The sequence below is a fragment of the Bacillus sp. DE0042 genome, assembly GCF_007680225.1.
Classification (GTDB): domain Bacteria; phylum Bacillota; class Bacilli; order Bacillales; family Bacillaceae_G; genus Bacillus_A; species Bacillus_A wiedmannii.
This window is the reverse complement of record NZ_VEJP01000001.1, coordinates 691,348-749,018: the sequence shown is the minus strand read 5'-3', so window position 1 is coordinate 749,018 and position 57,671 is coordinate 691,348. Positions and strand designations below refer to the sequence as shown.

Below are 57,671 nucleotides of genomic sequence, written 5' to 3'. Positions count from 1 at the left end.
AGAATTAACTGAAATTCAAAAACAAGCGATTCCAACTATTTTAGAAGGGCAAGACGTTATAGCTGAATCTCCAACTGGAACAGGAAAAACATTAGCGTACTTATTACCCCTTTTACATAAAATTAATCCTGAAGTAAAACAACCACAAGTTGTTGTTTTAGCGCCAACACGTGAGCTTGTAATGCAAATTCACGAAGAGGTTCAAAAGTTTACAGCAGGGACTGAAATTTCAGGGGCATCTTTAATTGGTGGTGCAGATATTAAGCGCCAAGTTGAAAAATTAAAGAAACATCCGAGAGTAATTGTCGGTTCACCAGGACGTATTTTAGAATTAATTCGAATGAAAAAGCTAAAGATGCATGAAGTGAAAACGATTGTATTTGATGAGTTTGATCAAATTGTAAAACAAAAGATGATGGGCGCAGTACAAGATGTAATTAAGTCTACAATGCGAGATCGTCAATTAGTATTCTTCTCGGCGACAATTACAAAAGCGGCAGAAGATGCTGCACGTGATTTAGCAGTTGAACCACAATTAGTACGTATAACACGTGCGGAGTCAAAAAGCTTAGTTGAGCATACGTATATCATTTGTGAGCGACGCGAAAAAAATGATTACGTAAGAAGAATTATGCATATGGGCGATGTAAAAGCAGTTGCTTTCTTAAATGACCCATTCCGTTTAGATGAAATTACTCAGAAATTGCAATTCCGTAAAATGAAAGCAGCAGCTCTTCATGCAGAAGCAAGTAAGCAAGAGCGTGAAGCAACGATGCGTGCTTTCCGCGGTGGGAAATTAGAAATTCTACTTGCTACTGATATTGCAGCACGCGGTATTGATATCGATGATTTAACACATGTAATCCACTTGGAGTTACCAGACACAGTCGACCAATATATACACCGCTCAGGACGTACAGGACGTATGGGTAAAGAAGGAACAGTCGTTTCTCTTGTAACACAACAAGAAGAGCGTAAATTACTTCAATTTGCAAAAAAACTAGGCATCGTATTTACAAAGCAAGAAATGTTCAACGGATCATTTGTAGAAACGAAACCGAAAGCACCAAAGAAAAAGAAACCAGCATTTACTGGGAAGAAAAAGCCTAGATAATGTGAAACTTTAATCAGTGGGGATTCCTCCGCTGATTATTATCCCTCATCAATCGGACGTTTACGGGATAAATAATAGGGAAGGCGTAACTATTTATAGTTACGCCTTTTTTATTTGAGTCAATATGCTCATTTTAGGTAACTAATTATTTCCTCTTAAAAATATATAGAAAGATTATTCACTAACTTAAATTTTTTCTAAGTCAATGTAAGGATGTATTGGTATAATTAATGATGTGCTCCATTTTATGGATTAACTTATTGATATAGGGTCTATACTTTGGGTTATATGAAAATACTACATATTCCCTGTTAAATATCATTAATATAAAAAACTACATAGGCTCTTCTTTTGTAATTAAAAAACATATTACAGTAAGGAGTTATATTATAATGGCAATCTTTCAAAGTGATGTTCAAAAAGCTGAAAAAATTGCTACGCAAATGAGTTCTGATTCTGAAGCAGTTCAAAAACAATACCACATGCAATACGTACGACAGTAACTGTTAATTCCAAAGCGTGAGAAGCAAATAATAATAAGATTGAAGTCGATACAGTTAGATATGTAAGAAAAACCTCTCTCAGATTTAAAATAGAAATAATTATACAGAATAATGAGATAATAAATATGTAATCTATTTATACTAGGAGGTGAAAAATGGAATACATATACGAATTTTATCGTGATGGACTCGGCGGATTAAGAATACGTTTACCCAAAGAGATTTCTATAATTTCTCATTTTTTAGAAGATATTTTAGATGATGAAGCAGATGAGTATATACAGATTTTAGATACTGTAGTGAAGCAAGAAGTTCCACAATATGAAATAGAAGGGAACGTAGCAGCAGTCTACATTGAACCTAATTATACTAGTGCTATTAACTTATTTATGAGTGCCCCAAATAACCAATGTAAAATTGAGACCTCTGAATTTAGAAAACTACTTGTGTTGTGGCGAGATACAGTGGTAGCAGAAGGGAAAGATATTGAAGCGTAAAAAACACTAGAAAGTGTGGTCTTTTTTCACTTAAATTTAATTACTCCATATTTTATAGTTGTTTTCCATAGAGAACTATCAGTAGAATAAAGTGGACATATCCGAAGTAATGCAAATATATTTAAAGGGATTTATCTCTCCCCCATAAAACGTGGTGTTTTAGAATCGAAGTTTTAAATATTACACAGATTTTGCGAACCCCTGGCGAACGAGAATGCCGAAAACCTTCCCTGACCTTAAGATAGAATTGAATTATTATGAAAAAATATTATTGAACGTGGAATACAGAGTGGGTCTACAACAGCTCGTGAAAGGAAGATACCATCCATAATTGTCTTGAAAAAAGACAGGATTTTTATGAAGAAAAGATATTTGAACATTTCAGGCTTAATAACGATCATCATACTTATTATAATAAATGAGAGGCGTATAGATTATGATATATCAAAATGATAGGATTCGTAGGAAGAAGGCATTAATTAGTGCTGAAAAAATCATTAGCCTATTTTCAAATTTAAAATTTATTGAATTTGAAAATCCCGATTCTGCATGGATAGAACTATTCGATATACCATTGAAAAAGTTTCGTAAGGTTGACTCTAAACCAAAGTTTTGTATTCCAATTGGTAATGTTAAAAGTAAGTATATTTTATGGATTGAAAATTCTTTAGCTTCTTTAAATTTTTCAAATCATATAACAGAATATTTTATATTAGTTCCTAATTGTTTAGAACCGATATGGGCAAATGTTAGGATATTGAACTTCACAAAATTTATTGAGGAGCTTTGGGACATTTCTGAAACTAACGAATTTACAATTGCTGATAAGGGCACGGGACAAATTGTACAAATATTTTCTGAGGAAGAATATTATGAAATTCATTTTGAGTGTTGCGACATAAAGCCCATTGACTCTTCAAAAAATGGATACTAAACGATAAAAAACAGCCTATTATGACCCAGGAATTCACATATGAAGTCGATGGATAAAAAATTATAATTCTAGATCATTTAGCCGGTCATATCTTCGGGAAACGTGGCATTGGAGATCAACCAACTCATTAAAATGAAAGACCTGAGTACAATACAAGAATGGGACAAGTAGATGGGATGGAGAAACATTATTATTTTGAGAAGAGGAATAATAAATAGGGAGTATAAAAATGATTGATCAATTAAAAATTTTAAATCCCCAGGCGTTAATTAGCATTTTTGGAAAAATACCAAAATTTGAAGACGCAGAGTTATTAGAAGTGTGTCTTAAAAGGGATGGCCCTACCTTAGTTATCCAATTGATGACAAAAGAAAACGTTGAATATAAACCTAAACGCTGGAATAAGTGGGATGTAATTTATGTAGAAATCTCTTTCTTTACTATTCGCAATTTAACAATAGAAAGTTTAGGAACAGAAAATATCATTGAGCATTTTGAAATAAGTACGACTTCAGAAGGCAGTTTATTAAAAATTAAATGTAAGAATCAAATGATAGTTGAAACTTTATTTGACTGGGCAAGAATAGAAGGAGTTACTCCAGGTTTAATAGGATTACCTTAAGTGAACTAACGGGTGTTTTAGTTGAACAACATTTAAACAACTTTATTATCACTTTACGTTCTGATGGATATTCTTAAAAAGGAGTAGTGTTGTATGAAATCAATAAATGTAAATGGAACTATATATCATATTGAATCTGTTCCTTTTGAAGATAAGAGTGAACAGGATGAAGAGGGATACTATGAATATTTTTACAAAGGAGTCAATTTATCGTTTCACTCTGACAAAGAAGTAATCAAAGCCCGAATTTATGACGAGGAAGAAATAATATATTTCTCAAAAAATCCAATTCTTGCTTTTGGTAAAGATTTTGAAGCGATAAAGAAATATATAATTAAAGAATATGATGTAAAGAAATTTAAGATTCCAGGTGGGGAAAAAGCTTATATAGAGTTATAGCCATAATCGACCTTAAACATTACCATGATTTATTAAATACAATATGAAAGGAATGTCACGAGTACTTAGATTTGGTAAGAGTGTAGCGGATAACGGTTGGCGGATGCTCACGCCCTTTTTTAGCATATAAGCTACAAGAACAAGGTAAACAGCTTGTAAAAATAGATAAATGGTTTCCTTCTACAAAGATGTGTAGTCGTTGTGAAAATAAAAAAGAAATGCCATTATGTGGACTCACAATCAGTCGTGATTATAACGCAGCTATCAATATCAAAAAAGAAGCCATAAGCTTCTTAGCGTTGGCATAAATAGTAACAAAATGACCTTTGGAACAAGGGGTTAGCTATCAAAAGTAACGATGAACCGAGAAGCCTCCACTTCCGGGTAAGCACGTAAGAGATACTAAGTGGTGGGTAGTTCACAGTTCACTAACTAGCGATTTACAAGTATTCAACTGAATGAAAAAAGGAATAATAATAGTACCTGTAGAAACCTACATAGAATATTAAAACCATTAGGGGGAAAAACAATGATTCATAAAGTCGGACAAATTATGTTATATGTAAATAATCAAGATGAGGCAGTACATTTTTGGACGGAAAAGGTAGGGTTTCATGTAGTTGCAGAGGAAGATAACAAGCAAGGAATGAGATGGATTGAAATTGCTCCGAATAGCGGTGCAGAAACGAGCATTATATTACATAATAAAGAAGTTATTTCTAAGATGAGCCCAGAATTAAATCTTGGTACACCGTCCCTAATGTTCTTCTCAGAAAATCTTGATCAACTATATACAGATTTAAAAAATAAAAATGTTACTGTTGGCGAAATGGTAACTATGCCTTCTGGTAAAGTGTTTAACTTTGCTGATAGTGAAGGCAATTATTTTGCGGTTATGGAAAAGAACAAATAATAATATTGCTATGTGAAAATCCCCCTCAAATATATTGAGGGGGATTACATGTTTGAAGTGGATTTTTCATTAGAGAGTTGATTAATATAAAATACGCCTTTTTTAATAGCTGTCTCAATATAACCAATGATTTGATTAAACGTAAATACTTGTAAGTCTTCATGTAAATGTTGCTTTGGATACAACATATCTTCAAAAAGATACTTTCGAAAAGCTAAAACGTTTTCTTTAGAAACCTCTTCAATATCTATAATGTGAGCCTCTTGATTGAGAAGAGAGAAGAGCCGTTGTTCTTTATCGTAATGATAAAGTAATTTTGCGTTCAATAATTTAAAGTCGTTGTAGTACATAGGCGCGATAGTTTCGTCATTTTCGATTCTGTTTTTAAGCCAAGGTAGAAAAAAGCCGCTTAGCCAATTATCATCGGCAATGAGGTGGGTGCAATAGCCTAGGAGAAAAGGGGACTCCATATAATCTTTATATTTATGAATAAATGATTCATAATCAATTCGTCTCGTATAGTCTTTTGTTGAGCCAGCGTAAAAATGTGAGGTGACTTTTTCTATCTTTGAATGCACAGCATCGGGGGCTACGCCTCCAAGTATGAAAGAAGTTTTATCTTGGATATTTAGTTTTTCGGCAATCCTGTTAGCGATAATAGCATGCATAATTCGTGATCCCATGAATGACACCTCGGTTTCAAGTATTCATTTCAGGAAGGGGACTGAACAGTTAGTATTACTTTCCCTGTACTTTTTCTACTTTCGACCCATTCATGTGCTTTCCCTGCATCTTGAAGTGGAAAAGATTTCGCAGCTTTCATTTTCAGACGGCCATCACGTAAATAACGGAAAACTTCATTTGCAGTTTCTTGGAGTAGTTCAGGACGTTTTTTTCGTGTAGTACCAAAGCTAAAACCGAGTATAGAGCGGCAACTTGCGTGTAAATCTTTCGTTTGAAAGTTACCAATTTCACCGCTTGCATTACCGAAATGAACGAGGCGACCGTAATAAGCAAGACATTTTAAACTTCTTTCCGAAACCGTTCCAGAAATAGAATCTAAAATTACATCAACCCCTTCACCATTTGTCAGCTCATTGACTTTCTCTACAAAATCTACATCTTGATGACATATAACATAATCAGCTCCAGCGTCTAAAGCGATTTTACTTTTCGCTTCATTTCCGACAGTACCGATAACGGTTCCAGCCCCTAATCGTTTTGCAAGTTGAATCGCTGTAGTACCAATTCCACCAGCAGCCGCATGAATGAGTACTGATTCGCCTTGTTGAAGTCGTGCAACATTTGCGAGTAAATTATAACTTGTAAAAGATACGATCGGACAAGCAGCTGCAATTTGAAAGTCAACTTCATCAGGTAATACGAAAGTAAGATTTTCATTTGAAACAACGTATTCAGCGTAAGATCCATTTTGAGGAAAAGCAATGACACGTTGTCCAGGATAAATATTTTTCACATGAGAACCGACACGTTCTACAATACCAGCGGCATCTATACCTGGAATAAAAGGTAGTGCTTTATTTCCTTTTTTTCCATATCGTGATTTAATATCGGCGAAATTTACACTAGTAGCAACAACACGAATTAAAACTTGATCTTCTGAAATAACCGGTATATCCACATCTGTATATTGCATCACTTCAGGACCACCGAACGACGTTACAACGATAGCTTTCATCATATATCCTCCTAAATTTAACTATATAAATCATTTTAAGTCTTCATTAGAAATTGGAAAATTATATAATAGTTATGCAAGGTTATAAGTGAAGCTTATGAACTCATTGAATCATTATATTAATTTATATAAAAAATGTTTGAAAAAATCGAACGAAACATCAATTACTTGCCAATATATAGTGTATGACAAGGGAGGGAAGGTACATGAAGGATGAAACATTGTATTCAGATTTAATCCAATTAACTTTATCAGGCAATAAAGAAGCATATAGCGAATTGTACGATAAAACGATTCAAGAAGTATATAAAACAGCACATTTTTTAATAGAAGATAAAACGGATGTAGATGATATCGTTCAGGAAATATACATACAACTATATGAATCGCTTCGTAAATATGATGTCGAGAAGCCATTTCGTCCTTGGCTAATTGGACTTGCAATTAAACAAATTCATTCTTATAGAAGAAAGAGATGGATGCGACTGCGAATTGTAAAAAAAGCAGAAGAGCAAAGAAAACCAGTACAAATTGATTTTTCTAACGATGTTGTAAGTAAAATATCAAATCAAAAATTAATCGAACTCATTCATAAGTTACCGTATAAATTGAAACAAGTTATTATCTTAAGATACTTACACGATTACTCTCAAGAAGAAGTAGCACAAATATTACATATTCCAATCGGTACAGTTAAGTCTAGAATTCATGCGGCATTAAAGAAACTACGCCAAAAAGAACAAATAGAAGAAATCTTTTTAGGAGAGGTAGGGAATGTGAAATGAGCTTAGATTGTAGAGTTAGAGAATCTATACAAGAAGAAGCGAAGGGGATTGTTGCCCCGCCGGAGTTAAAAGAAAAAGTAATTGTTCAGATTAAAATGAATCGCAGGGGTAACAAAAGGAAGAAGCGACTTATTGCAGGAGTGCTTGCAGCAGTATTTTTAATCCCAACGACTGGTTTTGCTTACCAATCTATTATGGCGGATGGTATATACGGATCTTTTGAGAATTTAAAAAAACATGCTGGAGCAATGACATTAGAAGCGTATATGCGTTTTAATGCAAAATTATCAGAAGCGAAAGATGAAATGGGTGCGAAGGAATATGAAGAGTTTACAACAGAACTGAAGAAATTAACAAATGCAAAACTTGAGTACGGGGATTCGAACGGTAATATTGATTATGATCAATTATCACTAGGAAAAAGAGAAGAAATGAAAAATTTAAGTATGAGCCTTCAACCATACTTTGATAAATTAAATGGTCATAAATCTAGTAAAGAAGTATTAACACAAGAAGAGTTTGATCGCTATATGGAAGCTTTAATGACACATGAAATAGTACGAGTGAAGACTAAATCAACTGGTGGAATAAAAGTAGAAGATATACCTGAGGCGTACAAAGAAAGATTTATGAAAGCAGAGCAGTTTATGGAGTATGTAGATGAAAAGGTACGATAAATAAAAAAGCTCATAGCCTAAGCTGTGAGGTTTTCTTATTGAAACGTAAACATATTAACCACCTATTCCTTTTGCTAGCAATAAGAAATATACAAATACTAATATTACTGCATTTAATGCTGTACCAACTATTCCGAATAACCAATTTTTTGATGCGATCGCAAAAATAATTCCGAGTAATGAAAGTATACTGAGAATCGCAATAATTAAAGTTAAATTTGCATGAGGTCCTCTTAAAATAAAGAAAGAACATATACTTGCGAGAAACGTTAGAAACGAGAAAGTACCTAATTTCATAATAAGTCTCCCTTGTTTGAAATGTATTTTGACTTAGTGCACGACTTTCTTAAGTTTAACATAAATTTCCTATTACCGATTAAAAATATGAACAATAAAAAACGAGTATAAAATCTATGCGATTTCATACTCGTTTTGTTATTACATAAATTTCCTTACCGTATGTATAGCAACTCTTACAAGGAGTATTGCACTTATAAATAAACTACCATAACCAACGACACTTAAAAATTGAACATTAAGTTCTTTTGCATACAAGTCAGGGCATAATTATCTTGATTTGCTTAATAAAATAAAAGTGGGAAATCACTTAGTTATATTCCTTACTATGCTCCTTATCTTTTTGTATAAAACAATCTAAAAGGGAATAACCAGCTATTAAACTAATTATCGTAACAAAAGTTGTATTTATAAGAATAATATTTGCTAAATAAGGTAGGTACGCACCAACTGGTGAAAAGAGTAGAGCTGGAGAAAAGGAAATGAATAGCGTAGGCACAGTAATAGCGATAAATTTATCCGGTTGAAAGCGCCAGTTTTGTTTACTTGTTTCGCGATTAATGGATTGAAGAAATCGTAATAAAATGCCAACTATAAGAGGGAAGAGTGTAAAGTAGAATAATCTTGGATAAACGTTAAAATTCACCTGCGCATCTGTATCTAAATAAAATTGAATTTTCACTCCGACAAATAATAATAAGACGATAAATAATGTAAAGCAGAGGTATAGCATTACTTTTTGCATTGCATTCCACCATCCTTTACTCAAAATATATTCAAAGAAAAAAGAGATATACAATAACTACTGTTGTATATCTCTTCTTTTACGGTTATTTAATAGTGGGGTTTGCTTTTTCTTGCTTCGTGAAATAATCTATAATGCCCATCGCACTAATTTCTATATCTAGATGTAAAATGTTATAAACGGAATGATCTGATGGAACGTTTAACTTTGTGAGGTGAGAAGAGATCTTATCCATTAATATAGTTTGTAAAGCTTTAGTCGCTTCATCGAAATCATTATACTGTTCAAAGACCTCTTTACCAGTATGAACGAAAATAGGTAACCAATGTTCAAGCTGGTTATATACTTCTGTAACATTGGATGATGCACCGTAATGACCGAAATAAATAGTATCTACATTCATACTTTGAATGTGATTCTTAGAAGCAATCATCGCATCTGGTTGGAATTGTGAAGGGGACGTTGATGGTAAATATAGTTCTACACCAAGGTCTGCGAGTTCTCTATAGTAAATTCCTATTGTATCGCCAGTAAAAATGCCATTTGTTAATGAATCGTGAATGCTAATATGGTGCTTAGCATGTCCCGGTGTATCATAAAACGTCAGGATGCGGTCTTTTGCAATCTGTAATGTATCACCATTTTGTACAATATGAACACGTTCTTCTTCTATAGGAAGAATTGGATCAAATAGTTTATCGAAATCTTCTTTGTATACAGCTTTTGCGCCTAAAATGAGTTTTGTTGGATCAATCATATGACGAGCACCGCGAGAATGCACATATAAAGTAGCATTTGGACACTTTTCCATCATTAAACCAGCAGCCCCGGCGTGATCTAAATGAACATGTGTAACGATAATGTTTTTAACTTCGTTTAAATCAATATGTAATTGTTGTAAGCCGTCTAAAATATACGGAAGAGAAGGGGCTGCACAAGTTTCAATTAAAGTAATATCGTCACCTAATAAAACGTACGTACCAGTTCGTTCATTATGTTGTAAATCAAAATCATCAATAAGATATAGGTGAGAAGATAATTGCTCTACTTTTTTCATCATTACCACTCCTTATTTACTGCATGTTTCTATTATACGCTAAAATAGAAAAAAGGCAGAAAACGAAAGCTCGTCTTCTGCCCTTTTAAAGTGTTATTATTTCGTTTGTTCTTTATTGATAGACATAACAAACAGCCCAACAATGCCGCCAACTAATGGAAGCATAATCTCTCCTGCTAAATTAAAGTAGGAGCTTAAGAATAAACCATTTACATCGATTACCCAGCCAGTAACATACAATAACATCATATATAGTACGAAATAAAACTCGCGATTTGAAATCGTTTCATGTTGTGCAGTTTTCATAATGGACACCATCCTTTTCTTTTATAATGGAATATAAACTGTCACATTTTGTTCACATTTCAATTGTAAAACTTTCCATCATAAAAGTCTAGTAGTCTGTGTCGAATTTTCGAACAAAAACAAAGCGCTATCATTTCAGCTTATAAGTACGTAAAAAGAGCTGTATATTCACGAATGTAGTATAGTATAAACATGGAATGATAGTGAAGAGAGGGGCAGGACAATGACAATTTATGATTTTTCAGCTAAAACGATAACAGGAGAAGATAAATCGTTAAAAGATTACGAAGGAAAAGCACTTCTTATTGTAAATGTAGCTAGCAAATGTGGTTTTACACCACAATATAAAGGATTACAAGAAGTATATGATAAATATAAAGACCAAGGACTAGAAATACTCGGTTTCCCTTGTAACCAATTCGGAGGACAAGAACCAGGTACAGAAGCAGATATTACTAGTTTTTGTGAATTAAACTATGGTGTGAATTTCCCGATGTTTGCAAAGATTGATGTGAAAGGTGATAAGGCTCATCCCCTGTATACATACATGACAGAACAAGCACCAGGTTTACTCGGTATGAAAGCAGTGAAATGGAACTTTACGAAGTTTTTAATTGGAAAAGACGGGAAAGTAGTAGGGCGTTTTGCGCCGCAGACGAAGCCGGTGGATTTAGAGGTTGAGATTGAGAAGGTACTTGGAGAATAACTAGAAGTTTCACTTTATTAAAAAACGCCTCAAAGAACAATGTAGTTCTTTGAGGCGTTTTCTTTCAACTCACATTATCAAGATTAAATCGCTGAATGGAAGTCATTTGATTTAGGCGGAGAGGCTGCTTTTTTCATAAGAATTTCCCATATGTGTACGGATTTCTTCCATTCTGCTGCGGCCTGTCCCTTTTGATACATAGCGTTCTCATAACTGAAAGTAAGTTGTTGCATATGAGCCGAGTTGTAAAGTGTATCAATGTGGAGAGCATATTCTCGGAATGTTTGACTTTCCCCTCGCGGTATACCAATTCTGCCAAATTGTTTTAAAAGTGCACCGTAAGCTTTGCTATAAACAGCATCATCTTTTCGGTATTTGTAGAAAAGAATAATAAAAAATGTAATCCATTTCATTCTAGTGGTGAAGAGAATGTATCCGATGATACTAATTGGTATCGTAGAGAGGAATACGTACCACCAAGAAAGTCCATTTTTAGAATTTGTAAGCTTTTTAGTAGGAGCGTCTTCTGTATCTTCAATTAAACTTTTGAGCTTTGCTTCATTGTTTCTTTGGTGCATTTGCGCATTTTGAGAATTAGTTTCTTCGCTATTTTGTGTAGTAGGAGCAGGAGTATTATTTGTGAAATTATAGGGATTGGTAAATCCTTTTGTTGGTTCGAATGGAATCCATCCGTATCCTGGGAAATATACTTCGACCCAAGAGTGTGCGTTATCGTTCGCGATTTTATATACATCCTCACCTTCTGCACCAACTAGTGTGTTATCAAGAGTTCCTTCTGTATAACCTTTTACCCATCGAGCAGGAATCCCAGCAGAACGAAGTAACACGATCATAGATGTCGAAAAATTATTACAGTAGCCGCTTTTTGTATCAAAAAGGAATTGATCAACATAATCTTGATTTTTGGCAGGGAACAACACATTCATTGTTTCATATACGAAAGAATGGTCGGTGAAGTAATTTTCAATAGCTAATACTTTATCATATCGGTTGTTTTTATCATTTGTTAGATTAATAGCTAAGTCTCTTACTCGCTGCGGTAATGATTCGGGAAGTTGCGTGTACTTTGTCATGAAATAAGGATTTGTTTCTTGACCTTCATTCGTTTTTACAGCTTTCAAGTTTTCTATGGAAAACTCCGGGACCCCATATGTTACTTTATATGAATGTAAAGTAGTAGAAGAACCTCCGTCCATCGTATAGATTTTTTCAGAAAATGGGTCAACGCTGTATGATACATCTGAGGAAGCCTCAACTGAGATTAACCCTGCTGGATAGGTAAGGTGAGGATAACTTTTTTGCATGTTGATTGTTGCCTTTGTTGTCTCCGTTTTTGTATTTTGTTCGTACCAGCTCACGACGTCGTTTTTACTTTTAAAAGAAATCTTTTTTTGATTTTCAGAAACTTCCCAGCCTTTTCCTGTATAAAAATCTTTCGTTTCGACTCTCCAATATTGTTTGTTTTGCGTTTGTGCTGTGAAAACAATTGTAGGATCAGCCTTAAAAGGACCACCTAATCTCGAGTCATCTAAACCATACCCAATTTTAGAAACTTCTTGCTTCTTACTTGCTTCGGATGTGTTGAATTTTAAAAAATCCATTGGGTTTGGCCATTGAGGACCAAATTTTGGAGCAAAGTATGCGATAGTTGCTGAAAATACAATAAATATTGTAAGAGATTTAAGTAATTTTGAGATTTCTCTAGCATAATTTTGAAAGTGTTCCATCTCTTTTATTCGTTCTATGCGGAGAAGACTAAGCATAAAAAAGCCGATGACAACAGTACGAATAATAGCGTAGTTTGCATGATATAAATGTAAGTTATGAAAAACGGTGATATAAATAATAGTCAATATAAGAAATAACAGCCCACGTTTTTTATGAATCATCCAAAAAGAGATGAAAGCACTCAAAAACCAAAAGGATAAAAAAAATAAAAGTGTTGGAAAAACTGGAGAAACATCTTGCAAATTCCCCTGAAATAACAAGGAGGCATTTCGAGAAATATCAGTAAAAAATTTCATTAGCCAAGATGGATTTATAAAAGTGTTTTTATAATATAGGAAATGAATGATGAATAAAATTGTGACGATCTTTATTGGAATCTGCCACCTTGTTTGAAAAAAAGAGAGCGTGAAGCAAATCCCTATAAATATTATGAAAATATCTAATCTACCTACGTTTGTAATACCTATAAGGGGCCTTAGCCATTCTAGTAAAAGTAGAAATGCGCATGCATGCATGAAAAATCTAGTCATATCCAATTGTTTTTTTACCTGTAATGTTATCATTTGCTCACCTCAAAAAACACGTTTGTATACTGGTTTCCATAAACCACATTTACAAATATTTTTCGTTTTTGTAGAGTTTCTAGAATACTGAGTTCTCGGTGTGAGAGTTGATTTGCTTTTTCTTTTACGACAAACACCATTAATCTTCTATTTTTTATAGCAGCAAAGTCAGCCGCCTTTTGAATATCGGGAGAAAGATCGCTTGTCACGAGTATAATCGTGACGGGCTCATAAATTTTTCTTAATTCCATTTCTACACTCCGGGAGAGTGGGAATACACTATCTGCTTGTACCTTCGCTAAATGACAAAAGATTTGATGTAACTGACTATCTCCATTGTCTAAAGGGAAAAAAGTTCGTTCTTTTCCGACAGATACGAATGACGCCGGTGAATTTTGCTTCAAGACAGACCTGACAATAGAGGCAGTAAATGTGACGACTGATTCGAATAGAGGGGATGGGGTTCTGTCCATGAATATCATAATATTATGGCTGCGCTGTTGTTCAAACTCTTTCGTCATAATGTTGTTTGTTCGTGCAGTTGCTTTCCAATCAATCCATGAAAAGCGGTCACCAGGTTTATAGTCTCTCACACCGACAGAAATGGTAGAGTCTTTTACTAAATTTATATTTGCTGAAAGTGCTCCTTGTTCGAAATGATTTTCCATTTGTCGATATGTTATATCTACATACTGAGGGTAGACTAAAAATGTATCTGGAACTGAAAAAGTTACTTCTTTCTCCATCATACCGAATAAATCACCAGTTTTGACACGTACGCTTGAAAAAGTGTGCTCTCCTCTAGGTATTGTGTCAATTGCATATTGAAACGAAATATTTCGTTTCAATCCTGGAAAGAGTATTACTTTATTCATCTTCGTTTGTTTACAATTTGTAAATTGTGATGGCAGCACATCTTCTATAATTAAATACAGTAAGGGAAAAGGAAAACTTCTTTTTAGTGTAATCGTACTTAAAAAGGGTTCTCCTGCTACATATTCGTCTTGATTTGTTGTTCGTTTTACCTCGGCGTTCCGTAAAGCATAGAAGGGAAGCAGTAGTGAATAAAGGCCAATAGGAATCATACTGTAAAACAAAAACCAACTTACAAATCCTCCTTGAAGCATAGCGTATACAAATGTTAAGACTAGGCATAACGGAATGAGTGATAACTTAGTAAAATGATAGAGTGCTCGTAGTATCCGTTTCATCAAAGGTTCATCTTCCTTTGAGTAGGTACGGTAGTTCGCGCAACTATTTTTGCGATAACTTGTTCTCCTGTAATTCCTTCAAATTTTGCCTCCATTTTTAGAATGAGTCTGTGAGCTAACACGTAGGGGGCTAAAAATTTAACATCGTCTGGAATAACATAATTTCTACCATGGATAAATGCATAAGCTTGTGAAGCTTTCATTAAAGCAATCGAGCCACGTGGACTTGCACCAAGCTGTATAGAACTATAAGAACGAGTCTGGCTAACAAGCTTTACAATGTAATGCTTGATTGCTTTGTCCATGCTTATTTCCCGTACGCTCTGTTGTAAATAAAGTAATTCTTCTATTGTTGTAATAGCTTGTAAATGGGAGAGGGGATTTGTTTTTTCCATCCTGTTTAAAATTTCAAACTCTTCTTCTGGTGTAGGATATCCCATTTTTAGTTTCAATAAGAAACGATCGAGCTGTGCTTCTGGCAAAGGATATGTTCCCTCATATTCGACCGGATTTTGTGTAGCCATTACAAAGAACGGTTTTGGTAACGGTCTTGTCATGCCATCTATTGTAATATTGCCTTCTTCCATACTTTCAAGTAAGGCAGATTGTGTTTTTGGAGATGTACGATTAATTTCATCAGCAAGTATAAAATTCCCCATGATTGGTCCAGGCTTGAACTCAAATTGGAGCTCTTTCGGATTATAAATAGAAACTCCTGTTACATCTGACGGCAGTAAATCAGGTGTAAATTGAATGCGCTTGTAATCAGCATCAATGGATTTAGAAAGAGCACGTACTAACATTGTTTTCCCAACGCCAGGCACATCTTCTAATAGTACATGACCTTCAGCTAAGAGCGCTGTCAAAGCTAAGATCGTTTCTTTTCGTTTTCCGACCATTAACTTTTCAATATTGTTAATTATTTTTTCTATAATGGGATGTAATGAATCAAGCTGGTGCATCGTAATCCTCCTAATGTTATTATCGTTTGCTAATCTATTTAGTGGAAAATAGTATGTATCCATCTAATTGCGGGAATTAAAGATTTTATCTTTAATTCTAAGAATATTCAGATTATTTATTCTGATTACATCTAGTATAATTGTTTCCGTAACTAAGGGCAATATGGTAAATAATGATTTCTCGTTTTATGTGAAATACGTTTTGATATAGAATAGTATCGTCGGTAAAAGTAGAAGAGGGGAAGGACAGGAAAGATTGACCTCAATGAGCAAAATAAATAGCGTAGGAAACCCTACGCGTAAAGTTTGGAACATATATTAATACGCCTTGTGATTAAAATGTATATGAATAAAATAAAGTCGGCTTCACATGAAGAGACCATCTATTTAAATTATTACACTCCGTTATCTTTTTTATATTCTTTTCGTTTATTTAACCAAATATGAATCAATTCTACCAATTTCATTGTTTCAATCTCACAATATTCGCCTTTACCATCTTCGGCTAAATTGTCTAACACAGTAGTTATATCGTTCCGGATTTCTAAACCGCAAATGTTGCCATTCACTACTACATAATTTTTTTCTCCGTTTAAAACACTATGTATTTCTTCTAAAATCCAATCTCCAAAAGCTGAAACTTCAATTCCTAAAAAAGTTTCAACAAGTTTTATTTCTTGAGGAAGTCTCATAACTAAATCACTACTGTTAAGTACTTCAAAACTATATGGATATTTCATGACTATTTTACTCCTTTATTTCTGGCTTTAGTGATTCTATTTACTTCTCTATTAATTTCATAAGCTCTATTAAGGTAATAAATTCTTATACAATCATTACTCTTGTCTTACTTACATTTATAGTAAAAGTAGATTATTATTAAACTTATTTATCCAATATCTCTCTGATGTAGGTATGAGTTCAGTGAAATCTTCATATGTACCAATCCAATCTTTTGGAACATAGTTTTCGTATGATGCCGGTTCTGGAAACATTGAATATAGTATTTTATTATCAAAGTTAATTAATAAGACTGGACTATAATCTAATAGATCTTCTCCTGCATTCTTCCTTTTAATATTTTCAAGTAGTAAATAATTTAATTCTTCTTTAGTTGTTTTATATTGATTAATCCTTACTAAAAATACTTCTACATTTTCATGATCTAATACTTTTATTCCATTTCTTTCTTCCGTTTCATCATTATCTTCAATGCTTATACCTATATTTTTATATGCTTGATCTAATTTATTATAATCTAAAAACCATAGTTCTTTATCTGTTACATACCATCTAAACTCATTTTTATATATGACGGCTACTATAATGTTTTCGGCATAAAGCGGTTCTAATATCATAATCTACTCCTTTTATTATTATCTTAATATCCTGCCATTCTGGTGTTTTCTTCTCTTCATTCAATCCAAGTTGCTGGCAAATCATATGGATTTCCTGGCGTTTTTTGTTCAACTATTTTCAGGATATTTACCCTTAGTATGGTGGATTGAAAGTATTGTATTTTCATTTATAAGCTCATCTAACGATTTAGGCATATCAAATTTAACTATTCCTAAATTATTTCCTCTATTATATAAGAAATTTTTTGCACGCTCATTATAATCTGTACTTCATCTTAAACTTTGCTAGAAGTAAGGAAGTAATTTAACAGTTAGTGAAGGATGTGAACCCTCCACAATGATTAGATTTTCACTTTTTTATATTTGTTCCGTAATTTTTGACAATCTCTTGAACTGTGCGAAATGTCACATCTGTATTTTACAACCTCTCTTATAGTAAGGGTATGTAAGAGAGACGTATTAAAGGAGTGAACAGTATGAAGAAGAAACCTTCAGCACTAATGAGACGTTTAAAATATTTTTCACCAATAGATCGTTATAACGATAATCATACACAAGAAACATATGAAGATCGCGAATGGGAGAATGTGTACAGAAAGCGTTGGCAGCATGATAAAGTAATTCGTTCTACACACGGCGTGAACTGTACTGGTTCATGTAGTTGGAATATATATGTGAAGGATGGAATTGTAACTTGGGAAGGGCAGGAGCTTAACTATCCGACTACAGGTCCTGATATGCCTGATTTTGAACCACGAGGATGCCCACGTGGAGCAAGTTTTTCTTGGTATATTTACAGTCCACTTCGTGTGAAATATCCGTATGTACGTGGTGTTCTTTGGAATATGTGGCAAGAAGAATTACAAAATAACGAGTCACCATTAGACGCTTGGAAAAGCATTGTGGAAAACCCTGAGAAGGCACGTACGTATAAGCAGGCGCGTGGTAAAGGGGGATTCATTCGTGCGAATTGGAATGAAGTGTTACAACTCGTTTCAGCTTCTTTACTATACACAGTAATGAAATACGGTCCAGATCGAAATGTTGGTTTCTCACCAATTCCAGCTATGTCGATGTTAAGTCATGCAGCGGGTAGCCGCTTTATGCAACTTATGGGTGGACCGATGCTTAGCTTCTATGATTGGTACGCAGATTTACCACCAGCTTCTCCGCAAATTTGGGGCGATCAAACAGATGTACCAGAGAGTAGTGACTGGTATAACTCCGGATACATTATGACATGGGGTTCAAATGTACCGATGACGAGAACACCAGATGCTCACTTTTTAGCAGAGGTTCGATATAAAGGAACGAAAGTCGTTTCTGTAAGTCCTGACTTCGCTGAGTCAACAAAGTTTGCGGACGACTGGATTAGTGTGAAACAAGGTACAGACGGTGCACTTGCGATGGCAATGGGGCACGTGATCTTACAAGAATTTTACGTAGATAATCAAGTGGAATACTTCACAAAGTATGCGAAACAATATACTGATTTTCCTTTCTTCGTCACATTGAAACAAAAAGGAGATCAATACGTTGCTGATCGTTTCTTAAACGCTTCTGATGTTGGACGTGAAACGAAGTTAGGAGAATGGAAACCTGTACTTTGGAACGAGAATACGAATGATTTTGCAACACCTCACGGCACAATGGGGTCACGTTGGGATAACGAAAAGAAATGGAACTTACGTTTAGAAGACGAAGAAACAGGTGAAAAGATTGATCCACGTCTTTCTTTACTTGGAATGGAGGATAGTGTTCAAACTGTACAAATTCCGTACTTCTCTGATGATGGAAATACAATATTAGAACGTACAATTCCAGTGAAAAAAGTTATGACAGAAGAAGGAGAAGTGTTCGTTACAACTGTATACGATTTAACGTTAGCAAATTATGGTGTGAACCGAGGGCTTGGCGGGCAAGAGCCGAAAGACTTCAATGATGACGTACCGTTTACACCTGCATGGCAAGAGAAAATGACAGGAGTAAAACGTGAGCTTATTATTCAAATCGCTCGTGAGTTCGCACAAAATGCTGTTGATACGAATGGTCGCTCAATGATTATTGTCGGAGCGGGTATTAACCATTGGTTTAACTCTGATACGATTTATCGCGCCGTTTTAAATCTTGTTCTTCTCGTTGGGGCACAAGGTGTAAACGGCGGTGGTTGGGCGCATTATGTTGGTCAAGAAAAATTAAGACCAGCAGAAGGATGGCAAACAATCGCGATGGCAAAAGATTGGCAAGGGCCACCAAAATTACAAAACGGTACATCTTTCTTCTATTTCGTAACAGATCAATGGCGCTATGAAGATACACCAGTTGGACATTTAGCATCACCAGTGGAAGGCAACTCTCGTTATCAACATCACGGTGATTACAACGTATTAGCAGCGCGACTTGGCTGGTTACCTTCGTATCCGACATTCGAGAAAAATGGGATTGAATTATATAAAGAAGCTGTTGCTTCTGGTGCAACAACGCAAGAAGAAATCGGAAAATACGTTGCACAAAAATTAAAAGATAAAGAACTGAAATTTGCGATTGAAGATCCTGATAATAAAAATAACTTCCCGCGCAACTTATTCGTATGGCGTGCAAACTTAATTTCAAGTTCTGGTAAAGGACACGAATATTTCTTAAAACATTTATTAGGTACAACGAACGGATTAATGAATGACGATAGTGATTCGTTACGACCAGAAGAAATTAAGTGGCATGAAGAAGCACCAGAAGGGAAGTTAGATTTACTCATTAATTTAGATTTCCGTATGGCTGGAACAGCGCTTTATTCTGATATCGTCTTACCTGCTTCAACTTGGTATGAAAAGCATGATTTAAGTAGTACAGATATGCATCCATTTGTACATCCATTTAATCCAGCAATCGGTTCACCGTGGGAAGCACGCTCTGACTGGGACATTTTCACTTCTCTTTCTAAAGCTGTGTCTGATTTAGCGAAGAAAATAGATCTTGAACCAATGAAAGAAGTTGTTGCAACACCACTTCTTCACGATACACCACAAGAATTAGCGCAACCACTTGGCAAGATTAAAGATTGGAGCAAAGGTGAGTGTGAACCGATCCCAGGTAAAACGATGCCACAAATTCATGTTGTCGAAAGGGATTATAAAACGATTTATGACAAAATGACTGCGCTAGGACCAAATACCGGAAAACAGCCAATTGGTACGAAAGGGATTTCTTGGTCTGCGGAAAAAGAATATGAGCAATTAAAGAGCCGATTAGGAGTCGTTCGAACGGATTCTATTGCGAAAGGTTGCCCAGACATAAAAGAAGCAATTAATGCTGCTGAAGCGGTATTAACACTTTCTTCTACAACAAACGGTCATATGGCTGTAAAAGCATGGGAAGCACTTGAAAAACAAACGGATTTAAAACTACGTGATTTAGCAGAAGAACGTGAAGAAGAATGCTTCACATTCGAACAAATTACAGCGCAGCCGAAAACAGTAATTACTTCTCCAGCATTTACAGGTTCAGAAAAAGGTGGACGCCGTTATTCACCATTTACTACAAATGTAGAACGTCTCATTCCTTGGAGAACGATAACTGGTCGACAATCTTTCTATTTAGATCATGACATGATGAAAGAATTTGGTGAAACGATGGCAACATTTAAACCAATTCTGCAACATAAGCCGTTCCGTAAATCACGGCCTGAAGTAGAAGGGAAAGAAATTACTTTAAACTATTTAACACCACATAATAAGTGGTCAATTCATAGTATGTATTTCGATTCATTACCGATGTTAACGCTATTTAGAGGTGGTCCAACTGTTTGGATGAATAAAGAGGACGCTGCAGAAGCTGGCGTTGCAGATAATGATTGGATTGAGTGCTTTAACCGTAACGGAGTTGTTGTAGCACGTGCTGTTGTAACGCACCGTATACCAAGGGGAATGGCATTTATGCACCATGCACAAGATCGTCACATTAACGTGCCTGGTACGAAATTAACAAGCACCCGCGGAGGAACGCATAATAGTCCAACCCGTATTCATGTGAAACCGACACATATGATTGGTGGATATGGCCAATTAAGCTACGGATTTAACTATTATGGTCCAACAGGGAACCAGCGTGACTTAAACGTTGTAATTCGCAAACTGAAGGAGGTAGATTGGCTTGAAGATTAAAGCACAAGTCGGAATGGTAATGAACCTAGATAAATGCATCGGCTGCCATACTTGTAGTGTAACGTGCAAAAACACCTGGACAAATCGTCCAGGTGCTGAATATATGTACTTCAATAACGTAGAAACGAAACCGGGAATTGGTTATCCGAAGCAATGGGAAGATCAGGAGAAATATAAAGGCGGCTGGGAATTGAAAAATGGTGAAATTCAACTGAAATCCGGTTCAAAAATGAAGCGCCTTATGAATATTTTCCACAATCCAGATCAACCAACAATTGATGATTACTTTGAACCTTGGAACTATGATTATGAAACGTTAACAAATAGTCCACAGCGTAAGCATCAGCCAGTTGCTCGTCCGAAATCAGCAATTACAGGTGAATTTATCGACAAAATTGAATGGGGTCCAAACTGGGAAGATGATTTAGCTGGCGGACATATAACAGGATTGCAAGACCCGAACGTAAAGAAAATGGAAGAAGAAATTAAAACGGATTTTGAAAATGTCTTTATGATGTATTTACCGCGCATATGCGAACACTGTATGAATCCATCTTGTGTATCTTCGTGTCCATCGGGTGCGATGTATAAACGTGAAGAAGATGGGATTGTCCTTGTAGATCAAAATGCATGTCGTGCTTGGAGATTTTGCGTATCTTCTTGTCCGTATAAAAAAGTGTATTTTAACTGGCAAACAAATAAAGCTGAAAAATGCACAATGTGCTTCCCGCGTATTGAAGCGGGTATGCCAACAATTTGTTCGGAAACATGTGTAGGACGTATTCGATATATTGGGGTAATGCTATATGACGCTGACAAAGTAAAAGAAGCGGCGTCTGTTGAAGATGAAAAAGATTTATATGAATCTCAGCTTACTGTTTTCCTCGATCCAAATGATCCAGAAGTAGCAGCTGAAGCGAAAAAACAAGGGATTCCTGAAGAATGGATTAAAGCGGCACAACAGTCACCAATCTATAAAATGATTATCGATTGGAAAATCGCTCTACCTCTTCATCCAGAGTATCGTACAATGCCAATGGTTTGGTATATCCCGCCGCTTAGCCCAATTATGAACATGGTGGAGGGGAAAGGTAGTAACTGGCAAGCAGAAGAGATTTTCCCTACTATTGATAATATGCGTATTCCAATTCAATATTTAGCAAATTTACTCACTGCAGGAGATGAATCACATATTCGACTTACATTGAAAAAAATGGCTGTTATGCGAACACATATGAGAGCATTGCAAATTAATAAAGAACCAAATGAATCGGTATTAAAAGAACTTGGCTTAACGAAACAGGATGTAGAAGATATGTATCGTCTTCTTGCTATCGCGAAATATAAAGATCGCTTCGTCATCCCGACATCTCACCGCGAGCAAGTTGCAGATTTATATAACGAACAAGGAAGCTGTGGTTTATCTTTCACAGGTGGCCCAGGCTCTTGCACGACAATTTCTTAAATAATGGGGGCGGAAAAATATGAAACAAAGTTTACAAACTGCTTTTTCATGTTCTTCATTCCTTCTTTCCTATCCGGAACTCGGGTGGAGAGAAGCTTTAACTGAATTGCAAGAAGAGATTGAAGCGATTGAACAGGAAGACGTTAAAGCATCACTTACAGCATTTATAAAGCAAGCGCTGGATAAAATGGATGATCAATTAATTGACTGTTACGTATATACATTTGATTTTGGTAAAAAGACAAATATGTATTTAACTTATATGAACACCGGCGAACAAAGAGAAAGAGGTATTGAATTACTAGAGTTAAAGCAGCATTATAAAAAATCTGGTTTTGAAGTAACAGATAAAGAACTACCTGATTATTTACCGTTATTACTCGAGTTTTTTGCAAATGCAAATGAGCAAGACAGTGAACCAATTATGAGTAAATACAAGGAGAACATACAAGCATTACACGTACAGTTAAAAGAAGCAGGTAGTATGTATGAACCGATTCTTGCGGCTGTTCTACTCGCTATCGATACATGGGGTGTACAGACAAATTAGAAAGGAGAGTTGTCAAAATGATGGATCAATTTCTATGGGTATTGTTTCCCTATATCATTTTTGCGATCTTTATCGGTGGACATATTTTCAGATACAACTATGATCAATTTGGATGGACATCAAAATCTAGTGAACTATTAGAAAAGAAAATGCTACGAATTGGAAGTCTATTATTCCACTTTGGGATCATGTTCGTAATTGGCGGTCATGTTATGGGGATTTTAATTCCAGAGGCTGTATATCGTTCAATAGGTATTTCGGAGCATATGTATCACATAATAGCAATTAGTTTCGGACTTCCGGCAGGTATTGCTTCTATCATCGGTTTAATTATATTAACGTACCGCCGTGTAACAGTAAAACGCATCATTGCAACGAGTACAAAGGGAGATTATATTGCGCTTATTTTATTACTTATCGTAATGCTAGCAGGACTTTCTTCAACTTTTTTAAACATCGACTCAAAAGGGTTTGATTATCGTACAACGATCGGTCCTTGGTTCCGAAGTCTCTTTATTTTCCAACCGAAAGTCGAATATATGATGGAAGTGCCTGTATGGTTTAAAATTCATATTCTTGCAGGGATGGGGCTTTTCGCAGTATGGCCATTTACTAGACTGGTACATGTTTTTAGTGCCCCAATTAAATACTTAAGCCGTAGTTATGTGATTTACAGAAGACGTATTCCAAATGAATTGAAAAAATGATTTAGTTTTATATGTTTAGTAGTTTATAAGGAAAGCCGAGATCTAATTGGAGACCTCGGCTTTCCTTATAGGTATAAGTATCTAAATAAGATGCTAATCAATACTACAAACAGAGGTAGAGCAATCTTCACATGCAATTTCACATTTTAAAAATTGTAAATCGTGGATTGTAATCTTTCCTTTATGAATAGAAATTGTGCCTTGCTTTTTTAATTCATTTAACATTCGATTTACACTTTCACGTGAAGTTGCACAGAAATTAGCAAGTTCTTGATTCGTTAATGGTAAATCGATGAGAATACCATTTTCCTTTAACACACCATAACTATTTGTCATTCGTATGAGAGTAGAATACAAGGCACCTTTTTTGCCGTGTAATACTAAATCTCGGAACTTCGTTTGCATTCTTCTTAAATGTTCACTAATCCATTTCATAAATTCAAATACAAGTGCGGGTTTTTGGAGTAATGCTTTTTCTAAGGTTTCACGCTTTATTACTCCTACTTCAACATCTTCAAGGCATTTTGAATTTAATAAATACTTCGCATTGTCCGTGAATAATGTTAATTCTCCAATAATGTCGTATGCCGAACAAATACGGAGTGTTAATTCTTGCCCGTCAGCACTTAGTTTACTAATTTGTACTTTTCCAGAGTGGATGATATAGAGTTCTGTTGCTTCCATACCTTCTTGAAAAATAAAACTCCCCTTTTTAATCTGCATTTTATATTCAACAGATGCAAGTAATTCCTTTAAATCTTGAGATAATGTCATACTGTTTGCCACAGCAATCACCTTTCTTCTTATAAGCAATACATTTCCTATTTTGAGTGTAAATATGCTGAAAATGCAAGAGCTATTTTAAAAATAAAGTGAAATTTCAATGACCGTAAGGAGGAGAGACTGAAGATGTGAACAAAATTCGAACGGATTTGTGAAGATTTTTTGAATGGGGAAAGTGATGTGAGAAATGTCACATTGAATATGTCGCTTCTTTTTTATAATGAAAGCAAATAAAAAAACGAAAACTTACTAAGGATTTGAGCAGAAAAGAAGGGATATAGATGCACGAGAAAATGAAAGATTCTTTAGAACGGCCACTTCAAGATTTACGTATTTCAGTTATTGATCGTTGTAATTTCAGGTGCACATATTGTATGCCCGCTGAAGTGTTCGGACCTGATTACGCTTTTTTACAAGAAGAGTTATTATTAACGTTCGATGAAATAGAAAGATTAGCAAGATTGTTTATAAGTATGGGAGTCAATAAAATTAGGCTTACTGGCGGCGAACCGTTATTGCGTAAAGACTTACCGAAGTTAATCGCAAGGCTTGCAAAGTTAGAAGGCTTAAAGGATATTGGGCTCACAACAAACGGTATTCATTTAGCAAAACAAGCTAAGGCGTTAAAAGACGCGGGATTAAAACGTGTAAATATTAGTTTAGATGCAATAGAGGATCACGTCTTCAAAAAAATAAATGGCCGAAATGTAAGCACAAAACCTGTATTAAAAGGAATTGAAGCAGCGAAGGCAGCTGGATTAGAAGTAAAGGTAAATATGGTCGTAAAAAAAGGAATGAATGATAGTCAAATTCTTCCTATGGCTCAGTATTTTAAAGAACAAGAAATACAGTTACGTTTCATTGAGTTTATGGATGTTGGCAGTACGAACGGATGGAACTTTGAACAAGTTATTACGAAGGAACAATTAATAGAGAAGATTAATCGCGTATATCCGATTGAGCCTGTTCAACCTCGTTACTTTGGAGAAGTTGCGAAATTGTATCGATATGTAGGGAGCGATGCCGAAGTTGGACTTATTACTTCAGTATCTGAGTCATTTTGTTCTTCTTGTACGAGAGCTCGTATTTCGGCAGACGGCAAGTTTTATACGTGCTTATTTGGAGAAAAAGGAACGGATTTGCGAACGCTTCTTCGAGAAAATATTTCGGATGCCTCACTATTAAAAATTTTACAACATACATGGCGATATAGAACAGATCGATATTCAGATGAAAGAACGACGGAAAGTACAAATAAACGTCCAAAAGTTGAAATGTCTTACATTGGCGGATAGTGAAAGGAGGATCCTCTATGCAAGAGCGATATTCAAGGCAAGTATTGTTTTCTGGAATTGGTGAAATGGGACAAAGCAAAATAAGAGAAAAGCAAGTGCTCCTAATCGGTGCGGGTGCACTAGGAGCTGCAAATGCGGAAGCGCTCGTTAGGATGGGAATTGGGAAATTGACAATTGCCGATCGTGACTACGTCGAATGGAGTAATTTACAGCGGCAACAGTTATATACAGAAGAAGATGCAAAGCAGTCTAAACCGAAAGCAATTGCAGCGGCAGAACATGTAAGAAAGATTAATTCTGAAGTGGAAATTGTACCAGTTGTAACGGATGTCACAATGCAAGAAATAGAAGAGTTAACAAAAGAAGTAGATCTCATATTAGATGCGACTGACAATTTTGATACGCGCCTACTTATAAATGACATCTCACAAAAAGAAAATATACCTTGGATATACGGTGGATGCATTGGAAGTTACGGTGTAACGTATACAATTCTTCCTGGGAAAACACCATGTTTTCGCTGTCTAATGGATCATCCTATGGGCGGTGCAACATGCGATACAGCCGGAATTATTCAGCCAGCTGTACAGATGGTTGTTGCTCACCAAGTGACAGAGGCGATGAAAATATTGGTGGATGATTATGAGTCGCTAAGAGGAACGATGTTATCATTTGATATTTGGAACAATCAATATCTCTCATTAAAAGTAAATAGACAGAAAAAAACTACATGTCCATCTTGTGGGAAATCACGAACGTATCCAAGTCTAGCATTTGAAGCGCAGATGAAAACGGAAGTGCTATGCGGACGGAATACGGTTCAAATCCGTTCAGGAATAAAGAGAAATCTTAATTTAAACGAAATTCAAAAACGATTACAAAAAAGTGTACATGTCCAAAAAACGCCTTACTTACTATCATTTCTAATTGATGAATATCGTTTCGTGTTATTTACAGACGGTAGAGCATTTATTCATGGAACAAATGATGTGAAAATAGCAAAACGATTATACGCAAAATATATAGGATGAACAGAAAGAGCGTTGCCCCTTATTAAAACGAGGTGAAAAAGAATGTTAGAAAAACGTATACCAATTCCGGTGGCAGAAGCAGTGGCACGTGTAATGAAATACGCTCATCAAGGTGAAATAGAAGAGGTTTCTCTTATAGAAAGTTACGGAAGAATTCTTGGAGAAGATGTTATTGCAGATCATGATGTCCCTCATTTTGATCGCTCTCCATACGACGGGTTTGCGATTCGAGCAGAAGATACAAAAGAAGCAAGTAGCAGTAATCCCATTCTGTTTGAAGTGATTGGTGAAATTGGAGCCGGTTTTGTTTTTACAGAAGAAGTGAAAGCATTTCAAGCTGTCCGTATTATGACCGGAGCCGCAATTCCAAAAGGGTGTAATGCGGTTGTTATGTTAGAGCTAACGGAAGGATTTGAAGAAAAAGAAAAGACGTATATGAAATTAAAACGCTCCTTCGCCGCCGGTGATAACATTTCTTTTAAAGGTGAAGATGTAAAACAAAATACCATCCTTGTGAAAAAAGGGACTGTTATTAACCCTGGAGTAGTGGCGCTTCTTTCTACGTTTGGTTATAGTACCGTTTACGTTGTAAAACAGCCGGTTATCGGAATTGTAACGACAGGAAGTGAACTGCTTGAAGTACATGAACAATTAAAGCCAGGGAAGATTCGAAATAGTAACTCCTATATGATAGCTGCTCAAGTTGAACGAGCGGGCGGAGTTGTACAGTATTATGGACAATTCGCTGACGATTTTGAGACGTGTTATAACACTGTGAAAAAAGCGATAAAAGAAGTCGATATTTTAATTACAACTGGTGGCGTTTCGGTAGGAGACTATGACTATTTACCTGCTATTTATGAGAGATTACGAGCTAATGTGCTTTTCAACAAAATAGCGATGCGACCGGGAAGTGTGACAACTGTAGCTGAGCTAGAAGGAAAACTATTATTTGGTCTATCTGGTAATCCTTCAGCTTGTTATGTCGGTTGTGAATTATATGTTCGGCCAGCCATTGGAACATATTTGCATAGAAAAGATTCGCACGTATATCGTGCAGAGGCAATATTACAGAAAGACTTTCTGAAAGCAAACCCATTTACTCGTTTTGTACGAGGGAAAGTGGAAATTGTAGATGGAACATTGCAAGCTACACCAGTTGGTTTAGACAAATCTAGTGCAATTTCTTCACTTGCAGAGGCGAATGCATGTATAGTCCTGCCGGGAGGAACGAGAGGATTTGAAGCAGGAATAACTGTTTCGGTACTGTTATTAGAATCAAGCGCCGGAAGTGAGTGGCCGTGGGAAGAACCACTTCGATCATACAAATAATAGAAAAATAGGTTGCTAACTTATACAAAGATAAGAGGTGCAAGATGATACATACGTATTATGAAGTAATTGATACACCTATTTCAATTGAAGAAGTTACAAACAAAGTAATTCGTCGTGAATGTGGCGCAGTTGCAACTTTCATTGGTACTGTCAGAGAATTTACGAAAGGGCGTCGTACACTATATTTAGAGTATGTAGCTTATAAGACAATGGCGGAGAAACAGCTTAAGAGAATTGGCACCGAAGTAGGAGAGAAGTGGCCTGGGACAAATGTCGCCATTACACATCGCATTGGTACATTACAAATTTCTGATCTTGCTGTTGTCGTCGCTGTTTCTACACCACATCGGAAAGCTGCCTATGAGGCGAACGAATATATTATGGAGCGTATAAAACAAATTGTTCCAATATGGAAGAAAGAGTTTTGGGAAGATGGTGAGTCATGGATAGGTGATCAGTTAGAGAAGGTAGCGTATGTAAATGGTGAGCCTAGAAAGGAGATGAGAATATGATTGAAGTACTATTATTTGCACATTTACAAGAAGAAGTAAGTAAGTCAGCATTACACATAGATTGTGAAAATATTACGGTTGCTGAACTAAAGGAAGTCCTTATTACGAAATACAACGTAGCAATTTCAAGTGAGATAATGGTCGCTATCAATGAAGAGTATGCAAATGAGGATGATATCATTCAAACTGGCGATGTCATAGCAATGATTCCGCCAGTAAGTGGTGGTTGATTCTTTTCAGCCTAATCATGTTAGGACGTGATTAGGCTGGAGGGAATGAATATAACTATGCATACATAGGAGGGAACAGGATGAAAGGTCCTAATTTTCAATTAAGTTTACAAACTTCTAATCTAGTTATCGGTTTTATGGTATGGGTTATTTTATCATCATTAATGCCTTATATTAAAGCGGATATTCCATTAACTGCGGGACAAATTTCTATGGTAACAGCAGTACCGGTTATTTTAGGTTCTGTTCTTCGCATTCCAATTGGTTATTGGACAAATCGTTTCGGAGCAAGAAAATTATTCTTTATTAGTTTTATTCTATTATTATTTCCTGTCTTTTATATTAGTGTTGCCAATTCAATGATGGATTTAATTATTGGTGGCTTATTCGTCGGAATCGGTGGGGCCGTATTCTCCGTAGGGGTAACTTCTTTACCGAAATACTTTCCGAAAGAGAGTCACGGTTTTGTAAATGGTATTTACGGTGTCGGTAACGCCGGAACAGCAATTACTTCGTTTTTAGCACCTGTCATTGCAACTTCAGTTGGCTGGAGAACGACAGTACAGTGTTATTTAGTTTTACTTGCAGCATTTGCACTTATGAACTTTTTATTAGGTGATCGTAAGGAGAAAAAGGTGAATACACCATTAATGGAACAAATAAAAGGTGTATATAAAAATGAAAAACTTTGGTTTTTATGTATCTTTTACTTTTTAACATTCGGATCATTTGTCGCATTTACAGTATACTTACCAAACTTTTTAGTATCTCATTTCGGATTAGAAAAAGTAGATGCAGGTATGCGGACAGCCGGATTCATCGTATTAGCAACAATGATGCGTCCGATTGGTGGTTGGCTTGGTGATAAGTTTAACCCGTTTAAAATATTAATCTTCGTATTTATCGGTTTAACACTTTCAGGTATTATTTTATCATTTATGCCTAGTATGAACGTGTATACATTTGGTTGCCTACTAGTCGCATTTTGCGCAGGTATTGGTAATGGTACAATCTTCAAACTCGTTCCAATGTACTTCTCAGAACAAGCTGGTATTGTAAATGGACTCGTTTCAGCTTTAGGCGGACTAGGAGGGTTCTTCCCACCCCTAATTTTAACTTTACTATTCCAACTAACAGGTCATTATGCAATTGGATTTATGGCATTATCAGAAGTCGCACTTGCTTGTTTAATCATTACAGTATGGATGTATAGTCAAGAGAAGCTGTTAGTGATGTTAAAGAATCATTAGTCAACTACCCCCACTGAGATGAAGCGTTTCAGTGGGGGCTTGAGTTAGAAAGCTAGGTCTTTTCATCTATCGCTAGACATTTGACGCTCTAGCATTCATGCCACCTTACCGTAACACCCCAAGTATGTTTTTGGTTGGTACTGGCAACGAACGATTGTTTTCCCACTTGCACCACCCTTTCGAAAAAGAGCAGTTCTTCCTTATGGAAGAAGCCACCACTCAGATGAATCCGGCGTGTACTACAAGCCCCGACAAGTCGAGTACACATAGATGGTTGACGCACCCACTAAGCTATGCGCGAAGCAACAGCCTTACGTTTTTGTACTTCTAATAGAATCGGTGTTTTCACTTTAAGACTTTCATCCAATTCTACAACTCTTGATTTTTTCAATGTATTCAGCGCACCATTAATATCAGCATGGATACATGTTCCTGCTTTACTTTTGTACAGACCACGGGTGATTCGTTTGCCACTAAAGCGATAATAAGTTTTATCATCCTTAGACCAAACTGGAACCGGATCTTTATCAAGAAAACTAGCTTTAGAAGTATAGCTTTCTTCTTGTTTTAAAAATCGTATCCCTTCTTTTATACATTTATTCTCAATCGCTGCAATCAGTTCATGAAACGGGATTTGAACAAACGTTTGATTATTCTTTTTCCCCATATCAGATCTTTGTTTCCAACCAACGTTATAGCCTACGACAATCGTATCTATGCCAAATGCTTTCACTTTTTTGAACAACAGGCCTACAGTTTGTGAAATGTAACCATTTATTTGTCGTTCGCGTTTATGCCAAAGTGCAGCCGTTTGATTCGTTACAACACGTTTCGAAAGTCCATTTTCTATATTTTTCTGTTGGAGATTACGTATCATTTTGTTGAAGTACTGGTTAATGGATTTTAGTTTTTTTCCAGCAATTAAAAATGTATCACCTGTATTTGTCACGCAACTTACTAATCTATCTACACCTAAATCGCAACTCAAAGCGTTACTAGTGGTCGCTGATTGTTTCTTCATTTGAGAGACGTGCATCTCATATGTATAATGCACCTCAAAGAACCGACCTTTTTGCTTCGGTACAATCTCAATGTAGGAGATTTTTTTATTTCTTACGTTTTTAGGCATACGTATTTTAATGGAACCGAATTTTTTTCTGAATGCAACACTCATCGGAATCATCCAATATCCGTTATCATCCACTTTTGGAACTTGATAGATTTCAATGATTCGTTTGTCAGTTGGACGAGAATAATTCGGAAACTTAGGACGACCTGTGAACTTCTCAGGATTTTTCTTCCATTTTTCCATCGCTTTAAAAAAGCTCTTTACTTCTGCATATAAGGCTCTACGAATTGCTTGAACAGAGTTTGATTGAATGCCCCAGTAGTTCATATCGGCTTGCATGGCAGTATCCACTTCTTTTACAGTAGCCATTTTATTATGGTTCAAATAACTTTGTTTCATCGTGTACAACCCAACATTTCGCAATGCTTTTGAACTATGTGACATGCGTTGCAGTAAGCGGAATTCTTTGGCAGTCAGGCAAGCTCGTCCGATATTTTGTTTCTGCGTAAAACGTTGCATAGTTTCTCTTTTCTTTTGTTTACGTAATACTTTCACTGCTTTCTTCCTAGTCATAGTTTTCACCACCTTTCTTAGAAAGTTCATTAAAATTATTTTTTTGACAAATCAATATTTGGAACGGAACAAAATGTGAACATAGTCTGCATCGCAATTCCTATTGGCTCAAGTAACAAAAGGATTATGATTATCCAATTTCGTTGTCTTACGATCTATTCCCTCCTTATCTAAGGGCAGATTGTATCGTAAGACAAAAAGAAACAAAAGTGTTTGGTCTACCTACTGATAGCAATTCATCTCCACCTGATTTGTTGGGTTTCACCCGTAACACACATCAGATGGAGTCTTCTTGCCGAAAAGGATAAAGAAAAAGAACCATCCTAAAGTAATCTAGGATGGTTCTTTTAGTAATAGGCTTCAATATGTTATATTGCTATCTTAACAAATGCTTGTTTTCTAAAATAATGTGGTATTAAAATGAAAACCAGAAGTTTTATGGGATTTTATGTTAAAATATAGATATCAGATGTTATTCAATTAAAGGGTAGGTTAGTTAAAGAAAGTTTAAATTTCTTCCAAAGATCGAACTAATTTTTAACATACAAATATTTAATTGGATCGGGGTGTTTAGATGAAAAAGTTATATAAGTCCACTCAAGATAAACAAGTATCAGGTGTGTTAGGTGGCTTAAGCGACAAGTATGAAATTGATGTAAGTATTCTTCGCATAGTAACTGCATTATCAGCTTTTTTTACTAGTGGATTTACAGTGTTACTTTATATAATTGCTGCAATTGTTTTGCCTACAGATAAAGAAATTAAGCGATAAATGTATGAAATTAAATCGAATTCCACAATGGGGAACTTTAAAGGAACGAGTAGCTAAAGGTACTTCGCCTCTTACACGTTTAGCGTACTAGAAAGGGACTTTGCCTTTGTCGGAATATATCGAGAACGAAAATAATAACTTTTGAATGAAACGATGACTATTGATCGCTAACGAATCGATAAATAGTCGCTCCTTTCTAAATTATATCTATTAATATGTATAAAAAAATATTAAAATATTGAAATGTTTCGAAATTCAAAAACATATGGAGGTATCTATAACGAGAAAAAACTGCATATTTTTAGGCCCAGATTTTTGGGTAAGGCTAATGGATATTGTGAAAAAATACACTTAAAATAAAGAATACAGTTTAGGGTGATAAGATAAAATTATGAATTTGTATAAATAATCCCTAATTTTCTTTATGAGTCATATTTGATATGTTAAGGAAAAGAGAGCGTTTAATCCAACTAAAATATATGTAGAATGAGGTTTTAAATGTTTGTTTTTATTATATTAGACGTAATATTACCAATATTAATATTGATGCTAATTGGTGCAATCTTACAAAGAAAGTTCCAATTTAACTTAAAGCAGCTATCTACACTTATTACTTATTGCTTGATGCCAGCGGCTGTATTTGTGAATATATATGATATTAGTATAGAAACAGGTTTGTTGCTCCAGATAATATACTATTTAATACTTTACAGTCTGAGTGTGATGATAGTAAGTCATTTCATTTCAAAAACATTAAAGTTAGAAAAAGGAGAAAGTGCAGCTCTAAAAAATAGCATTTCGTTAATGAATTCCGGTAATTATGGATTACCAGTAAGTCAATTGATTTTCAGTCACAATCCAGTGGGGGTTTCCATTCAGATTTTTATTGTCATTTTCCAGAATCTTTTAACTTATTCATATGGGATATATAACTTACTATCAGCAACAAAAACAATCGGAAGTATTATTCAATCATTTCTAAGACTACCTGTATTTCATGCACTCATATTAGGGGTTCTCTTTCAATCTTTTACAATTCAAATACCTAATTATATCTTTCTACCTCTTAATCAGCTTGCGAATAGTTTTGTTGCAATAGCACTCATATTGCTAGGAGCGCAATTATCCAACATTAAGCTTAATTTTTTCCATCGAGTCATAACATGGGCTTTAATTGGAAGATTATTGATGGGACCATTATTAGCACTTGCCATGATATACCTACTAAACATTGATGGTATTGTTGCACAATTATTATTTATTGCAAGTTCTTTTCCTACTTCAAGAAATACATCAACCATTGCTATGGAGTATCAAATAGAGCCTGAATTACATGCACAAATCGTTTTATTTTCAACACTTTTCAGCATTATTACAGTAACTGTCGTTATTTATTTGTCATATATTTTGTTTTGAATATACGTGCAAAAACGAATAGATTTGAGGCGGTAAATGATGGACAGAAATCCCATCGATATGAGAAGAAAACAGTCTTTGATATATTAGGTGTCGTTTACAATTGTACCATGCCTGATAATCAAGCGGCTTAATTCAAAAAAGGAACCAAAACAAAAAGAACAAACGCTTCTAAAAAACGTTTGTCCAAAGGTAATTACTATTTTAGTTAAGAAATAGATTATTATTTGTGAGTACGAGAAAGCTTTTTTATAAGTTTAGGAAATATAGATGTTAGTTCCTGCTTCAAACGCTTTGTAAACGATGGATTTTTACCTGAAGTTGAAATAGTGACAACATATTCATCATATCGAATGACACCCGGTGTGTGAAACGATGATTTTGTACCGTCACTTACAACGTTAACCCATTGAAAATCATGGGCAGCTTGTTTGACCATCATATTGACATCATGTTGATTTGTAGCTGCATAAATAAGGTGAGCATCTTTAATATCATCATTACTAAAAGTTTTTTGCTTCCAAGTAATAAAAGGTAGTTCCTTCATTTCCTCGCAAATTTCTGGGCTGACAACGGTCACAAAAGCGCCTGTATTTTTTAATCCAGACGCTTTTCGATATGCAATTTTACCTCCACCAATAATCACGACCACTTTTTTATTTAGATTAAACATAAGAGGGTACATGTCATACATACACACATTCCTCCATTCGTTCTAACAATGTTAATTTCATATATGTATCAAACTGAAGACAGTTACAAGTCGTAACGTGATCATATTTTTTCGTATGCAACTTAATTTTTTGAAGCAACAATCCGGTAAAGAGAAGGTACGGCATGACATAAACATGGGAGGCAGTCGATGTTATAGCCTTGAGCTCAGCAGTAAAAGAGGGCGCTCCTTTCGTTAAAAAGGAGCACGATACTGGCATACTGAGTTTTCGTTCGACCGTTGCTCCGATTTGTTGTAACTCATGTATCGGCTGTGGATCACTGCTACCTCTCCCTACGAGTAAAATACTACTATCTTGCATTGGCATAGTTTCACGTATTCTTTTTACTACAAGTTCCACCATATGTGGATGCGTACTAAAGGGTGGTACAACTGAAAATGTTATTTGTGGATATTTCTTTTGTAGTTGCTCTATTTCAAAAGGAATGTCACGTTTATAGTGAGCTGCTGCAAATAATAAAACAGGTACAATCATTATTTCAGTTGCGCCCTCTAGTATCGTTTCTGTAACTACATCTTGAATGGTAGGTGTCGTTAGTTCTAGGAAAGCTATTTTTTGAATCTGTTCGTTACGTTCTTTCATAACAGATTGAATAAAGTGAATGAATTGTTCATTACCTTCTTGCAGGCGACTACCGTGTCCAACATATACAATTCCTTTCATTGTCCCACCATGTCTTTCTTCATAATCATGTCTTGTAATTGTTGATCTACGTTATAAAACCCGATTTTCTTCGCATAGTGTAAAGTTGGAATATCGGTATATGAGAAGGGAAGAGTAAGAATATCGATAAAGCCAAGGCGTTTTATTTCTGATAGAAATGTATCAATTGAGGCACGCCCTTCAAATACAATACTATCCCATGAGAATTCAGAAAGCATACGAGAATGGACTTCATCGAAACGATGATCAATTGTATACGCATGAGTCATCATATATGACCCGGCACCAATTTTCTCTTGAATAAAAGCAATCCGATTAATATTTCTGCCTAAATAAACAGTAGTATCAGAAGAGAATGCTGCTTGTTTACTTAGTAGCCCATATTGCATCAGTTTTTCTTGAGTGGCAACGTTCATATATTGCAGTTTCGCCTGTAAGGAACGAATATCTTTCTGATGTTTACTACATGATCGCATCAATATTTCTACACTTTCAGCTGAATAAAAAACAAGGCGATCAACGTTAAAAATTTCATTGATTTGTTCAAATGTTAATGTGTATTCTTCCTTTTTGAAAGTTGGAATTTGATATATTTCTGCACCGGCTTCTTGTAACTTTTGCACCATTGAACTTGTTTTATTTGTTGCGGATGCAAATAAAACTTTTTTACCATGTAATGGTTTACGTTCTTTCCAAGCGATTTGATTACGTAAGGAAACGACATCACCAACAATTGTCATGGATGGATTTGAAATATTCTCGTTTTTGACGATAGGAACAATGGTTGAAAGTGTTCCTGTGACAACGCGCTGCTTTCCGGTTGTACCCCATTCAATGACGGCTACTGGCGTATCTTTTTTCTTTCCTGCTTGTAGTAAGTTTTCACAAATTGTAGGTAAGTTTTTTATACCCATGTAGTAGGCAATTGTGTCGCTATTGTGGGATGAATTATATTTTCCATGATCGGTTAAAGGGCCTTTTGCATGCCCAGTTAATAAAGTGACGCTATTACTGTAGTTACGGTGGGTGAGGGGGATACCTGCATAGCTACTAGCGGCGATGCTAGATGTAATACCTGGTACGATTTCATATGGAACGTTCGCTGCTGCTAAAGTTGCTGCTTCTTCACCAACGCGGCCAAAAATAGATGGATCTCCGCCCTTTAATCGGACAACGATTTTTCCTTCTTGTGCGAATTGAAGGAGGTGGGCGTTAATCATTTCTTGTCGCATAATATGATTCTTTGGCATTTTGCCGCAATAAATAAGTTCACATGTTTCTTTTGTATAACTAAGAAAGAAAGGGTTTAATAAACGGTCATATAAAACGATATCTGCACGCTTTAAACAATCTATCGCTTTCTTTGTAATAAGCCCTTCATCACCCGGTCCTGCACCAACTAAATATACATATCCGTTCATAATCGCACCTCTTCTATTTTTATGTAAAAGGAAGCCAGGGGGAGGCTTCCTTTCGTAAATTACATGTTTATATAAATGTCACCATCAATAACTTCTACTTCGTATGTTTGGATACAGCCGTCATCAGGTTTTTGAACTTCACCTGTTATTAATGAGATTTTCCAATCATGCAGTGGACAAAAGACGAATTCTCCAGATACAATTCCTTCTGCTAACGGTCCGTTTTTATGAGGACAACGATTTTCTACAGCTCGAATATCTCCATTTGAAAGGCGGAATAGGGCGATAGACGTACCTTTCATTTGCACTTCTTTACCGATTTGAATAGGAAGGTCTTCCGCACGCATAACTTTTATTTTTTCTTTCGTTTGTATCATATAGATCACAGCTCCTTATTTCACAGTTTCTACTTCATACATCGCTTTTAATGACTTCGTTTCTAGTGCTTGTCCCCACGCTTCCGTATATGTGCTACGAGCTGTTTGGAAGCGTTCATTTAGCGTAGTCACCATACTTGCATCTTGTAGTATTTCTTTTATGTGATCGAAGCCTAAACGTTCTGTCCAGTAGGCAGTACGCTCTCCATAAATACCAGTTTCACGATAATATTGCATGTAAGCTGTAGCGATGCGAAGGACATCATCTTCAGTTGGGACAATCATTACAAAATCAGCTTCGCGTACTTCTGTACCACCATTTCCGCCAATATAAAGTTGGTATCCATTTTCGACACAAACAACGCCAAAATCTTTCGTTAGTACTTCCGCACAGTTACGAGGACAGCCCGTTACACCCATCTTCATTTTATGTGGTGTATCTACCATTTCTAATGATTGTTCAAGTAGCATACCAAGTCCTAATGAATCTTTCGTACCGAAACGGCAGAAGCGAGAACCAACACATGATTTTACATTACGAAGAGATTTTGAATACGCATATCCCGAAGTCATATGTAAGTCAGCCCATACGTTAGGTAAATCTTGTTTTTTTACACCATATAAGCCGATTCGACTCGCACCTGTAATTTTCACAAGAGGGACGTCATATTTTTTCGCAACTTCAGCAATTTTCATTAAATCATCAGCTGTTGTAACGCCTCCGTACATACGTGGAATAACAGAAAATGTACCATCGTGCTGAATGTTACCATTCATTCTTTCATTAACGAAACGAGATGATTTATCATCTTCATATTCTTCTGGAATCGCCATCCGTAAGTAGTAATTTAAAGCAGGGCGACATTTTGAACAGCCGTCTTCATGTGCAAAACCAAGAACATTGCGTACTTCTTTTGGAGATTTTAAGCCTTTCTCGTGAATGGCTGCTACGACTTCATCACGTGATAAAGTTGTACATCCGCACATACCAGCAGACTGCGCAGAAGCATCAAAAGCATCTCCGAGTGTATGAGATAAAACTTGTTCCACAAGCGGACGACATTTACCACAAGATCCTGCGGCTTTCGTGCAGCCTTTTACTTCTTCAAAAGTAGTTAACTCTTGCTCTAAAATGGCATGAACGATTGTACCTTTCGTAACACCATTACATCCACAAATCGTGTCATCTGCACTCATTGTAGCAACGTCAAGTTCACTTTCTTCACCAGCTTTGTGAAGAAGGGAAGCGGCTGTATATTCTTGTATATCTTCTTCTTTCTTTAACATGCTAAAGAGGCGTGTACCGTCAGCTGTGTCACCATATAAAACGATACCGACGACTTTATTATCACGAATTAATACTTTTTTATAGGAACGTTTACATTCATCAAAGATTGAAATTGCTTTCGTTTGATCATCTTCATAAATTTGGCCAGCAGAGAATAAATCACAACCAGCAACTTTTAATTGCGTACCAACGATACTGCCCATATATCCATTCGTTTGTAAATTCGTTATATGTTTCGCTAATATTGTGCCTTGTTCATAAAGAGGGGCAACAAGTCCATATGCGATACCATCATGTTCTGCGCATTCGCCAACTGCATAAATGGCTTCATCATTTGTTAGCATATAGTCATTGACTACAATGCCGCGATTGACAATGAGACCAGCATCTCTGGCTATTTTCGTATTTGGTCGTATTCCGACAGCCATTACGATTAAATCACAATCTACAACTTCACCATCTTCAAATTGAATGCCAGCAACATAGTCTGTACCAAGAATTTTTACAGTTTTCTTTTCCATTAAAAACTTCATGCCTTGCGCTTCTAAATCTTCACGCAATAGAGAAGCTGCTTTCGTATCTAGTTGTTGCTCCATTAAGTTTGGCATTAAATGAACAACATGCACGTCCATTCCTAAGTCAATTAGACCTCTCGCGGCTTCTAAACCGAGTAACCCGCCACCAATGACAACGGCCTTTTTCTTTTCTTTAGCGGTATCTATCATAAATTGTGTATCTTCAATAGTTCGAAATCCTGTTACACCAGGAAGAGTGGAACCTTCAACAGGTAAAATAAAAGCACTAGAACCTGTTGCAATAATGAGCTTGTCATATGTAAGAGTACGATTCTTTTCTGTAATGATAATTTTTTCTTCTCGGTTAATACTTTGAACTCTTTCGTTTGTGTATAAAGTTATTTCGTTTTCTTCGTACCAACTATATTCATTCATAATGATATCTTGCATATTTGTTTTGCCTTGTAAAACATGAGAGAGCATAATACGGTTGTAGTTTGGATGCGGTTCATCTCCAAAAATAGTAATCTCATATGAATCACTATCATGTTTTAATATTTCTTCCATACAGCGTATGCCAGCCATACCATTTCCGATCATAACTAAACGTTTTTTCATTTTCGTTTCCCCTTTTTATGTGAAATATTGAACAAAGGATTATATTTCTATTATAGAAAATCAAAAAAGGGGGAGATGTGATATTTATCACACTTCTATAATGATTCACAAATTGTTAAAATTCTGATTTGTTTGAGAGGGGCGTGGATATTTTTCGCAAAATGAAAAAGCAGGACATAAGTATTTACACTCATGTCCTGCACTTAATTTATGCTCTCGTAATGGCACGTGGAAATAAAATATTATTTTCTAAATGAATATGCTCAAATAAATCAGACTCTAGCGCTTCAAGGCGTTGATACACAAGTCGATAAGTGCCGCAAGCTCCTTCTGGAGGAGTAAAGTCATTTGTCACTTTACGAAGTTCTTTTATAATATTTCCGGCATGATTGTGTTCATTTTCTAGTTCATCTACTACTTTACGTAACTTTGCATAGTTTTCATCAGTTGGATTTTGTTCAAATTCTAAAATTAATGGAAAATCTTCCGTTTCTTCTTTAATTAAATGCTGTTCTAATTCCATTTTAAGTTCATGAAATAGCTTATGAATTTGAGCTAAATGAGGCTGATTTACTCCATGAACACGTAATACTTTCGTCACATATGGACTTAACTGCGGTAACTCTTCATTTAAATAACGATGATGCTTATTAATTACATAATCAATCAATTCGCGATAAGAAGCATTTTTCCAATCAATTTCAGATTCATTTAATAGTTTCGTATTATGATAAAGCGTATTTAACTCTGTAATTACTTCAGAAGCTGATAAATTTCTTTCATGAATTGCATCAATAAGTGGCTTATTACCACCGCAACAAAAATCTATTCTATACGATTTAAAAAGATCACTAGCTTTCGGAAATTGTGTAACAATCTCACCAACAATTGAAGTTTCAGTAAATGTATGTTCCATATGAATGCCTCCATAAAGTTTAAATGTAATATCTAAATTAAGAATAGCGATAAATGAAAAACAATGTGGTGATTGAAATCACTTATTATGTGTCTGATTTGAGAATAATAGGAGTGATATTTAATAGAGGAAATAATAGAACTGATGACGAAGAATTTTTTGAGCAGGAAATTATCCATAGTGCATTATTAAGGTATAGATGATTTACAAATTTATTTTCTATCAATCTAAGACGCTTTTGGGTAGGAAGTATATCTTTTATAGGAGGTTTTTATGGAATATGTTTATCATATGGTACCAGAAGAACTAAAAGGAGAATATTTAATCCCATTAAATGAATTGAAAAGGGTATATCCAATTTTATATGGTGAGTATATACAAAAATATAAAGATCATACTCAAAGGGAGAACTTATTAACACGTAAAATACCAAAACTAGAATGTTTATGGAATGATGTTGTGCATTTTTTACCACTGCATCCTTATGAGATTTATAAAGTATTACTGGAAATAGGAATAAACATTAATACAAATAAACTGTTTTATAAAATTCCTATTAGTGCACTGAATGGTCAGTGTATGGCAATATACAAGTACTCAAAGCATAATTGGGATGGACCAAATAGAGAATTAAAAGAATGTGAAATAGAACTCATCAACTTTAATGAATATAGAGAATTAAAGCAATTAAATACCTGCACAAAAGAATATTACAGAGATGAATACGAAAAGGGTAGAAGATTTGGGATGTTTCACCTAATTCCACATGTTCTTGTCAAAGGGAAAGTGGAGGTGTAACATTAACCATTAATTGGAGTATAGATCCAGTTAATGGTTAATGTTACAAGTATTTAAAAAATAAGATGCTATTTTAAATTGATATATTGCTTACAAGAATGGAAGAGTAATTAGATTTTATACGTAACAGTAAAAAAAAGAAGCTTCTACTAAGCTTCTTTTTTCATTACTATTTTTCACATGCAACTCCATCACCATCACGATCGAGTTTAGAGCTATAACCTGGTTGGTCTCTATATAATGGAGCTTTCCCAGCATTTTTAACTTCAGTACAATTTTTGTAAGTTACATTACTATTGCTACTTGCAGCAGGTTGTGTTTGAGCTTGCTGTGCTTTTTTCTGTTCTTCTTGTTGTTTACGAACTTGCTCATCAGCCTGGCGTTTTTGCTCTTCTTGTTGTTTACGAGCCTGTTCATCAGCCTGGCGTTTTTGCTCCTCTTGTTGTTTACGAGCCTGTTCATCAGCTAGACGTTTTTGTTCTTCTTGTTGTTTACGAGCTTGTTCATCAGCTAGACGTTTTTCATCCTCTTGCTTACGAGCTTGCTCTTCGGCTTGGCGTTTTTCATCCTCTTGCTTACGAGCTTGTTCATCGGCTAGACGCTTCTCATCTTCTTGCTTTTGAGTTTTCTCGTCCGCTTCTTTCTTTTTATCATCTTTTTTCTCTGCATTATTAGAAGCGACTTGTTTATTTGTTGCTGTCGTCTTTTCAGAAGAAGGAGCTGAAATACTTGATAATGCAACAAAAATGACAAATAAAATAGCAGTGATAATAAATTGTTTTTTTGCTACACCTGTCTTTTTAATTACGGATAAGATTGCTAGAACAAGGAAAAAAATAAATAAAATTAAACTTAAAGTAGCAAAAAAATCGATGACTGGGTGTTCAGATTTTGTAGTGCCCATTCCTATTAAGAGAATTGAAATCATAAAAAGAATAACAGTAGGACGACCATAGTGTTTTGCTTTTCCATTTTTCTTAAAGAATGAAATGATACATAGTATTAAAAGAATAAAAGCAATAAAAAATAAAGCTGCACCAATATTACTCAAAATCGCCATTTTTATACCTCCATTTGTAAGATTTTCACTATTGATTATATAGGAACTTATTGGATATTACACGATTTATATAAATTTAGAAAATTAGTATTTTTAATAGACTTATAAACATTTATTTTATATATAAGGAAAAATAGATGTGTTTCCTATTACATTTTTAAAGGAAATTCATAAAGTATAATATATCGATTGAAAGGAGGGGGGTTAAATGGAATTTCAATTATTGGTAACTTGTATATTACAAGAAGGTAATGCTTTCTTTTTAGTAACGAAAGTAGACGATGTTATTACGTTAAAAGTACCGATTACTGCGGGAATAGCAGGTTTATTCTTAGCTTTAGGTGTACCAAGATGTTCTTAATTTAAATTTCTAGAGTAGAAGAGAAGGGATATACCTTTCTCTTTTACTCTTACATAATATGATTATGTAAACTGAAATGTTGTTTTGTAATAGCACGTTTAAAATGGACATGCATATACTATAATGTTTCATTGGATGTTAGTGATGAAAGGTAGTTTTCACACGTGCGTGTAATGATGTTCATTAAGTTATGAAATTAAAGAGGTGCTATTATATATGAAAAGAAGAACATTTGATATTCCAGTTACATTGCGAAGAGAGTGGTTTTTAATAGAATTAGCCCATTTAACGAAAAAATATGGAATTGAAATTGCAACTAGCAAAATGGAAGCTGCACCGTTTTTAAGAGATCAAGTTACGGAATCAAAAATAGGATCAGGGCTCCAATACGATAAATATGATGATGAGTATATGATTGAAAATTAAAGGATAAGAGCAAAATAAATTTCTTTATAACAAAATATAAAATAAAGCAGATTCTAAATATGGAATCTGCTTTATTATGAAATACTTCTAGTCAACTAGCCTCTTTCTAGTGTTTTTCCTACATATTTCACTTGCGTTATTCCAAAAGATTCACGAAGAATGCGAGCATAATCTTTTGATTCTATTGGACGTTTATTTTTGGTGCCTTTAAAGGTTTCTGTATAATTTTTATTTGTTAATGATACGTGACCATAATCAGTTAATTTACAAGTGATAGCTCCTTTATTAAAAGGAGATTCTTTATGTTCTACAATCACTTTTTGAATGTTATTCACCTTTTTCTCATCTATTGGATCTAAAGTAAAGGCATAGCCTATTTTCCATTCATGTGATGGTTCAGATTGCAAGAAATTTGTAGATTCCCCGTTAGCCCCTTTTCTCATTTCTAAAATGTGTGTACCTTTTCGGGTAGTTCGTTTGCGAATTCGATATTCACCCGTTTGAGAAGAGATGACTTCTCCGTTAAAAGGGACTGGATGTAAAGGTAGATGAGAGGCAAAACCGGCATCTATAACATAATCTTTATTATTATGATTTAATATGATAATGACATGACCATCATCGGGTTTCCATTTATTATCGTAAAGATCATAAACAGTACCAGCTACTTTATATACTTGAAATCCACAATCCATTAAAAAGTAATACAATAAGGAGTTTAATTCATAACAAAGACCGCCTCGTTTTTGAATAAGTAACTTTTCTACTAAGTTCTTTTTTGAGATGTCTTTAAAAGTACCAGCCATAATATCAAGATTTTCATAGGGGAGAATCAATCCCATTTTTAAGAGGATTTCATCTAAATCATCAAATGTTACTTCTTCTGCAGGAATTTTTAATCGTTTAAAAAACTCCTTTTGTAACTTGGTCATCATAAAGCATTCTCCTTTCTTGTTACAGAATTTTCTTCTGCTCATCGCTAGGTTAGTACTTCTAAAAGTGTAATTCAAGTCTGCGGAAATTATCATAATATATGTTTCTGGAAATATTATTTTCTATTCGGAAATTTCAGTTTAATATTTAATGGTAGGAAAGTCTTATATTATAAGCCTCTATTTTGTTTAGTTTGTATTTAATTTAAATAAAAGTACATATCTTCATTAACTTTTTTATAATTAGCTGGTAATAAAGTGTTTTTTTACTAAAGTTTTTTCAAGATTTGTATGCTTTATATAAACAATAATAATTGGAGGATATTTGGATTCAGTAAAGTTAACAATTGTTGAGAAACTTTTTTGTAGCGCTCTCTCAAAAGGAAGAGATTGAATCAAAGAGAATAACGTGTGTTAAGGAAGAAGGGGTACTAGTAATCTCTTGAAAATAGGGACAAGATCTTGTTTAAGTAAAAAGATTATCTAGTATTAAGAGAGAAGATAAAAAAATTACAAAGAGCACCTTCTTTCAAAAAAAGTGGGGGGAGTAACATGCGATTGATGAGAAGATGTGTTGCTTTACTAATTGTATTTTTTATCATGGTTCCAATGATTAGCACAAATGTGCGAGCAGAAGTTGTAAAAGAGCTTAAAACAGGCTTTCCAGATAAAGAAGTATTTACACCTGGAGAATGGTTTTTAGGTCAAAAACCTGCTAATTACGATGAGAATAAGCCTCCAATTCTTTTTGTACAAGGAAGGAATGGGAATGCTGATAGTTGGTATGGAAAGACAGTGTATCACGATATAAATGATATGTATGACTATGCTTTAAAAGCAGGTTATCAAACAGTATTTATCCAATTATATGATGCTGCTGGGAAAGGGTCAGCTAGTCAGTGGGATAACGGAAAATTGTTAGCACAAAAATTAGAAGAAATATATAATCACTTCGGTAAAAAAGTTAATATTGTAGCACATAGTAAAGGCGGTATCGATACACAGGCTGCATTAGTAGAATATGGTGCAAATCGATTTGTTGGAAATGTTATAACGCTTGCGACGCCACATCATGGATCAAACTTGGCGGATTTATCATATAGTTGGTGGGCAGGATGGCTTGCTTCTATATTAGGTCAAAAAGATGATGGTACGTACTCATTACAAATGGGGGAAATGGCAAAATTTCGTTCAACGATTGATAATAATCCAGCAGCTAAATTAAACCGTTACTATACGGTTACCGGTACTAGCTGGGGACCAGTATTTTCTGCGCTATCTATGGGCGGGTTATATTTGTCATCATACGGTTCAAATGATGGACTAGTAAATGAGTGGAGTGCTAAGCTGCCATATGGAACGCATTTATTTACAGATTCCAGATTTGATCATGATAATATACGAAAAGGATCTGCTGTTTTCTCTCGAATTGAACCATATTTACGTACAGCAAATGTAGCCGTACCAGCTTTAGTAGCATCCAGCACTAGTTCAAATGAAAATATAGAACAATTAAATACAACTTCAAATCAAAACATATTAGGAGGAGAATTGCCACAAAATCAGTGGATAGAGCAAACTGTTACGGTTGATAAAAAAGCTGAAGGAATAGTTTCTATCTTAACAGCGTCTTCTGATGTAGAAGTACAAATGATGTCTCCAAAAGGAAAAATGTATACAAATAAGGATAGCTTTATTACTACTGGTGAAGGTGAATCTTTCTTTGGTGGTGCGACAATTAGAACATTTAAATTTGATAAAATGGATGTAGGAGAATGGAAAGTTAAAATGATGGCGAAGCAGTCGAAAGATGCATTTTTAATTGTAAGCGATCACAATAGTGGCGCACCATTTGTTCTCCAAATGCCTACAAAAGTTAAAGTGAATAAATCTGAGTATAAATTGAAAAAATCACCTGTAGCACCTGAAATGAAAGGGGATCTTTCCATAACAGTAAGAGTAGTTAATAAAGAAGGGAAACTAGTCTCTGAATATAATGAATTACAAAATGTTAATAATACTACATTTACTGGTGCTTTGAAGGACATAAAGCAACCAGGAGTATACAACATTACGATGGATATAAAAGGGATGAATAAAGAAGGACAACCGTATAATCGTACAATTGTTAAGTCTGTTTATGTGGAGAAGTAAGAAAGAATAAGAAGTTTTTAATATAAAAAGTACCGAACTTTTGTAGAAGAGTTCGGTACTTTTTTCATGTTTATTAGATTAACAGAAACGTAAAATGGAATTTACGTTCGATTATAGGAATCAAAAGAACATTATTCAATAAAAAAAGATGCTGAAATAGCATCTGAATGTGAAGGTGATTATTAACTTAGTTTTATAACTGTTAATTCAACTGAATTAATACCATTATCACAAGTTGCAATACTTTGACGATTAAAACCACTATTATTTTTCAGTTGAAGAGTTGAATTAGCGGGTACTGTAACAATCGTTTCGCCTGCTAGTTGAAGGCATTCGTTATTTGATGAAGTATTCATTTGGAAAGCGAAATCACCTTGACTATTAGCAAGTGGATTATTATTTAAAAATATAGTCATGACTGGAATATGAGGAAATACAGGATTTGAAGTAGTGTTAATAGTTGAAATGAAAGAAACTCTATAATCACCTGCTTGACTAAATTGTATAGTAGTAGGATTTAGTAAGGAAACACCTCCTGCTATAGGGCCAACGTGATTAAATGGAAAAGGATCTCCAAAAGGAACAGTTATAAACTCAGTTTGCCAAAAAGTGCCGTATGCTGGACAGCTTTTTTTATGTGAATGGTCGCATGAACATTTTTTATAGGAACTGGAAGAAGAGTTACATGAACATTTTTTATTTGAATTTGAAGAATGATAGTATGAACCCAATATATTACCTCCTATTATGAATGAAGTGTATACTCATAGTATTTTATGCTTGTCTTATATAAAAGGTGATAGATTTGGAGTATAAAGTGCTAATACGATGAAATATAGTAATAGATATAGTAGTTGTAACAATTTTTGAAGAAGAAAAGGTTAATGATTTGGTAAAAATATCAGTGGAATATCTTGAAATGTTAAAGTATAGCGGGAATGCTTATTTTAATTTCACATGTAAAAATAAAACCATTATCCTCAGTTGCAATGATGTGATCGTTAAAGCGAATGTCTATTTTAAAAATTTGTACATTAGAGTTTATGGTTATTCTCTTTTATTTACGTAGTGGGGCAGGAAGAAGACGAAAAGTATCGAATGAATGTACATATGTAGCATTGTTTGCTTTTGGTGTGAATAGTAATAAAAGATACGTTGAAATATTTTAAACCGTAACAAAAGAGCGATTAAATAATAGAGGGAGCAACTTACATGGAAAATATATTAAAAGTATCTTCAAAATCAAAACCAAATTCAGTAGCAGGTGCAATAGCTGGTGTACTAAGAACAAGTGGCAATGTGGAAATTCAAGCGATTGGGGCGGGTTCTATAAATCAAGCGATTAAAGCAATTGCAATCGCAAGAGGATTTGTTGCTCCAAGTGGTATTGATTTGGCCTTTGTTCCAGCATTTCAAGAGGTTACTATTAATGATCAAGAAAGAACGGCGATTAAATTAATTGTAGGTCCTAGAAGGAAAAGGTAACTGCAGTAATTCAGTATTGAAATGACATTTAACATAACAAACAAAAAGTGTCACAAATGCTTATGAAATAGGCATTTGTGACACTTTTATAGTTTTGTGAGAATAAAAACCTCTAAAGCTGCTCATTCTTCTCCCAAGATTCAACGATATAGTATGAAAAACCTTATTATATCAAGGTTTATAAGTGTTGGTTTCCCTTGATGCTCACATTTTGCTCACATTAAATTTGTTCATTTTTTATCAGGTGTTTTCATTAGATTTTATTATGTTCTCGAAGTTTTCCGCCGCTTGTTGCTGCATGTTCTGTGTGATGTGACTATACTTGTCTAAAGTCATTTGAATAGATGAATGCCCTAAGCGGTCTTGTACGATTTTAGGGTGTTCTCCAGCCTGAAGCATGAGTGTAGCGTGAGTATGTCGCAAGTCGTGTATACGAATTCGAGGAACACCAGCTTTTTTATAGTGATCATTCAAAAAGCGATGAGGAGCATCTATATGTAAGGGCGAATGCATCGTATTGCCGGTGAAAATAAAGGCCTCTTCATTCAAGTGTATACCCCAGCGGAAAAATTCTTTCTTTTTATAGGAGTAGTAGGATTGTAATTTCCCTATAACAAAAGAAGAGATACTAATGCTTCTATTTGAAGACTTAGTTTTTGTAGCAGCTTTAAATAGTCCTTTTTCTGTTTTTACAAGCGATTTATTAACCAGGATACGTTTATTATCAAAGTCAATATCTTTCCACGTTAGTGCAAGTAATTCTCCACGTCTCATACCTGTATAGATTGCGAGTAAGAAGAACATATGGTACTTAATATTTTTTTCTTTTAGATAATGGAGGAATCGATTACATTTTTCGCTAGACCATGTTTTCATCTCGCCTTGCTCTTCACGTGGTTTTTTAACCTTATTCATTATATTATCATGTATGATTTCCCATTCTACAGCGTGTTTGAAAATACATCTTAGGCAGCGGTGGATATTGCTGATTGTACCATTTGATAATCCTTTTTCCTTAAGTTCAGCATAGTAGGTTTGGATCATTACGGGCTTAATACTTTTAATTTTTTTGTAACTAAATGGGGGAAGGATATAGAGCCTAACTAAGCTCATGTCTTTTTCATAAGATGTAATTTTTAATTCAGCTTTACGAAGAGGCTTTAACTTTTCCCATACATCTAAAACAGTTAATTGTTTGTCATCAAAATACATTCCTTTCTCTATCTCTGTAATCATCGTTGCAGCAGCATTTTGGGCTTCTTTTTTTGTTCTAAATCCACTTTTACTTTTTTGCTGTCGTTTTCCTGTGGTTGGATCTATACCGATATCTATTGTAAAAGACCACGTATTTCCACGTTTACGAAAACTTCCTTTCATATTCAATACCTCCTGTATCTTTAGTTTTAAAAATTACAGTATTGTGATATTCGGTTCTGTAATTTACTTGCTAATAATTGATTTTCATAATGTAAAAGCCTTTTTTCAGCAAATTGTGTTGTTACATTGAATTTTTCTGAGATTATATATGCTTTTAACTGTAGGGGAGGAAGCTTTCGTAACATAAAAGTAGGTACACAAAATTGTTGTGCGAAGTTTTTAGCCTTTGCTTCTTGATAATCTAGAAACATTTGATGCATTAATAATTGATTACCAGAATGAAATAGGATGTGACAGGTCTCATGACCAAAATCCTCTGCATGGTTACATGTCTTCATAATTTGTTCAACGCTGAATCGTTGGATGAAGCAAATCGTTGGGAGATGGAATTAAATCGATGTACACAGGAGTTTAGAAGTCTGCGTAATGCAAAAGAGGACCATGAAATATCAAAGAGTTATCGTGTGGTTATTAAAAGACTTCAAGAAAAGGGGATAAACGCATCATTAGTTAGTCGTAAAAAATAAAAAATCTATCACTTGGCAGAGTGATAGATTTTAGACTCTTATAGAGAGTCTTTCTAAAAATTGAATTGGATTAAGTATATCAAAGCAAATCAAGTAAAACAATGGAGGATGAATAATATGGCAATTTATAGACCTGTTCAAGTTTCATATTGGCAAGATGCTTTCGTTTTAGATCTTACACCGGAGGAGCTTTGCAAGTCTGCGAGAGATAATAAAGAACCGATTTCAATACGACTTTATTTATCATTAGAACAATCATTTATTCCCGATAATGTTGTGGAATATCTATAACAAAATAAAAAAGTCGAGATTGCTCCCGACTTGCTTCGACAAAATAATCATAACATACGGGAGTGGTCTTAATGGGAATTATTAAAGAAAATCTTGTAGAAATGAAAGCTGAAATAGATTTGAAAATAAACGGAATATATGTTGTTAAAAATGGTCAGATCCAACTAATAGAACCACCCCAAGGTGGATTTGGTGAACAATCATTTGTATATCAAAGTGGAAAAGTAATTCGTATGGAAGAACGAAAAACACAGTTACTTTAATCAAATTTGAATTTTGTTAAGAAATATACACTTTGTTTATGATATATATATTAACTTTCGGATATCGGATTTGCTTAGAAACTAAAAAAGTCTCTACAATCAGAATTGAAGAGACTTTTCTTTCACATATCATAGCAATTTAGCTCCTATTAAAATAGGATTTAAGTTCTTTTTAAGGTGTACCGATAGTTACTGCCAGCAATGCAGCAATTCTATCTAGAGCTTCCTGCACTGTAGTAGGAGGAAGAGGAGCCCAGTTTGCTGGATTAATAGGTGTATAAGCTAAATCGAAAGCATCATCAACTCTAATCAAAGATGTATTTGTTCCTAAAATATTTATCCGGGAACGAATAGGTAAAGAATCAACTGTTGCTCTGACTCTTGTAATAACGTCATTAACGCCATTGACAATTAAATTCCCTGAATTAGGGCTGGGATTGAAAATGTTTTCTGTAATAGCGAAGCTGGTTAAATTTAAGGGGTCAATTGGAATATGACCAGATAGCACATTAATAATGACATTACCATTTATTCCTCCACCAACTAAATTGACTTGGGTATCTGTAGTAGCTTGTGAATTAATAGTAATATTTCCACTAGAAACGAATGAAGCAAACATCGCCATGTTAATTCCATTTTGAGTATAACCACCGGATAACATTGAATCACGGATATTCACTTGGTTCACAGAAGTCGATAAAGCTGTGAATATAGGAGTAGGGGTTATATTAACGCTAACAAAGAATAATTTACCTGAAACACTTTGCGCTGTTTGAAAGTTAAAGTCCAGAGGCCCACTTAGTAATGTCAGATCGACAAACCCAGATCTAGGATCTTGTGAAAAGTTCAAATCAAACCAAGACGGATCATTTATATCGAAAGGAATTTGTAATCTAGTTAATAAAGTACTAGTTCCTACTAATTGAACGTTAGCTTTTAAATGAATTAATGGTTCAATATAGTTACCAGGTCCAATAGAGATAGCATAACGTTTAGTTATATTTAAAGGATCCGGAAATGGCGCAATAGCATCCGTTATTGATGCCATTGCTGCAGTTACTGTTAAAAATGGTGCGCATTCAGAACCATCAGCAGTAGCGTCATTACCAGCTTTGTTTACATAGACTATTTGAGTGAATATTGGTAGAGGTTCTATGCATCCAGGTCCAGTGTCCCCGGTAGGCCCAGTGCCCCCGGTGGGTCCAGTGTCCCCGGTAGGTCCAGTGTCTCCGGTAGGCCCAGTGCCCCCGGTGGGTCCAGTGTCTCCGGTAGGTCCAGTGCCCCCGGTAGGTCCATCGGGTGGTCCAGTAGGCCCGGTAGGTCCAGTGGCTCCAGTAGGTCCATCGGGTGGTCCAGTAGGCCCGGTAGGTCCAGTAGGCCCGGTAGGTCCAGTGTCCCCGGTAGGCCCAGTGTCCCCGGTAGGTCCAGTGTCCCCGGTAGGTCCAGTGCCTCCGGTAGGTCCAGTGCCCCCGGTAGGTCCAGTGGGTCCGGTAGGCAGTGTGAATGGTGGAATAGCTGGTAAAGTAGGTCCGAGTAAATCTGGATTTATTGAAGCAGAAGATAAAAATTCGTCCATTATATTTTCACCTCTGAAAAATTCGTATTACTAATAGTAAATGTGAAGGTAGAGTAAAGTGAAATGGACAAACGAGGAATTAGGCAATGGGATTTAAAAAAAGCGTTATTTGAATAGAAAAGAGGCAAGCAAAGATAAAATAAGACCGCTCCTTTTATAGGAACGGCCGTACAAATATCATGTGCTGGAGGTCGCTCCAAATGGCAAAAGATGTTTTCTCTAAAAAGTATGGACAAGAAGTTTTACGATTATACGTAAAAACGGCAGGCAACTAATTAAGTTACCCGCCTGTTCTCAAGTGGTACGGAGGAGAGAGCTCCGTTTGGAAAGAGTACAGCCGTGGGAAATCGGCTTGCAGATAGTATGTACGATATAAAAAAGATTATTCGTAAAATGAAATATGAATGGTTTTTTAATGAAAGTATTATTTTGTAGGATATTAATTAAATCGGAATTTTGTTAAGAGATGAAATGTTGAACAAATGTGAATGATTAGATGATACTAAGGTAAAAGAAAAAGAACCCTTTATAAGGATTCTTTTGGGGAGTCAATCTAACATTCACATTCGTAATCACGGGAATATTCATCGCACGAATCATTTCTATCATTGCAGCAGATACAAAATGTCTTTTTAATCAATACTTCAATGAAATTAAGGAATTCGGTATTATTTGTGAGAGTAAGGCTTTGAAAATCTTCTACTTGAAATACTCTTGTTTCATTTGTAGCAAGAGTCACGATAATTGGTGTAGGAGATTTTCTTGTTTGAATAGTGACTTCGATGGGGGAGACATCTTCGGGAACAGATATTTGAAGTAATGTTTTGTTGTGATTATTAGTGAAATCTTCAAAAACTCTTCTTGAAGTGTCAGGGGGTACGATAATAGTTAAAGGTGCATTTTCGGTTGGGGTAGTTTCTGAACCAGCTACGGTATGAGTTTCGATGAAACAGTTATCTTTTTGATAGTGAGAATTTGATTGTTCTTTATAATACTTGTTACGAGAATCATTTTGATTATTGCAACAGATACAAAATGTTTTTTGAATGAATATACCAATATTGCTATTGATATTAGTATTATTTGTGAGAGTGAGACTATGGAAATCCTCTACTTGGAATACCTTGGTTTCACCTGCAACTATTGTTACAGTAATCGGCAGACGAGAACTTCTTGTTCGGATAGTTACTTCAATTGGTTGGGAAGTACCGGGAATGCGAAGATCAAGTAATGTTTTATTGTGGTTATTGGTGAAATCTTCAAAAGCAGTTCTTGTAGTGTTAGCTGGTACGCTGAAATTTAAAGTTGTATTAGAACTAGATAATGTATGGGTTTCAATAAAACAGTTGTCTTTTTGGTGGTGAGAATACGATTGTTTTTTGTAATATTTTTTACCATCTTTATAAAAATAATCAGCCATACTTATGTCGCTCTCCTTTCTTTGAGATATCTATATATTTTATTAAAAGAAGAATAGAGTGCTTGTACAAAATAATAAAATCCGCTCTCGTAATTAATTAAAAACGTTATTTGATATGTAAATGTAAGAGCACTTCGGGAAGTGCTCTGTAAAGACTATTCATTCTAAAAGAAAAGAATATAAAATATTTTATGAATTTATTTTTGATTTTGTGTGTATTCTTTGTACAAAAATTTCATTGGAAACTGCAAACTAGATGCCATAATAACACCTAGTTTTAAAGGCGTACTTGTACTAGTTTAATTTGATAATGTTTAATTCTAAAGCATTTATTCCATTATCGCATGTACGAATGGCTGTTTCGCCTACAAAGCTATTATTTATAAGTTGAAGTGTTGAGTTGGCTGGGACTGATAAAATAGTGTCTCCAATGAGTTGAGCGCAATCTACATCCTCTGGATCTAGTATTGAAAGACCGAAAGTAGCTTTGAAATTTGGAATCAGACTGTTATTTAATAGTATAGAAATAGTAGGCGAATAAGGAAATGAAAGGGCTACAGTCAAGTTAATCGAGGAAATGAAAGAAATTCGATAATCCCCAGCTTGTGTGATATTAATTGTGGTTGGATTTAACAGAGAAATTCCCCCCACCATAGGGTCAGCCTGATTAAAAGAAAAAGGGGATTCGAAAGGGATTGTAATGATTTCCGTTTGCCAAAAAGTTCCGTAAGCTACTGATAGTGATCCAGTCGGTCCAGTCGGTCCAGTCGGTCCAGTCGGCCCAGTCGGCCCAGTCGGCCCAGTTGGCCCAGTCGGTCCAGTCGGCCCAGTCGGTAGTGTGAATGGTGGAACGGGTGGTAAAGTAGGTCCAACTAAATTAGGGTTTATTGAAGTAGAAGATAAAAACTCGTCCATTATATTTTCACCTCTGAAAAGTTCAGTTCTTATTACTAATAGTAAATGTAGGGGTAGAACAAAATGAAATGGACAAGCGCTTGTATTTTATAAATTAAACAAAATAGTTATTGTATAGATAAAAATATACAGAACCCGCTAGTTATAACGGGTTCTGTGTACAAGGAATACAAGGAATACAAGGAATACAAGGAATACAAGGAGGCTGGTCCAGGGCGACCTGTGTATTCACTTGGATGATAATACTATATTCAAAGTGGATAAAAAGGTTAATGGCAACTAAATAAAATTCTTATTTCATAGCAAATACAAAAGAGCACACATATAAGCGTGCTCTTAAATAAGAAAGGTAGAATGCTATGAATGGGAAGCTTCCATAAAATAACATATGCTTGTCTGGTTTAAATGTGAAAAGTTTTAAACAAAAGCGTTATTTTAATTAAAAGAGCAGCTAGCAAAAGCTAACTGCTTGTTAAAAAAAAGAATCCACTCTAGGTTATTAACTGCTAGAGTTTCAAGAAATAAATCATTAAATTAAATTAATTTTTCAATTACAATCGAAGCATTTATATTCGTTTGTGTTCCACCTGCCAAAGTCTGCAAAGTAACTGCAGCAGCGGAAGTATGATTATTAAGGGTAATAATATCACCTGCAGCTAAAGCGAGAATTGTTTGGCCGTTGTTTGGTTGAGTCCCTGCACCTGATCCATAAACTGCGCTGGTAACCGGAGCACCATTTAAAAAAAGTGTGAATTGATTAGGCTCAACTCCTGATACAGAAAAAGAAATTTTATAATCTCCTGCATTAAGAACCATTAATTGAGAAGTTCCGAGCGTATGAGTAAAACCAGATGTCATTCTACCATGTGAATTAAAAAGAATAGGTGCTTCTAAGGCAACAACTTGAGCTGCTGTATTGAAAACATAAGCATAATGAGATAACCCAGATACTGTAAGTCCGGTAGGCCCAGTAGGGCCAGTAGCTCCAACAGTTCCTGGCAATCCGGTAGGTCCAGTAGGTCCTGGAGGTCCACCAGAAGGCCCAGTTGCTCCAGTTATTCCGGTAGGCCCAGTAGGCCCCGGAGGTCCAACAGTTCCTGGCAATCCGGTAGGTCCAGTAGGTCCTGGAGGTCCACCAGAAGGTCCAGTTGCTCCAGTTATGCCGGTAGGTCCAGTAGGCCCTGGAGGTCCACCAGAAGGCCCAGTTGCTCCAGTTATTCCAGTAGGCCCCGGAGGTCCAACAGTTCCTGGCAATCCGGTAGGTCCAGTAGGCCCCGGAGGTCCACCAGAAGGTCCAGTTGCTCCAGTTATGCCGGTAGGTCCAGTAGGCCCTGGAGGTCCACCAGAAGGTCCGGTTATTCCAGTTATGCCGGTAGGTCCAGTAGGTCCTGGAGGTCCACCAGAAGGTCCGGTTACTCCAGTTATGCCGGTAGGCCCAGTAGGCCCCGGAGGTCCAGTTGCTCCAGTTATGCCGGTAGGTCCAGTAGGTCCAGTAGGCCCTGGAGGTCCACCAGAAGGTCCGGTTACTCCAGTTATGCCGGTAGGTCCAGTAGCTCCGGTTATGCCGGTAGGCCCAGTAGGCCCCGGAGGTCCACCAGAAGGTCCTGTCGCTCCGGTTATGCCGGTAGGTCCTATCGCTCCAGTTATTCCAGTAGGCCCTATTTGAGGTAAAGGAAAGGCACATGGAAAGGGTATGTGACAATTCTTTTTAAATTTACTCATTTTTTCACCTCCCTTATAAATTAACTACCAATTTATATTTATACTTTAACAACTTATGAGTAAACAACCACACGGGTGTAAGGAAAACACCTATAATAATTACATAAAAGGTTTTAAGAGCAAGCCTTTATTTCACATTCCATACCAAAAAGAGCACTATATATAAGTGCTCTTCGGATCAAATCTCTTAGTGTAAAAGAGTACGTGATACCAAATGTAATTTTTTCATGTGCGTGAAGTATTTGAAGAAAAAGCTATTTTAGTAGGGAACAAGTTTAAAAGGCCCTGGTTGACACAGGACCTTTTAAAAGGGAACAACACTTGACATGTTAATAATTATGACTGAAAGTTACTTTCATATTACCATTATTGGGATTTTAATTCCAATAATGGTTGTTGAGAAATAAAAAATTATTTGGCACAACAAAGCAGCTAGCTGAAGTAGCTAACTGCTCCATTGTACGCTTTTAGAAGTAGCATAGGATACAACTATAGTATAAACGGATATCGAAATATTATGCAGGAAAGAAAACTAAACAAAAATTTCATTTTGTAGAAATATAGAAACTAAAAAAGAGCACCATGCATAAGTGCTCTTTAAGATAGGAGGTAACACTTTGAGCTGGGGCTAGGTTAGAAGCATATGGTGTAAAAAAAGAAATAAGACCTAAATTTTATTATTAAATCAATATAAAAGAGCAGCTAGCAAAAGCTAACTGCTCAGTCTTAAATAAGATCTAACTGGTTACAGCACATTAAAGATGGGTTATCTATAGTATGGATGGAATATTGAGTTTTATTCAGTGGGTAGATGCATTTAATGAAAGAATGCAGACCACCGTATTCCAAATAATGCAATCCAACCAATGCTAAGTAATATGTATAAAAGCAATATAGAAGTACGTTTAACAAATGCGTATACTTCCTAAAAAATATTTTTATAAGACATTATTATAAAGAAGGATGGCAAAGAGACATTTGAAATTATTAACAGTGAGATGAGTAATTGAATAGGATTATATTAATTACTTAATGCTGGGATATGTTTTAAATGGAGAACCAATTTAAAGAGATATTTGGTGCATGGGTTGCAGCAATAGGAACAATTACTTCCGCTATTGGAAGTACGCCTTTTGATTTTATAAGCAGTAATGTAAGAAAGGATTTAAATGTTTATGGAAACGTATTACAGGCTGTTGGAAATATTTTAGAGGCTGATGGTCAAGGAGAAGTGTCTCTTGAAAAAATCGGTAATGAAATCCAATCAATTGGTAATGTCACTGTAATATCTGGATTGATTATCGATTTTAAAGAAGAAACATAAATTAAATTAGTGATTGCCGGGAATTGGACACAGGCTTTGGGTGGACTTACAGCATTAGCAGATGAATTTGAGGATACATCCGATAAAGATGAACACTTAAATATTATAGGAAACTTATTACAATCAATTGGGAATTCATTACAGGAAATAGGAGGTATTGACGAATTAAAAAGTATCAGAAATGAGGACCAGTCTAATAAAGAAGGTAATGTAAATGATGTGGAGAAAGATACAAACACTCAGGTAAACAACGAAACTAATAA

At 35.3% G+C, this 57,671-nt stretch carries 55 protein-coding genes and 5 pseudogenes (2 of these 60 only partly in view); 32 read left to right on the top strand and 28 right to left on the bottom strand.

The features are described 5' to 3' along the window. The 8 genes and pseudogenes from FS802_RS03530 to FS802_RS03495 form a co-directional block, all read left to right on the top strand. Window positions 1–1,114, top strand: partial view of a DEAD/DEAH box helicase gene (locus FS802_RS03530; protein ID WP_000588608.1) — the 3' portion only. 56 nt of this gene lie to the left of the window's left edge; only the last 1,114 of its 1,170 coding nucleotides appear in the window; its start codon lies beyond the left edge, outside the window; its stop codon occupies window positions 1,112–1,114. 658 nt (window positions 1,115–1,772) lie between these two features. Then, window positions 1,773–2,114 (top strand): hypothetical protein, encoded by a 342-nt coding sequence (locus FS802_RS03525; protein WP_000455778.1) that lies wholly within the window; start codon window positions 1,773–1,775, stop codon window positions 2,112–2,114. A gap of 436 nt (window positions 2,115–2,550) precedes the next feature. Beyond that, window positions 2,551–3,048: a hypothetical protein gene (locus FS802_RS03520; RefSeq protein WP_000640276.1), complete on the top strand. Its 498-nt coding sequence runs from the start codon at window positions 2,551–2,553 to the stop codon at window positions 3,046–3,048. 59 nt (window positions 3,049–3,107) lie between these two features. After that, window positions 3,108–3,179, top strand: a complete 72-nt coding sequence (locus FS802_RS32015) for a hypothetical protein (protein ID WP_478209787.1) — start codon at window positions 3,108–3,110, stop codon at window positions 3,177–3,179. Between the two features lie 98 nt (window positions 3,180–3,277). Then, a complete protein-coding gene (locus tag FS802_RS03510) occupies window positions 3,278–3,670 on the top strand; it encodes an immunity 50 family protein (RefSeq protein WP_000566971.1) in 393 nt (130 codons plus the stop codon). Between the two features lie 93 nt (window positions 3,671–3,763). After that, window positions 3,764–4,069 (top strand): hypothetical protein, encoded by a 306-nt coding sequence (locus tag FS802_RS03505; RefSeq protein ID WP_000836245.1) that lies wholly within the window; start codon window positions 3,764–3,766, stop codon window positions 4,067–4,069. A gap of 40 nt (window positions 4,070–4,109) precedes the next feature. Continuing rightward, window positions 4,110–4,377 (top strand): annotated as a pseudogene (locus FS802_RS03500) (zinc ribbon domain-containing protein); the annotation flags it as partial. A 221-nt stretch (window positions 4,378–4,598) separates the two neighbouring features. Next, the gene (locus FS802_RS03495) at window positions 4,599–4,982 is read left to right on the top strand and encodes a VOC family protein (protein ID WP_000581455.1); all 384 of its coding nucleotides are present in this window, start codon (window positions 4,599–4,601) and stop codon (window positions 4,980–4,982) included. A 44-nt stretch (window positions 4,983–5,026) separates the two neighbouring features. Here FS802_RS03495 and FS802_RS03490 read toward each other — a convergent pair whose 3' ends face one another. Further along, complete coding sequence (locus FS802_RS03490; RefSeq protein ID WP_000535607.1) at window positions 5,027–5,665, bottom strand: zinc dependent phospholipase C family protein; 639 nt, start codon at window positions 5,663–5,665, stop codon at window positions 5,027–5,029. 29 nt (window positions 5,666–5,694) lie between these two features. Then, complete coding sequence (locus FS802_RS03485; protein WP_000644660.1) at window positions 5,695–6,681, bottom strand: quinone oxidoreductase family protein; 987 nt, start codon at window positions 6,679–6,681, stop codon at window positions 5,695–5,697. A gap of 206 nt (window positions 6,682–6,887) precedes the next feature. On the opposite strand from FS802_RS03485, the gene FS802_RS03480 reads away from it, so the two are divergent. After that, on the top strand, window positions 6,888–7,466 hold the full coding sequence (locus FS802_RS03480; protein ID WP_000651110.1) for a sigma-70 family RNA polymerase sigma factor: 579 nt from the start codon (window positions 6,888–6,890) through the stop codon (window positions 7,464–7,466). Further along, a complete protein-coding gene (locus FS802_RS03475; protein WP_000050694.1) occupies window positions 7,463–8,143 on the top strand; it encodes a DUF3600 domain-containing protein in 681 nt (226 codons plus the stop codon). The genes FS802_RS03480 and FS802_RS03475 overlap by 4 nt, the downstream gene beginning before the upstream one ends. Before the next feature lie 54 nt (window positions 8,144–8,197). On the opposite strand, the gene FS802_RS03470 is transcribed toward FS802_RS03475, so the two are convergent. The 4 genes from FS802_RS03470 to FS802_RS03450 all read right to left on the bottom strand — a co-directional run bounded on the left by FS802_RS03470 (window position 8,198) and on the right by FS802_RS03450 (window position 10,548). After that, a complete protein-coding gene (locus FS802_RS03470; protein ID WP_000766029.1) occupies window positions 8,198–8,440 on the bottom strand; it encodes a hypothetical protein in 243 nt (80 codons plus the stop codon). Between the two features lie 310 nt (window positions 8,441–8,750). Beyond that, on the bottom strand, window positions 8,751–9,185 hold the full coding sequence (locus FS802_RS03460) for a hypothetical protein (protein ID WP_001174532.1): 435 nt from the start codon (window positions 9,183–9,185) through the stop codon (window positions 8,751–8,753). Between the two features lie 85 nt (window positions 9,186–9,270). Further along, the gene (locus FS802_RS03455; protein WP_000754992.1) at window positions 9,271–10,242 is read right to left on the bottom strand and encodes an MBL fold metallo-hydrolase; all 972 of its coding nucleotides are present in this window, start codon (window positions 10,240–10,242) and stop codon (window positions 9,271–9,273) included. 96 nt (window positions 10,243–10,338) lie between these two features. Continuing rightward, on the bottom strand, window positions 10,339–10,548 hold the full coding sequence (locus tag FS802_RS03450) for a DUF3925 domain-containing protein (RefSeq protein WP_000844986.1): 210 nt from the start codon (window positions 10,546–10,548) through the stop codon (window positions 10,339–10,341). A gap of 223 nt (window positions 10,549–10,771) precedes the next feature. Between FS802_RS03450 and bsaA the strand changes: the two genes are divergently transcribed. Continuing rightward, entirely contained in the window at window positions 10,772–11,254 is a 483-nt protein-coding gene (gene bsaA, locus FS802_RS03445) for a glutathione peroxidase (RefSeq protein WP_000158179.1), read from the top strand. An 83-nt stretch (window positions 11,255–11,337) separates the two neighbouring features. On the opposite strand, the gene FS802_RS03440 is transcribed toward bsaA, so the two are convergent. From FS802_RS03440 to FS802_RS03420, 5 genes are all read right to left on the bottom strand, one after another. Further along, window positions 11,338–13,566, bottom strand: a complete 2,229-nt coding sequence (locus FS802_RS03440; protein ID WP_002096668.1) for a transglutaminase TgpA family protein — start codon at window positions 13,564–13,566, stop codon at window positions 11,338–11,340. Continuing rightward, entirely contained in the window at window positions 13,563–14,777 is a 1,215-nt protein-coding gene (locus FS802_RS03435) for a DUF58 domain-containing protein (protein ID WP_000821905.1), read from the bottom strand. The genes FS802_RS03440 and FS802_RS03435 overlap by 4 nt, the downstream gene beginning before the upstream one ends. Continuing rightward, a complete protein-coding gene (locus FS802_RS03430; protein ID WP_000553990.1) occupies window positions 14,777–15,739 on the bottom strand; it encodes an AAA family ATPase in 963 nt (320 codons plus the stop codon). Before FS802_RS03430 ends, FS802_RS03435 begins: the two co-directional genes overlap by 1 nt. 395 nt (window positions 15,740–16,134) lie before the next feature. Then, window positions 16,135–16,479 carry a hypothetical protein gene (locus FS802_RS03425; RefSeq protein WP_000877038.1) on the bottom strand — a complete coding sequence of 115 codons (345 nt, stop codon included), beginning with the start codon at window positions 16,477–16,479 and terminating at the stop codon, window positions 16,135–16,137. Window positions 16,480–16,596: 117 nt separating this feature from the next. Beyond that, on the bottom strand, window positions 16,597–17,097 hold the full coding sequence (locus tag FS802_RS03420) for a hypothetical protein (RefSeq protein WP_000599747.1): 501 nt from the start codon (window positions 17,095–17,097) through the stop codon (window positions 16,597–16,599). A 476-nt stretch (window positions 17,098–17,573) separates the two neighbouring features. Here FS802_RS03420 and FS802_RS03415 point away from each other — a divergent pair, with 476 nt between their 5' ends. Genes FS802_RS03415 through narI form a run of 4 tightly spaced genes read left to right on the top strand, consistent with a single transcriptional unit; the run spans window position 17,574 to window position 23,979 of the window. Then, on the top strand, window positions 17,574–21,257 hold the full coding sequence (locus FS802_RS03415) for a nitrate reductase subunit alpha (protein WP_000729056.1): 3,684 nt from the start codon (window positions 17,574–17,576) through the stop codon (window positions 21,255–21,257). Continuing rightward, window positions 21,247–22,722, top strand: a complete 1,476-nt coding sequence (gene narH, locus FS802_RS03410; protein ID WP_000692675.1) for a nitrate reductase subunit beta — start codon at window positions 21,247–21,249, stop codon at window positions 22,720–22,722. Before FS802_RS03415 ends, narH begins: the two co-directional genes overlap by 11 nt. Before the next feature lie 19 nt (window positions 22,723–22,741). Further along, window positions 22,742–23,272 (top strand): nitrate reductase molybdenum cofactor assembly chaperone, encoded by a 531-nt coding sequence (gene narJ / locus FS802_RS03405; RefSeq protein WP_000814221.1) that lies wholly within the window; start codon window positions 22,742–22,744, stop codon window positions 23,270–23,272. A 17-nt stretch (window positions 23,273–23,289) separates the two neighbouring features. Next, window positions 23,290–23,979, top strand: a complete 690-nt coding sequence (gene narI / locus FS802_RS03400; RefSeq protein WP_000969205.1) for a respiratory nitrate reductase subunit gamma — start codon at window positions 23,290–23,292, stop codon at window positions 23,977–23,979. Between the two features lie 93 nt (window positions 23,980–24,072). On the opposite strand, the gene FS802_RS03395 is transcribed toward narI, so the two are convergent. Then, a complete protein-coding gene (locus FS802_RS03395) occupies window positions 24,073–24,765 on the bottom strand; it encodes a Crp/Fnr family transcriptional regulator (protein ID WP_000013864.1) in 693 nt (230 codons plus the stop codon). A gap of 278 nt (window positions 24,766–25,043) precedes the next feature. On the opposite strand from FS802_RS03395, the gene moaA reads away from it, so the two are divergent. From moaA to narK, 6 genes are all read left to right on the top strand, one after another. Next, entirely contained in the window at window positions 25,044–26,057 is a 1,014-nt protein-coding gene (gene moaA / locus FS802_RS03390; protein ID WP_000544619.1) for a GTP 3',8-cyclase MoaA, read from the top strand. Window positions 26,058–26,074: 17 nt separating this feature from the next. Further along, window positions 26,075–27,088: a molybdopterin-synthase adenylyltransferase MoeB gene (locus tag FS802_RS03385; protein WP_001158147.1), complete on the top strand. Its 1,014-nt coding sequence runs from the start codon at window positions 26,075–26,077 to the stop codon at window positions 27,086–27,088. A 42-nt stretch (window positions 27,089–27,130) separates the two neighbouring features. Then, window positions 27,131–28,420: a molybdopterin molybdotransferase MoeA gene (locus FS802_RS03380; protein WP_000890794.1), complete on the top strand. Its 1,290-nt coding sequence runs from the start codon at window positions 27,131–27,133 to the stop codon at window positions 28,418–28,420. A 44-nt stretch (window positions 28,421–28,464) separates the two neighbouring features. Then, a complete protein-coding gene (locus FS802_RS03375) occupies window positions 28,465–28,935 on the top strand; it encodes a molybdenum cofactor biosynthesis protein MoaE (RefSeq protein ID WP_000582103.1) in 471 nt (156 codons plus the stop codon). Then, window positions 28,932–29,165: a molybdopterin converting factor subunit 1 gene (gene moaD / locus FS802_RS03370; RefSeq protein WP_000573685.1), complete on the top strand. Its 234-nt coding sequence runs from the start codon at window positions 28,932–28,934 to the stop codon at window positions 29,163–29,165. Before FS802_RS03375 ends, moaD begins: the two co-directional genes overlap by 4 nt. Before the next feature lie 80 nt (window positions 29,166–29,245). Then, a complete protein-coding gene (gene narK / locus FS802_RS03365; RefSeq protein ID WP_000678171.1) occupies window positions 29,246–30,415 on the top strand; it encodes a nitrate transporter NarK in 1,170 nt (389 codons plus the stop codon). Between the two features lie 286 nt (window positions 30,416–30,701). Here the strand turns inward: narK and FS802_RS03355 are convergent, their stop codons facing one another. Further along, complete coding sequence (locus FS802_RS03355) at window positions 30,702–32,057, bottom strand: RNA-guided endonuclease TnpB family protein (RefSeq protein WP_070168731.1); 1,356 nt, start codon at window positions 32,055–32,057, stop codon at window positions 30,702–30,704. A 574-nt stretch (window positions 32,058–32,631) separates the two neighbouring features. Here FS802_RS03355 and FS802_RS03350 point away from each other — a divergent pair. Together FS802_RS03350 and FS802_RS03345 are read left to right on the top strand one after the other, a co-directional pair. Beyond that, a complete protein-coding gene (locus FS802_RS03350; RefSeq protein WP_000737850.1) occupies window positions 32,632–32,829 on the top strand; it encodes a PspC domain-containing protein in 198 nt (65 codons plus the stop codon). 498 nt (window positions 32,830–33,327) lie between these two features. After that, window positions 33,328–34,245 (top strand): AEC family transporter, encoded by a 918-nt coding sequence (locus FS802_RS03345; RefSeq protein WP_078183115.1) that lies wholly within the window; start codon window positions 33,328–33,330, stop codon window positions 34,243–34,245. Window positions 34,246–34,468: 223 nt separating this feature from the next. On the opposite strand, the gene FS802_RS03340 is transcribed toward FS802_RS03345, so the two are convergent. The 6 genes from FS802_RS03340 to ric form a co-directional block, all read right to left on the bottom strand. Then, window positions 34,469–34,939 (bottom strand): precorrin-2 dehydrogenase, encoded by a 471-nt coding sequence (locus FS802_RS03340; RefSeq protein WP_078183116.1) that lies wholly within the window; start codon window positions 34,937–34,939, stop codon window positions 34,469–34,471. Beyond that, the gene (locus tag FS802_RS03335) at window positions 34,932–35,642 is read right to left on the bottom strand and encodes a sirohydrochlorin chelatase (protein WP_000676447.1); all 711 of its coding nucleotides are present in this window, start codon (window positions 35,640–35,642) and stop codon (window positions 34,932–34,934) included. Before FS802_RS03335 ends, FS802_RS03340 begins: the two co-directional genes overlap by 8 nt. Then, window positions 35,639–37,063 carry a uroporphyrin-III C-methyltransferase gene (locus tag FS802_RS03330; protein WP_070168735.1) on the bottom strand — a complete coding sequence of 475 codons (1,425 nt, stop codon included), beginning with the start codon at window positions 37,061–37,063 and terminating at the stop codon, window positions 35,639–35,641. The genes FS802_RS03335 and FS802_RS03330 overlap by 4 nt, the downstream gene beginning before the upstream one ends. Window positions 37,064–37,122: 59 nt before the next feature. Beyond that, window positions 37,123–37,440: a nitrite reductase small subunit NirD gene (gene nirD / locus FS802_RS03325; RefSeq protein ID WP_000616696.1), complete on the bottom strand. Its 318-nt coding sequence runs from the start codon at window positions 37,438–37,440 to the stop codon at window positions 37,123–37,125. 15 nt (window positions 37,441–37,455) lie between these two features. After that, on the bottom strand, window positions 37,456–39,861 hold the full coding sequence (gene nirB, locus FS802_RS03320) for an NADPH-nitrite reductase large subunit (protein ID WP_078183117.1): 2,406 nt from the start codon (window positions 39,859–39,861) through the stop codon (window positions 37,456–37,458). A gap of 208 nt (window positions 39,862–40,069) precedes the next feature. After that, a complete protein-coding gene (ric, locus tag FS802_RS03315; RefSeq protein WP_064473964.1) occupies window positions 40,070–40,777 on the bottom strand; it encodes an iron-sulfur cluster repair di-iron protein in 708 nt (235 codons plus the stop codon). A 273-nt stretch (window positions 40,778–41,050) separates the two neighbouring features. Between ric and FS802_RS03310 the strand changes: the two are divergent. Continuing rightward, a pseudogene (locus FS802_RS03310) lies at window positions 41,051–41,616 on the top strand (group-specific protein). 128 nt (window positions 41,617–41,744) lie between these two features. Here the strand turns inward: FS802_RS03310 and FS802_RS03305 are convergent. Continuing rightward, window positions 41,745–42,635, bottom strand: a complete 891-nt coding sequence (locus FS802_RS03305; RefSeq protein ID WP_000996461.1) for an excalibur calcium-binding domain-containing protein — start codon at window positions 42,633–42,635, stop codon at window positions 41,745–41,747. Window positions 42,636–42,843: 208 nt separating this feature from the next. Between FS802_RS03305 and exsG the strand changes: the two genes are divergently transcribed. Together exsG and FS802_RS03295 are read left to right on the top strand one after the other, a co-directional pair. Beyond that, entirely contained in the window at window positions 42,844–42,996 is a 153-nt protein-coding gene (exsG, locus tag FS802_RS03300; RefSeq protein ID WP_000395677.1) for an exosporium protein ExsG, read from the top strand. A 216-nt stretch (window positions 42,997–43,212) separates the two neighbouring features. Next, entirely contained in the window at window positions 43,213–43,422 is a 210-nt protein-coding gene (locus tag FS802_RS03295) for a hypothetical protein (protein ID WP_000830254.1), read from the top strand. 95 nt (window positions 43,423–43,517) lie between these two features. Here the strand turns inward: FS802_RS03295 and FS802_RS03290 are convergent, their stop codons facing one another. Beyond that, window positions 43,518–44,357, bottom strand: coding sequence for an arylamine N-acetyltransferase family protein (locus FS802_RS03290; RefSeq protein WP_000988431.1), 840 nt, complete (start codon window positions 44,355–44,357; stop codon window positions 43,518–43,520). A 549-nt stretch (window positions 44,358–44,906) separates the two neighbouring features. Between FS802_RS03290 and FS802_RS03285 the strand changes: the two genes are divergently transcribed. Further along, window positions 44,907–46,508 carry an esterase/lipase family protein gene (locus tag FS802_RS03285; protein WP_144524866.1) on the top strand — a complete coding sequence of 534 codons (1,602 nt, stop codon included), beginning with the start codon at window positions 44,907–44,909 and terminating at the stop codon, window positions 46,506–46,508. Between the two features lie 182 nt (window positions 46,509–46,690). Here FS802_RS03285 and FS802_RS03280 read toward each other — a convergent pair whose 3' ends face one another. Next, the gene (locus FS802_RS03280; protein WP_098653743.1) at window positions 46,691–47,239 is read right to left on the bottom strand and encodes a preprotein translocase; all 549 of its coding nucleotides are present in this window, start codon (window positions 47,237–47,239) and stop codon (window positions 46,691–46,693) included. Window positions 47,240–47,720: 481 nt separating this feature from the next. On the opposite strand from FS802_RS03280, the gene spoVS reads away from it, so the two are divergent. Continuing rightward, complete coding sequence (gene spoVS, locus FS802_RS03275) at window positions 47,721–47,993, top strand: stage V sporulation protein SpoVS (protein WP_000427790.1); 273 nt, start codon at window positions 47,721–47,723, stop codon at window positions 47,991–47,993. A gap of 240 nt (window positions 47,994–48,233) precedes the next feature. Here spoVS and FS802_RS03270 read toward each other — a convergent pair whose 3' ends face one another. Further along, complete coding sequence (locus tag FS802_RS03270) at window positions 48,234–49,370, bottom strand: site-specific integrase (RefSeq protein WP_098653742.1); 1,137 nt, start codon at window positions 49,368–49,370, stop codon at window positions 48,234–48,236. A gap of 26 nt (window positions 49,371–49,396) precedes the next feature. After that, window positions 49,397–49,687: pseudogene (locus FS802_RS03265) on the bottom strand (ImmA/IrrE family metallo-endopeptidase); the annotation flags it as partial. On the opposite strand from FS802_RS03265, the gene FS802_RS03260 reads away from it, so the two are divergent. From FS802_RS03260 to FS802_RS03250, 3 genes and pseudogenes are all read left to right on the top strand, one after another. Continuing rightward, window positions 49,673–49,897, top strand: a complete 225-nt coding sequence (locus tag FS802_RS03260; protein ID WP_255291318.1) for a hypothetical protein — start codon at window positions 49,673–49,675, stop codon at window positions 49,895–49,897. The pseudogene FS802_RS03265 and the gene FS802_RS03260 overlap by 15 nt on opposite strands. 183 nt (window positions 49,898–50,080) lie before the next feature. Continuing rightward, window positions 50,081–50,188, top strand: a pseudogene (locus FS802_RS30950) (cell division protein SepF); the annotation flags it as partial. Between the two features lie 71 nt (window positions 50,189–50,259). Next, on the top strand, window positions 50,260–50,451 hold the full coding sequence (locus tag FS802_RS03250; RefSeq protein WP_098653741.1) for a DUF3954 domain-containing protein: 192 nt from the start codon (window positions 50,260–50,262) through the stop codon (window positions 50,449–50,451). Window positions 50,452–50,623: 172 nt separating this feature from the next. On the opposite strand, the gene FS802_RS03245 is transcribed toward FS802_RS03250, so the two are convergent. From FS802_RS03245 to FS802_RS03230, 4 genes are all read right to left on the bottom strand, one after another. After that, window positions 50,624–52,027, bottom strand: coding sequence for an exosporium leader peptide-containing protein (locus tag FS802_RS03245; RefSeq protein ID WP_098653740.1), 1,404 nt, complete (start codon window positions 52,025–52,027; stop codon window positions 50,624–50,626). A gap of 553 nt (window positions 52,028–52,580) precedes the next feature. Beyond that, window positions 52,581–53,447, bottom strand: a complete 867-nt coding sequence (locus tag FS802_RS03240; RefSeq protein WP_098653739.1) for an exosporium protein D — start codon at window positions 53,445–53,447, stop codon at window positions 52,581–52,583. A gap of 294 nt (window positions 53,448–53,741) precedes the next feature. Next, window positions 53,742–54,362 (bottom strand): exosporium leader peptide-containing protein, encoded by a 621-nt coding sequence (locus FS802_RS03235; RefSeq protein WP_098653738.1) that lies wholly within the window; start codon window positions 54,360–54,362, stop codon window positions 53,742–53,744. A 534-nt stretch (window positions 54,363–54,896) separates the two neighbouring features. Next, entirely contained in the window at window positions 54,897–56,084 is a 1,188-nt protein-coding gene (locus tag FS802_RS03230; protein ID WP_098720358.1) for a BclA C-terminal domain-containing protein, read from the bottom strand. A 1,051-nt stretch (window positions 56,085–57,135) separates the two neighbouring features. Here FS802_RS03230 and FS802_RS03225 point away from each other — a divergent pair. Further along, window positions 57,136–57,671 (top strand): annotated as a pseudogene (locus tag FS802_RS03225) (DUF6944 family repetitive protein); it runs 121 nt beyond the window's last position.

Coding starts and splice junctions, on each gene's coding strand:
- FS802_RS03525 (WP_000455778.1), top strand. CDS start 1,773: ATGGAATACATATACGAATTTTATCGTGATGGACTCGGCGGATTAAGA.
- FS802_RS03520 (WP_000640276.1), top strand. CDS start 2,551: ATGATATATCAAAATGATAGGATTCGTAGGAAGAAGGCATTAATTAGT.
- FS802_RS03510 (WP_000566971.1), top strand. CDS start 3,278: ATGATTGATCAATTAAAAATTTTAAATCCCCAGGCGTTAATTAGCATT.
- FS802_RS03505 (WP_000836245.1), top strand. CDS start 3,764: ATGAAATCAATAAATGTAAATGGAACTATATATCATATTGAATCTGTT.
- FS802_RS03495 (WP_000581455.1), top strand. CDS start 4,599: ATGATTCATAAAGTCGGACAAATTATGTTATATGTAAATAATCAAGAT.
- FS802_RS03490 (WP_000535607.1), bottom strand. CDS start 5,665: ATGGGATCACGAATTATGCATGCTATTATCGCTAACAGGATTGCCGAA.
- FS802_RS03485 (WP_000644660.1), bottom strand. CDS start 6,681: ATGAAAGCTATCGTTGTAACGTCGTTCGGTGGTCCTGAAGTGATGCAA.
- FS802_RS03480 (WP_000651110.1), top strand. CDS start 6,888: ATGAAGGATGAAACATTGTATTCAGATTTAATCCAATTAACTTTATCA.
- FS802_RS03475 (WP_000050694.1), top strand. CDS start 7,463: ATGAGCTTAGATTGTAGAGTTAGAGAATCTATACAAGAAGAAGCGAAG.
- FS802_RS03470 (WP_000766029.1), bottom strand. CDS start 8,440: ATGAAATTAGGTACTTTCTCGTTTCTAACGTTTCTCGCAAGTATATGT.
- FS802_RS03460 (WP_001174532.1), bottom strand. CDS start 9,185: ATGCAAAAAGTAATGCTATACCTCTGCTTTACATTATTTATCGTCTTA.
- FS802_RS03455 (WP_000754992.1), bottom strand. CDS start 10,242: ATGAAAAAAGTAGAGCAATTATCTTCTCACCTATATCTTATTGATGAT.
- FS802_RS03450 (WP_000844986.1), bottom strand. CDS start 10,548: ATGAAAACTGCACAACATGAAACGATTTCAAATCGCGAGTTTTATTTC.
- bsaA (WP_000158179.1), top strand. CDS start 10,772: ATGACAATTTATGATTTTTCAGCTAAAACGATAACAGGAGAAGATAAA.
- FS802_RS03440 (WP_002096668.1), bottom strand. CDS start 13,566: ATGATAACATTACAGGTAAAAAAACAATTGGATATGACTAGATTTTTC.
- FS802_RS03435 (WP_000821905.1), bottom strand. CDS start 14,777: ATGAAACGGATACTACGAGCACTCTATCATTTTACTAAGTTATCACTC.
- FS802_RS03430 (WP_000553990.1), bottom strand. CDS start 15,739: ATGCACCAGCTTGATTCATTACATCCCATTATAGAAAAAATAATTAAC.
- FS802_RS03425 (WP_000877038.1), bottom strand. CDS start 16,479: ATGAAATATCCATATAGTTTTGAAGTACTTAACAGTAGTGATTTAGTT.
- FS802_RS03420 (WP_000599747.1), bottom strand. CDS start 17,097: ATGATATTAGAACCGCTTTATGCCGAAAACATTATAGTAGCCGTCATA.
- FS802_RS03415 (WP_000729056.1), top strand. CDS start 17,574: ATGAAGAAGAAACCTTCAGCACTAATGAGACGTTTAAAATATTTTTCA.
- narJ (WP_000814221.1), top strand. CDS start 22,742: ATGAAACAAAGTTTACAAACTGCTTTTTCATGTTCTTCATTCCTTCTT.
- narI (WP_000969205.1), top strand. CDS start 23,290: ATGATGGATCAATTTCTATGGGTATTGTTTCCCTATATCATTTTTGCG.
- moaA (WP_000544619.1), top strand. CDS start 25,044: ATGCACGAGAAAATGAAAGATTCTTTAGAACGGCCACTTCAAGATTTA.
- FS802_RS03385 (WP_001158147.1), top strand. CDS start 26,075: ATGCAAGAGCGATATTCAAGGCAAGTATTGTTTTCTGGAATTGGTGAA.
- FS802_RS03380 (WP_000890794.1), top strand. CDS start 27,131: ATGTTAGAAAAACGTATACCAATTCCGGTGGCAGAAGCAGTGGCACGT.
- FS802_RS03375 (WP_000582103.1), top strand. CDS start 28,465: ATGATACATACGTATTATGAAGTAATTGATACACCTATTTCAATTGAA.
- moaD (WP_000573685.1), top strand. CDS start 28,932: ATGATTGAAGTACTATTATTTGCACATTTACAAGAAGAAGTAAGTAAG.
- narK (WP_000678171.1), top strand. CDS start 29,246: ATGAAAGGTCCTAATTTTCAATTAAGTTTACAAACTTCTAATCTAGTT.
- FS802_RS03355 (WP_070168731.1), bottom strand. CDS start 32,057: ATGACTAGGAAGAAAGCAGTGAAAGTATTACGTAAACAAAAGAAAAGA.
- FS802_RS03350 (WP_000737850.1), top strand. CDS start 32,632: ATGAAAAAGTTATATAAGTCCACTCAAGATAAACAAGTATCAGGTGTG.
- FS802_RS03345 (WP_078183115.1), top strand. CDS start 33,328: ATGTTTGTTTTTATTATATTAGACGTAATATTACCAATATTAATATTG.
- FS802_RS03340 (WP_078183116.1), bottom strand. CDS start 34,939: ATGTATGACATGTACCCTCTTATGTTTAATCTAAATAAAAAAGTGGTC.
- FS802_RS03335 (WP_000676447.1), bottom strand. CDS start 35,642: ATGAAAGGAATTGTATATGTTGGACACGGTAGTCGCCTGCAAGAAGGT.
- FS802_RS03330 (WP_070168735.1), bottom strand. CDS start 37,063: ATGAACGGATATGTATATTTAGTTGGTGCAGGACCGGGTGATGAAGGG.
- nirD (WP_000616696.1), bottom strand. CDS start 37,440: ATGATACAAACGAAAGAAAAAATAAAAGTTATGCGTGCGGAAGACCTT.
- nirB (WP_078183117.1), bottom strand. CDS start 39,861: ATGAAAAAACGTTTAGTTATGATCGGAAATGGTATGGCTGGCATACGC.
- ric (WP_064473964.1), bottom strand. CDS start 40,777: ATGGAACATACATTTACTGAAACTTCAATTGTTGGTGAGATTGTTACA.
- FS802_RS03305 (WP_000996461.1), bottom strand. CDS start 42,635: ATGGCGATTTTGAGTAATATTGGTGCAGCTTTATTTTTTATTGCTTTT.
- exsG (WP_000395677.1), top strand. CDS start 42,844: ATGGAATTTCAATTATTGGTAACTTGTATATTACAAGAAGGTAATGCT.
- FS802_RS03295 (WP_000830254.1), top strand. CDS start 43,213: ATGAAAAGAAGAACATTTGATATTCCAGTTACATTGCGAAGAGAGTGG.
- FS802_RS03290 (WP_000988431.1), bottom strand. CDS start 44,357: ATGATGACCAAGTTACAAAAGGAGTTTTTTAAACGATTAAAAATTCCT.
- FS802_RS03285 (WP_144524866.1), top strand. CDS start 44,907: ATGCGATTGATGAGAAGATGTGTTGCTTTACTAATTGTATTTTTTATC.
- spoVS (WP_000427790.1), top strand. CDS start 47,721: ATGGAAAATATATTAAAAGTATCTTCAAAATCAAAACCAAATTCAGTA.
- FS802_RS03270 (WP_098653742.1), bottom strand. CDS start 49,370: ATGAAAGGAAGTTTTCGTAAACGTGGAAATACGTGGTCTTTTACAATA.
- FS802_RS03260 (WP_255291318.1), top strand. CDS start 49,673: ATGACCAAAATCCTCTGCATGGTTACATGTCTTCATAATTTGTTCAAC.
- FS802_RS03250 (WP_098653741.1), top strand. CDS start 50,260: ATGGGAATTATTAAAGAAAATCTTGTAGAAATGAAAGCTGAAATAGAT.
- FS802_RS03245 (WP_098653740.1), bottom strand. CDS start 52,027: ATGGACGAATTTTTATCTTCTGCTTCAATAAATCCAGATTTACTCGGA.
- FS802_RS03240 (WP_098653739.1), bottom strand. CDS start 53,447: ATGGCTGATTATTTTTATAAAGATGGTAAAAAATATTACAAAAAACAA.
- FS802_RS03235 (WP_098653738.1), bottom strand. CDS start 54,362: ATGGACGAGTTTTTATCTTCTACTTCAATAAACCCTAATTTAGTTGGA.
- FS802_RS03230 (WP_098720358.1), bottom strand. CDS start 56,084: ATGAGTAAATTTAAAAAGAATTGTCACATACCCTTTCCATGTGCCTTT.